Here is a 56,074-nt window from a genome sequence, read left to right as displayed (position 1 = left end):
GCAGGCAGCGGCGGCCCGGTCCGCGCAGCGCCTACGCGTTCCTGCCGTGGCTGCTCCTGGGTATGGGGGCACTGTCGAACGTCGTGCGGGGCGAGACGCCGAACCCGTGGGTGGGCGGCATCGGGCTCCTGGTCTTCAACTCCCTTTACGTCTCGGTGGTGTTGCAGGCCTTCGACCCCCGTGCGCGCGACACCTGGTGGACGTACGCGGCGCTCTCGGGGATGGCGGCGGTGACGTACGGACTGGCGATCGGGTACGGGGGTCCGTGGCTCGCGCTGTTCCCCCTCCTGTCCCTCGCGGTCGGCACGTCGCTGCGGGGGCGGCGGCTCGCCTGGACCGTCGGGGTGCTCACCTGCTCGGCGGCGCTCACCGGGGCGTGGCGGGACACGGACGCCTGGTCGGCGGTGACCAGCGGCTACGGCACGCTGCTCTCCGGTCTTGTCACGGCCGCGATCCTCGCGCTCTCGGAGAAGGTCCTCGAACTGCGCGAGACCCGCGAGGAGTTGGCGCGTACCGCCGTCGACCAGGAGCGGCTGCGCTTCTCGCGCGATCTGCACGATCTGCTCGGGCACACCATGTCGCTGATCGTGGTGAAGTCGGAGGCAGCGCGGCGGCTCGCGGCCGTGGACCTCGACAAGGCGCTGGCCCAGATCACCGACATCGAGACGGTGGGCCGGCAGGCGCTCACCGAGATCCGCGAGGCCGTCACGGGCTACCGCGAGTCGAGCCTGACCGCCGAACTCGACCGCGCCCGCGACACGTTGTCCTCCGCGGGCGTCGAGCCGGTGGTCCGCCAGTCGGGGCCGCCGCCCGCGCCGGTGACGGGCGCGCTGCTCGCCTGGGTGGTCCGCGAGGCGGTCACCAACGTCGTACGGCACTCGGGCGCCACCACCTGCCGGATCGACCTCGCGGGCACGGCGGACTCCACCCGCCTCACGGTCACCGACAACGGGCGGGGCGAGGGCGCCGGTTCGCCCGGCAGCGGGCTGCGGGGGTTGAAGGAGCGGCTGGCGCAGGCGGGCGGCAGCCTGGAGTCGGGGCCGGAGGAAAAGGGCGGCTTCCGCGTCGTGGTGACGCTGCCCGCCGACGCGGGCGCCGCGCAACAGTCGGTGGGATGACGGGGATCGCGGCCCTCACGGGCCTATGATGCGACCCCGGACCGCCACCTGCTTCGGAGTGGACGCATGACGGATGCGAGCACCGGCAAAGTCGTCGTGAACAGGGTGATGTCCCTGGACGGGTTCATCGCCGGACCCGGCGACGCGATGGACTGGGTCTTCGAGCACATGACGTCGGCGACGTTCCCCGAGGTCATGGCGGCCACCGGCGCCATGCTGATCGGCCGGCGCACGTACGAGGTCGGCAAGCGCATGGCCGCGGAGGGACCCGCGACGCCCGACTACGAGGGCGGGGCGCAGTTCGTCCTCACGCACCGGCCGCCCGACGAGCCGGACCCGAACGTCACCTTCCTCAGCTGCGGCGTCGAGGAGGCCGTGGCCACGGCGCGGGCCGCCGCGGGCGGGAAGAGCCTGGAGATCCTCGGCGGCGACCTGGCCGCCCAGTGCCTGCGGCACGGCCTCGTCGACGAGATCCTTGTGTACGTGCTGCCGGTGCTGCTCGGCGACGGCATCCGCTTCGCGCCGCCGGGCCTCGACCGCGTCGACCTGGAGCCGTACAGCACCGTCCACTCGGGCGGGGTCACGATGCTGCGGTTCCGCGTCCGCAAGTAGCGGCCGCGCCCAAGGGCTCTACGCCGCCTTCGCGGCCTGCTTCTCCGCGTTCGGTATCCACAGCAGCACGAGCACCACTCCCCCGAGCAGGATCAGCCCGCTCGTACGGAACGCGGCCGCGTAGCCGTCCGTCAGCGCCACCGGGTCCGATCCGCCGCCGGACTGCGCGGCGGCGATCGTCGACAGGATCGACAGACCCAGTGCCCCGCCCATCGTGCGCGAGGTGTTGATCAGACCCGACACCAGACCGGCCTCGGAGGGCGCGGCTCCCGAGGTGGCGAGGGACGCGAGCGGGGTCATGGCCAGGCCCGCGCCCAGCATCATCAGGATGCCGGGAAGCAGGATCGAGGTGACGTACGCGCCGTCGGGTGTCATCGTCGCCTGCTGGATTCCGTAGCCCGACGCGGCGGTCAGGATGCCGATGACGGTGACGTTCTTCGCCCCGATCCGCCGCATCAGGCCGGGCGCGATCTTCGAGCCGAGCATCACGGTCAACGACGAGGGGATCAGGGCCAGTCCGGCCTCGATGGCGGAGTAGCCGAGCACGTTCTGCGCGTACACCGTCATGAAGAACCACATCGCGAAGCTGGCCGCGCCGCACACCATCATCACGGCGTTGGCGGCGGCGACCGAGCGCAGCCGGAACAGTCCGAGCGGCATGAGCGGTGCCTTGGTGCGCGCCTCGACGAGCAGGAACGCGGCGATGAGGAGGAGTCCCGCGGCCAGCGGGACCAGGGTCGCGGGCGCCGTCCAGCCCTCGACCTCGGTCTGCACGATGCCGTACGCGAGGGTCGCCAGGCCCGCCGTGACCAGGACCGCGCCCGGCAGGTCGAGCCGCCGCCGCTCGCCGCCGCGGCTCTCGCTCAGCCAGAAGACGGCGGCGGCCAGGACGACCACGCCGATCGGCACGTTGATGAGCAGCACCCAGCGCCACGACAGGAGATCGGTGAGCACCCCGCCGACGAGTCCGCCCGCCGCGCCACCGCCGGCGCCGACGGCGGTCCAGGTGCCGATGGCCCGTACGCGCGCGGGCCCTTCGGGCACGGCCGAGGTGAGCAGCGTCAGGGTGGACGGCGCGAGCACCGCGGCACCGAGCCCCTGGACGGCGCGGGCGGCGAGGAGCTGCCAGCTCTCCTGCGCGAGGCCGCCGGCCAGCGAGGCGGCGGTGAACAGCGCGAGCCCCACGAGGAACATCCGCTTGCGCCCGAAGAGATCCCCGGCCCGTCCGCCGAGCAGCATGAACCCGGCGAAGGCGATCGAGTACGCGTTGACCACCCATTGCAGCCCCAGCGCGCTGAGCCCGAGATCGGACCGCATCGACGGGAGCGCGGTGTTCACCACGGACACGTCGAGCACGACGAGGAACTGTCCCGCACAGGCGGTGAGCACCACGGCCCAGGTGGGAATGGAGCGGGTCCTGGGCGGGCGGGAGGCGAGCGCGGTTTCGGTGGGTATCGGGGGCATGCGGGCCATGCTCTCAGGCGACGGACGGCGGGTGCATCGGGGTTTCGATGCACCCGCCATCGGTCTTGGGGACTAGGACTCGCGTGTGCGGCCGGGCGCCGCGTCGCCTACTTGCGCAGCAGTGTGACGACGGCCGCGCCCCCCAGTCCGATGTTGTGCGCAAGGCCGACGCGGGCCCCGTCCACCTGACGGGCGCCCGCCTCCCCGCGCAGCTGCCACGACAGCTCCGCGACCTGCGCGAGCCCGGTCGCGCCCAGCGGGTGGCCCTTGGAGATGAGGCCGCCCGACGGGTTCACGACCCACTTGCCGCCGTAGGTCGTCGCGCCGGACTCGACGAGCTTCCCGGACTCGCCCTCGCCGCACATGCCGAGCGCCTCGTACGTGAGGAGTTCGTTGACGGAGAAGCAGTCGTGGAGCTCGATGACGTCGACGTCGTCGATGCCGAGTCCGGCCTGCTCGAAGACCTGGCGTCCCGCCGCCGCCGACATCGGCTTGCCGACGACGTCGATGCACGAGCCGGACGCGAAGGACTCCTCGGTGTCGGTCGTCATCGTCTGCGCGACGATCTCGACGGCCTTGTCCTCCAGGCCGTGCCGTTCCACGAACCGCTCCGACACGACGACCGCGGCGGCCGACCCGTCCGAGGTGGGCGAGCACTGCAGCTTCGTCAGCGGCCGGTGGATGGACTTCGCGGCGAGGATCTCGTCGACGGTGTAGACGTCCTGGAACTGCGCGTACGGATTGTTCGCCGAGTGCCGGTGGTTCTTCGCGCCGACCGCCGCGAGCTGCGCCTCGGTCGTCCCGTACAGCTCCATGTGCTCGCGGGCCGCGTCGCCGAAGATCTGGGCGGTGGGCGGGGACATCTCGAAGCCGTGCTTGGCGGCCATGATCCCGTAGTGGCGCGCGACGGGCGAGGTCTTGAAGTCGCCGCCGTCGGCGCCGCCGCCGAGCGCGCCCTTCTTCATCTTCTCGAAGCCGAGCGCGAGCACACAGTCGTTGAGCCCGCCGGCCACGAACTGCCGGGCCATCATCAACGCGGTGGACGCGGTCGCGCAGTTGTTGTTGACGTTGTAGACGGGAACACCCGAGAGCCCTATTTCGTACGCGGCCCGCTGACCGGCCGTCGAAGCCTGGAAGCAGTAGCCGACCGGCACCTGCTCCACGAGATCGTACGAAATCCCCGCGTCCTCCAGGGCTTTCGTACCGGCCTCCTTCGCCATGTCCCAGTACTGCCAGTCCCGGCTCTCGGGCTTTTCGAACTTCGTCATTCCGACGCCGACGATGTACGTCTTCATGTCTCCGGTTGCCTTTCAGTCCCTGGGCAGGCCGAGAATGCGCTCGGCGACGACATTGAGCTGGACCTGGGTGGTGCCGCCCGCGATGGTGAGACAGCGGGACATGAGGAAGGAGTGCACGGCCCGCGCGCCCGGACCCTCGCGCAACGCGCCTGCGGGACCGAGGAGTTCCAGCGCGAGCTCGGCGACTTTCTGCTGGTGAGGGGTCTGGACGAGTTTACGGATGGAGGCTCCGGCGCCCGGTTCGAGCCCGGAGACCTGCTGCAGCGTGGTGCGCAGTCCGATGCACGCGAGCGCGTGCGCCTCGGCCGTGAGCGCGCCGATCCGGGCGCGGGTGGCGTTGTCGAGATCGGCGGCCCGCGCGATCAGCATTTCCAGGCCGGTGTCGAAGGTCATCTGGTCGGCCATGTGCACGCGTTCGTTCCCGAGCGTATTGCGCGCGACCTTCCAGCCCCCGTCGATCTCGCCGACGACCGCGTCGGCGGGCAGCATCACATCGTCGAAATACACCTCGTTGAACATGGCCTCGCCGCTGATCTCCCGCAGCGGCCGGACATCGATTCCCGGGGTGTTCTTCATGTCGATGACGAAATAGGTGAGGCCCTTGTGCTTGGGCGCGTCGGGGTTCGTCCGGGCGAGCAGAATCCCGTAGTCGGCGGTGTGCGCGGAACTCGTCCACACCTTCTGCCCGTTGACCTTCCAGCCGCCGCCCTCGACCCGCTCGGCCTTGGTCCTGAGCGAGGCGAGATCGGAGCCTGCGCCGGGCTCGCTGAAGAGCTGGCACCACATGAGCTCGCCGCGCAGAGTCGGCGCGAGGTAGCGGTCCTGCTGCTCCTGCGTCCCGTAGGCGATGAGCGAGGGCACCACCCAGGTGGCGATCCCCAGGTCGGAGACCTTCACGCCGGCGGCCCGCAGCTCCTGCTGCACGGCCAGCTGCTGCACGGGCCCGGCACCGAGCCCGTAGGGCTTCGGGAGGTACGGGGCGGTGTAGCCGGTGGGCGCGAGCTCACGTCGTACGACCTTGGGGTCGAGGCCGCACACGGGCTCGATCACCGCGCGCGCCTGCATCCTGAACTCCTCGGCCTCGGCGGGCAGTTCGAGCCGCAGTTCGCGCCGCGCCCCGCCCTCCGCGAGCCGTACGGCCCGCAGCCGGTGCGCGTCCCCGGCGCCCATCAGCTGGCGCGCGACGAGCGCGCGCCGCAGATACAGATGCGCGTCGTGTTCCCAGGTGAACCCGATACCGCCGAGCACCTGGATGCAGTCCTTGGCGCAGGCGTACGCGGCGTCCAGTGCGACGGAAGCGGCCAGGGCGCTCGCCAGCTCCCGTACTTCCGCGGCCTCTTCACCGGCCGCGCGCGCCGCGTCCCACACCAGCGCGCGGGCCTGCTCGACCCGCACCAGCATGTCGGCGCACAGATGCTTGATGCCCTGGAACTGTCCGATGGGCCGCCCGAACTGCTCGCGCACCTTGGCGTACTCGGCGGCGGTGCGCAGCGCCCATGCGGCGGTCCCGCACGCGTCGGCCGCGAACACGACGGCGGCGAGATCCCGTACGAGCCCGGAGTCGGCCTCGATCAGCCGCCCCCGCACCCCTTCGGCCCGCACCTCGGCGGTGGGCCGGGTCGGATCGGCGCTCTCCTGGATGCGTACGGCGAGATCCGCGGCCTCGACCACGAACCACCGCACCCCTTCGGCGCCCTGCGCGGGCAGCAGCACCACATCGGCCTCGCCGGCGCTGAGGACCGGCGGCGCCTCGCCGTCGAGCAGGTACCCCTCGTCGTCGCGGACGAAGGTCAGCGTCCCGGCCGCGAGCGCCACGGCCCCGATCCGCTCGCCCTCGGCCAGCGCGGCCGCGAGCTCCTGTTCACCCGCGCGCCGAAGCACCGCGGACGCCAGGGAGTTGGCGAGCAGCGGCCCGGGCAGCGCGCCTTGCGCGGCCTCCTCCACGACGACGGCGAGATCGACGAGGTCACCGCCCCCGCCGCCGTACTCCTCCGGCAGATGCACCCCGAGCAGTCCTTGTTCGGCGAGAGCGCTCCAGAAGTCCGGCCGCCCGCCGCCGGCGGGTGCGTCGAGCACCTTGCGCACTTCCTCCGGCGGCACGGCTCTGGCCACCCATCCGCGCACCGCATCGGCCAACTCGCGTTGCTCTTGCGTGATCCCGATCCCCATGGCGGGCAGAGTAGAACACGTTTCAATCTGACGGAAGGTCAGATGACAGTGGCTTTTGACGGACCGTCAGGACTTGAGGAAGCCGGAGATCCCGTCCGCGATCCCCTTCGCCGCCTTCTGCCGCCAGGAAGAGCTGGTCAGCAGGGCCGCATCCTGGGAATCACGCATGTTGCCGCACTCGACGAAGACCTTCGGGACCGTCGTGAGGTTGAGGCCGCCGAGGTCGCGGCGGACGTCGAGACCGGTGCCCTCGCCGATGTAGTTCGAGGGCTTCATGCCCGTCGCGCTGACGAAGCGGCCCGCGATCCGCACACCCAGATCGCGGGAGGGCGCGACGACCGCGCGGGTGTCCGCGCCGCCCGCGTGGACGGCCGCCGGGAGGATCACATGGAAGCCGCGGTTGCCGCTGCCGGAGCCGTCGGCGTGCACGGAGACCACGGCGTCCGCCTCGGCCTTGTTGCCGATCTCGGCGCGCTCGTCGACACAGGGACCGAAGGGGCGGTCGCGGTCCTGGGTCAGCTTGACGGTCGCGCCCTGGTCCTCCAGGAGGTCGCGGACGCGGTGCGAGACGTCGAGGGTGAACTCCGCCTCCGTATAGCCGGAGTTGGTGGACGTTCCCGTCGTGTCGCACTCCTTCTTGTTCGTACCGATGTCGACCTGGCGGGCGATGTCGCCCGGGTGCTTGAAGTTCGACGGGTTGTGGCCGGGATCGAGGACGACGACCTTGCCGTCCAGGGGCCCCTTCGACGGCGCCTTCTTCGACGGCTTCGCCGAGGACTTCGAGGGCTTCGGGTCGTCCGGGGTCTTCGAGGAGGCCGCACCGGACGGCTCGCCCTTCGAGCTCGCGCTCGGCAGCGGCAGCACCTTCGGCGGCTCGTCCTCGTCGGCGGTCCCGCCCATCGCCTGCCACAGCAGCCAGCCGGCCAGCGCGGCCGGCACCAGCGCGGCGACCGCGACGAGACCACCGCCCCGCCTCAAGGGACGGCGCGGGTACGGGCCTGGGTCATCCGGATTGTCGTACGACACGGGAGCGAGCCTAGCCGCACCGCTTCACCTGCCCGGATCCCTCCCGGATCCCTCCTGGAGACATGGCGCGACGTAATCGTTATGCGCCGTACCAACCGGTCGGTATTGACAGGGTGACGGGGTCAAAGGTGTGATGCCTGACACCACTCGCCCAGTTCACCGAACAGCAAGGCGCAGGAGGATTCGCAATGGGGCAGTCCGGGCTGCACGAGCTCGATGCCGTGGCACAGGCCGCGGCCGTACGAGACGGCGACATCAGTCCCGTGGAGCTGGTCGAGCACCACCTGGACCGCATTGCACGGTACGACGAGCGGCTTGGCGCGTTCCTCACCGTAACCGCGGAAAGCGCCCGTGACCAGGCCGCATCCGCCGCGCAGCGGCTCACGGAGGGTGAGCTCGACACGCTGCCGCCGCTCTTCGGCGTACCGACCGCGATCAAGGATCTGACAGCGACGGCGGACGCCCGCACCACCTTCGGGTCCAAGGCCTTCGAGGAGTTCACCCCGGAGGCCGACGCGCACGCCGTACGGCTGCTGCGCGCGGCGGGGACGATCAGCCTCGGCAAGACGAACACCCCCGAGTTCGGGCTCTCCGGATACACGGACAACGATCTGGCCGGTCCCGCGCGCAGCCCCTGGGACCCCACCCGTACCGCGGGCGGCTCCAGCGGGGGCGCGGCGGCCGCGGTCGCGGCGGGGCTCGTGCCGTTCGCGCACGGCAGCGACGGCGGCGGCAGCATCCGGATCCCCGCGGCGTGCTGCGGGATCTTCGGTCTGAAGCCGTCGCGGGGCCGGGTCAGCAACGGTCCGGCCGGCAGCGACGTGACCGGGTTCACCATCCAGGGCCCGCTGTCGTGGACCGTGCGGGACGCGGCCGCGATGCTGGACGCGCTCGCGGTGCCGCAGCCCGGCGATCCGTACTGGGCGCCGCCGCTCCCCCAGGGCGAGACGTTTCTGCAGTACGCGGGACGCGACCCGGGCCGGCTGCGGATCGGTGTCTACACGGACCCGGGGCTGCCGGAGCTCGAGGTCGACCCGGAGATCCGGGACGCGCACACGGCCGCCGCGGAGCTGCTCGCGTCGCTCGGCCACGAGGTCGTGGAGATCCCGAACCCCTTCGGGAACTCCCTCAAGGACTCGTTCCTCGGCATCTGGGCCACCCAGTCGCTGCTGCTCAAGACCGCCGGCGAGGACGCGCTGCGGCCGCTCAGCAAGTGGTGGCGGGAGATCGGACGCGGCCTGAGCGCCGAGCAGTTCCTCGACGCGATGAGCGGGGCGCAGCTGGCGTCGCGTCGCGCGGTCGAGGCGCAGAGCCCGTACGACGCGGTGCTCTCGCCCACGCTCGCGATCCAGCCGCCCGCCCCCGAGTGGTTCCAGGAGGGCGACGCGCTCCAGGAGGCGCAGCGCCAGACCGGACTCAGCTGCTACACGGCCGCGTTCAACGCGAGCGGCCAGCCCGCCGCGAGCCTGCCCCTCGGCCGCAGCGCCGAGGGCGTGCCGATCGGGGTGATGCTCGCCGGGCGTCCCGCCGGCGAGGCGCAGCTCATCGCGCTGTGCGCGCAGATCGAGGCCGCACGGCCCTGGGCGGGGGAACGGCCACCGCTCTTCGGCTGATCCTCCACTCTTCGGCTGATCCGCCGCTCTCCTGCTGATCCGCCGTCCGGGCCTCAACTCCCTTCCCTTCTCACGCCGTTCAGGCATCAGACCCCACACAGTTCATGCCCGCACCATCCGGCACGGCCCGAGTCGCGGCCTGTCGTTGTCGCGCCCTGCCCGGGCACGTACGCCCTTGGAGGCTGGAAAATGGCACGTTCGGTCAAGACCACCGGTGCGGTCCGTACGGCCGCGCTTGTCGCGGCGTTGGGTCTGGCCGCCACGGCCTGCACCACCAGTGACGACCCCGGCGCGGGCGGCGGCAAGGGCGGGGGCGGCGGTTCGGCCACCCTGCAGCTCACCGGCGACCCGACCACGCTGGACCCCGCCAAGGGCACGGCGGTGCAGGACCTGTACATGGACCGGATGCTGTACGACGTCCTGGTGCGCCGCGACGACGCCGGCGAGATCGTGGGCAACCTGGCCAAGAGCTGGGAGCAGACGTCGGCGAGCGAGGCGAACTTCACCCTCAACGAGGGCATCACCTGCACCGACGGTACGAAACTGACGGCCACGGACATCGCGGCCTCCCTCAAGCGGCTCGCCGACCCGAAGACGGGCGGCTACCCGGCGTTCGGCGCGGGCAACACCGCGACGATCACCGCCGACGACAAGGCGAACACGGTCAGCGTCAAGCTGGCGAAGCCGTACTCGGACCTCCTGTACGGGCTGAGCAGTCCGCAGGCCGGAATCGTCTGCCCGAAGGCCCTCAAGGACGAGGCGCTCCTGAAGAGCGCGGGCAAGGGCGCCGGCACCGGACGCTGGTACCTCGACAAGTCGGTCGCCGGATCCACGTACACGCTCGCGGGCCGCGAGGGCTACACCTGGGGCGCCAAGTACAAGAAGGCACCGCAGGGCGAGGCGCCCGGGTCGGTGGTCCTGAAGATCCTGCCGAACGAGTCCACGATGGCCAACGAGCTGCTGAGTGGTTCGCTGGACTACGCGGGCATCACGGGCCCGGACGCGGCCCGCCTCGCGAAGGCGCCGGACAAGGTGACGATGGTGCCCACGCCGCTGATCCGCATGATGGTGGTGTTCAACCAGGCAAAGGGCCACCCGGGCGCGGACAAGGAGTTCCGTGAGGCGGTGGGGGCCGCGGTGGACCGCAAGGGCTTCAACGACACCGTCACCAAGGGCACCGGCGAGATCATCTCCTCGCTCGCCGACAAGTCGGTGCCGTGCGCCGCCACCGAGGAGTCGTGGCTGGCGAAGCCGGACAAGGCCGCCGCGAAGGCGCTCAAGGGCGTGAAGGTGAAGGTCGTCGGCACCAACGCGGTGGCGGGCGGCGCAGGCAACGAATACGTGCAGGCGGTCCTGAAGGCCGCAGGCGCCGAGGTCGAGCTGCGCAACGTCGACAACACCACGTGGGCGACCGAGGTGCCGGGCGGCAAGGGCGACTGGGACATCACCGTCCTGCCGAACGTGAACACCACCAACCTGCTGACCCACCCGGCGAGCCTCCTCGTCGGCGAGGCACCGCCGGCCGGACGCAACTTCGGCCAGGTCGACAACAAGGAGTTCGCGGCGGGCTTCGGCGAGGCGATGGCGAACATCGACGAGGCCAAGAAGTGCGCGGCCTGGGAGAAGGCCCAGAAGGCACTCCTCACCAACCGCGACGTCCTGCCCCTGACGGCGATCAAGGCGTACTACACCACCGGCAAGAAGGTGGAGATCGCCTCCCCGGACGGCATCCTCGACGCCTCCACCGTGCGCCTGAAGAAGTGAACGTCCGCGGCCCGGCTGTCTGCGAGGCGGCCGGGCCGCGGCAGCACCCCGTACCCCGTGTCCCTACCGCGCAGATGGAGGACGGCCGGTGGCCGAAGCAGCAGTCGTAGCAGAGCCGGGCCCGCCGGCCCGTGAAACGGCCGGGCGGGCCCGCTCGCCCTGGTTCGCGTTCGCCGTGCGGCGGGCCGTCGGCCTGGCCGGCGTGCTGATCACCCTGGTCGTCGGCACGTTCCTCATGGTCAAGCTGATGCCGGGCGATCCGGCGCAGGCCAGGATCGGCGCGAACGGCACGGCGGAGCAACTGGCCGACGCGCGCCACGAGATGGGGCTCGACCAGCCGGTGTTCACGCAGTTCACGGACTACGTGGGCGGGCTGCTGCGCGGGGACCTGGGCGCCTCGTTCCAGACCGGGCAGCCGGTCGGGAAGATGATCGGCGACGGGATGCCGTTCACGGCCCAACTGGCCCTGATGGCCATGGTGGTGGTGCTGGTCCTGAGCGTGCCGCTCGGCATGGCCGTCGCGGTGGCCTGCCGCGGCGGACGGCGGCGCGGCCTCGACACCACGTTCACCTCGGTCACCGCGTTCGCGCAGGCCATTCCGGAGTACGTGCTCGGGACGCTGCTCGTGGCCCTGTTCGCCGTCAAGCTGGCGTGGCTGCCGCCGTCGGGTGCCGCCTCGCTGTCCGCGATGGTGCTGCCGGTGCTCGCGGTGAGCATCGGGCCGGTGTGCACGCTCGCGCGGATCGTACGGCGGGAGACCTCGGCCGTCCTGACCATGGACTACCTGCGCACGGCCCGCGGCCGCCGGCTGCGCGGTCTGCGCCTGTACGCGCGCCACGCCCTGCCCAATCTGCTGACCTCGACGCTGACGGTCGGCGGGCTCATCCTCGTCGGGCTGCTCGGCGGCACCGTGATCGTCGAGTCGGTGTTCGCCTGGCCCGGCGTGGGGCTCGCCTCGTTCAAGGCGATCATCGCCCGCGACTACCCCGTCATCCAGGGCATGGTCCTGGTGATCGGCCTGCTCGCCGCCCTGCTCAACCTCCTGGTGGACGTCGTCCTCGGGCTGCTCGACCCCCGGACGCTCAACGCGAAGGCAGGCAACGCCGTATGACCATCGCCGCCGTCGGACCCGCGGCGCCACGCCGCCGCCCGCGCCCGACCCCGGGGCTGATCGCGGGACTCGCCGTGATGGCCGGGCTGCTCGTGCTCGCCGTGATCGCCCCGTGGATCTGGGGCGACAAGGCCGAGGCGCTCGGCGGCACGCCGTATCTGCCCTCGTCCTCGGAGCACTGGTTCGGGACCGACCCGCAGGGCCGCGACGTCCTCGCCCGCACCCTGGTCGCGGCCCGCACCACGCTCCTGATGTGCTTCGGCGCCACAGCCATCGCGGCCGTCGGCGGCATCGGGCTCGGGGCGGCGATCTGGGTCGCCGGGCCGCGGGTGCGCGAGGTCGGGCAGCGGCTGATCGACGTGATGATCTCCTACCCGGCCGTCCTGCTCGCGATGATCGTCGCGGCGGTGCTCGGCCCGGGCGAGGTCACCTCCGTCGTCGCGATCGGCCTGGCGACCTGCCCGGCCTTCGCCCGCCTCACCACCAACCTCGCCGCGAACATCGCGGGCCGCGACTTCGTCTCCACCGCCCGGCTGCTCGGCGTCCCGCCGCTGCGGCTGCTTCGCCGGCACATCGTGCCGAACATCGCCGAACCCCTGCTCGTCCTGGTGTCGGTGGCCTTCACCGTGTCCCTGAAAGCCCTGTCGGGTCTGTCGTTCCTCGGCATCGGCGTGCAGGTCCCGTCGTACGACTGGGGCAAGCTGCTCGCCGACGGGCTGCAGGACATCTACAACAACCCCGCGCCCGTGGTCGGCCCGTCCATCGCGATCGTGCTCGCGGGGCTGGCGGGCGGGTTGATCGGCGACGGGCTCGCGGCCGCGCTCAATCCGTCGGAGCGGACCGGGTCCAAGGGCGGTGACCGCGCGAAGGTGAAGGCCGCACTGGCGGCCGCCTCCGAAACGGGGCTGCCCCGGGACGCGGTGGCCGTCGCCCAGGACCTCGTGGTGTCGCTGCCCGACGGGACCCGGCTCGTGGACGGCGTCTCGCTCTCCATCGCGCCCGGCGAGATCGTCGGCGTGGTCGGCGAGTCCGGCTCCGGAAAGTCGCTCACGGCGATGTCCCTGGCCAAGCTGCTGCCGGAACCCCTGACCGCCGACGCGGCCCAACTCCGGGTCGGCGACCTGGACTTGACCGGCAGCCCGGCCCGCTCCCGGCTGGCCACCGAGATCGGCATCGTCTACCAGGACCCCTCTTCCTCCTTCAACCCCGTACTCAAGCTGGGCGGACAGCTCACCGAGACACTGCGGGTGCACGGCGGCGTGGCGCGGTCCCAGGCGGCGCGGCGCGCGGTGGAGCAGCTGCGGCTCGCACAGGTCACGCACCCCGAGGCGCGGATGAAGCAGTACCCGCACGAACTCTCCGGCGGCCAGCGGCAGCGCGCGATGATCGCCTCGGCGATGCTCACCCAGCCCAAGCTCCTGATCGCGGACGAGCCCACGACCGCGCTCGACGTCACCGTGCAGGCGGAGGTCCTGCGGCTGCTCCTGGAGGCGAACGACCGGGACGGCACGGCGATCCTGCTGATCTCGCACGACATCGCGGTGGTCTCCTCGGTCTGCGACCGGGTGCTCGTCATGTACAGCGGACGCCTCGTCGAGGAGCTGACCGCCGAGCAGCTGCGCGCCAAGGACGCCCACCACCCGTACACCCGCGCCCTGTTGGCGGCGACGCCCGCCGTCGACGAGGACACCGAACCGGCCTCGATCCCCGGCCGCCCGCCCCAGCCCGCCGAACGCCCCACGGGCTGCGCGTTCGCCCCGCGCTGCGCGCTGGTGCGGCCCGTCTGCCGCGAGGAGCGGCCGGTGATGGTCGCGACGGCGGACGGGGCCTCGGCCGCCTGCCATGTGACGGCTCCGGCCGACGGGCAGGGCGTGTCGGTACGGAAGCAGCTCACCGGCCCCGTACTGCCTGAGCAATCACCGACCCGTGACCCCGAGGAGACGACCCGATGACCCAGACCTCGGTGACGCAGTCCTCGGTGCTCCGCCTCGACGGCGTCAACGTCTCGTTCGGCTTCGGCTCCCGTCGGAAACATGTGCTGCACGACGTCACCCTCGGCCTCGACGAGGGCCGCACGCTGGGCCTCGTCGGCGAGTCCGGTTCGGGCAAGTCGACGCTCGCGAAGGTGGTCGTCGGCCTGGTCAAGCCCGCCTCGGGCCGGATCCTGATCGACGGCGAGGACCTGGCCGGCGCGGGCCGCGAGCGGATCGCCCGGCTGCGGCGCCGCATCCAGCTGATCCCGCAGGACCCGTACGCGTCCCTCAACCCGCGGATGACCGTCGGCGACGCGCTCGCCGAGGCCATCGACCCGCTGCGCGGACGCGCGTCGGGCCACCGCGAGGCCATCGCGGAGCTGCTCGCGAAGGTGTCCCTCGACCCCGACGCCGCCGACCGCTACCCGCACGCCTTCTCCGGAGGCCAGCGCCAGCGCGTCGCCATCGCACGGGCGCTTGCGGTCGGCCCCGAGGTGATCGTGGCCGACGAGGTGACCTCCGCGCTCGACTGCTCCGTCCAGGCGGAGGTCCTCGGCGTCCTGCGCGACCTGCGGGCCTCGATGCGGCTGACCATGCTGTTCATCTCGCACGACCTCGCCGTCGTACGGCATGTGAGTGACGAGGTGGCGGTGATGTCCGGCGGCCGGATCGTGGAGCACGAGCAGCGCGACCGCATCTTCTCGGCCCCGCGGCACGACTACACGAAGCTGCTGCTCGCGAGCGTCCCGGACGGGAAGCCGCTGCGGGAGCGGGGCGGCGCGTCCGTATCCAAGTAACGGAAGGAGCCGGAGGCGCCGAGGGGGCTCAGAGTCCGGGGCCGGTCCGCCGCAGCACCCGCAGCGAATCGGTCGCGGACACCTCGGTGAACGCGCCGGACGCGAGCGCCCGCAGATAGATGCGGTACGGGGCCTGCCCGGTGAACTCGTCCACCGGGTCCGGGAACACGTCGTGGATCAGGAGGAGCCCGCCCTCGGCGAGGTGCGGCACCCAGCCCTCGTAGTCGGCGGTGGCGTGCTCGTCGGTGTGGCCGCCGTCGATGAACACGAAGCCGAGTGATCCTCCCCACACCCGCGCCACCTGAGGCGACTTCCCCACGAGCGCGATCACATGCTCTTCGAGGCCCGCCTTGTGAAGGGTGCGGCGGAAGGTCGGGAGCGTGTCCATCCGGCCGACCTCGGGATCGACGACCTCCGGGTCGTGGTACTCCCAGCCCGGCTGCTGCTCCTCGCTGCCGCGGTGGTGGTCGACGGTGAGCGCCGTGGTGCCGGTCTGCCGTGCGGCGTCGGCGAGCAGGACGGTGGAGCGACCGCAGTACGTGCCCACTTCGAGCAGCGGAAGTCCCAGGTCACCGGCCTCGACCGCGGCCGCGTACAGGGCGAGTCCCTCGCCGAGCGGCATAAAACCCTTTGCGGCCTCGAAAGCGGCCTGCACTTCGGGCTTCGGGATCGCGGACATCAGGGCCTCCGGTGCGGCGTTCGTACGGCATGCGTACGGCGAGGTGATAGGCAGGAGTTGTGCGGGTCATGTGCGTAATCGCCTGCGCATTCGCCGTACGCGTACGCCCGTTCCCCGAGTCGCCCATGCTGCCGTATCCAAACGGGAACCAATAGCGGCCTCCCGCATCTCCTTGCTCACAGCCGGGCAGACTGCCGGGGTCTTTATACCGAGCAGACACCCTGGCCGACCGGGCGATAGTGTCATCCGTACGATGGGGGGCCGCCGATGGGACCTTGCCCGCGCCGGACACCCGGTGCACCGGCGACTGTGACGCCCACCGACGACTCGACGACGAAGGACCTAAGGTGAATTTCCGCTCTCTGACCCGAGGCGACGGCGTGGTGATCGCGGCAGCGGTTTTGCTGTTCATCGCCTCTTTCCTGACCACGTTCGATGAAGAGGGTGACAACGCCCCCACGGCTTGGGACGACGGAACCCTCCTGATCAGCATGTACCTGCTCGGCATCATCGGTGCGGCGCTCATCGCCGTGGGCCGCGCCCAGCAGCCGGCCCGCAAGGTCGGGGGCCTCGAGCTCGGGCAGATCGGCGTCGCGTTCACGATCACCTCTGCACTGAGCGCGCTCTTCAAGATGTTCGACCTGCCGGGCTACCTCGACGCCGCGGAGGGCTTCCCCTCGGACCAGGTCGATGCCGGCACCGGCATGATCCTCGGCCTCATCGCCGCCCTCGCCCTCGCCGGCGCCGCCGTCGCCACCAACCTGGTCCCGGCCCTGCAGGCCCCCCTCTCCGGCGGCCCCAAGCCCCCGGCCCCGGCCTACGGCCAGCAGCCCCAGGGCGGCTACGGCTACCCGGGTGCCCAGCAGGGCCAGCCGCAGCAGCCGTACGGCGGTCAGCCGGGCCAGCCGCAGCAGGGCGGGTTCCCGCAGCAGGGTCCCGCGCCGACGCAGCCCGGTCCGCAGCAGGGCGGCGCGCCGCAGGCCGGCGGGGACTTCGCGCCGTTCTGGTTCGCGGTGCCGGTCCAGCGTCCGCTGTACGGCGAGGATGGCAACCCGACCCCGATCGCCGAACTCGCCCCGGGCACCTGGTACCTGGCGGTCGAGCAGCGCGGTCCCGGCATCGTCGCCCAGACGCAGGACGGCCGCCGCGGCGTCCTCCAGGACACGACGGGCATCCAGCGCGGCTGACCCCCGCACGCACGTCGACGGCCCTTCGCCTCTTGTGAGGCGGAGGGCCGTTGCCTTGTCCCGGTCCACCCCCTACAGTGCCCAGAACTGACGAGCCGTCAGCTAACGGGATGGGGGCACTGGGATGCGGCTAGGGATCACCCTCGGCTACTGGGGACGCGGCCCCAAGCCCGAACACGTCGCGCTGGCCCAGGAGGCCGAGCGGCTCGGCTACGACTCCGTGTGGACCGCGGAGGCCTGGGGCTCGGACGCGTTCACGCCGCTCACCTGGATCGCCTCGCACACCTCGACCATCAAGCTGGGCACGGCCGTGGCGCAGATGGCCGCCCGCACCCCGACGGCCACGGCGATGCACGCGCTGACCCTCGACCACCTCTCGGGCGGCCGGATGATGCTCGGGCTCGGGCTCTCGGGACCGCAGGTGGTGGAGGGCTGGTACGGCCGCCCGTTCCCGCGCAGCCCGCTGACGGCAACACGCGAGTACGTGGACGTGATCCGCCAAGTCCTGCGCAGGGAAGGCCCGGTGAGCCTCGACGGCCGCTTCCACTCGCACCCGTACGCGGGAGAGGACGGCACCGGACTCGGCAAACCCCTGAAGCCGATCACGCACCCCCTCCGCCCCGACCTCCCCCTTTTCCTCGGCGCGGAGGGCCCGAAGAACATCGCGCAGACCACCCGTATCGCGGACGGCTGGCTCCCCCTCTACTGGTCACCGACCCGCACCGACGTCTACGAGGCCTCCCTCACGGACCTCCCCGAGGGCTTCCGTATCGCCCCGATGGCGCGGGTCCAGGTCTGTGACGACGTCGCGGCGGGCCTGCTCCCGGTGAAGGCGATGCTCGGCTTCTACATCGGCGGCATGGGTCACGCGTCGAAGAACTTCCACGCGGACCTGATGGCCCGTATGGGATACGAGGCGGAGGCCCGCCGGATCCAGCAGCTCTTCGCGGAGGGCCGCAAGGAGGAGGCGATCCTGGCGGTCCCGGACACTTTCGCCGACGACATCTCGCTGGTGGGCCCCCGCGAACGCATCGCGGAACGCCTGGAGCTGTGGCGCAAGGGCCCGGTCACGGACTTGCTGCTGATGTCTCCGGACATGGAGACGCTGCGGGTGCTGTCGGAATTGGGCTAGCGGACGGCACTTTTCAGCCCCGCCGGCGTTTGAGGCGATCCGAACGAAGTTCGGATGAGGGGTCCGGGGCTAAGCCCCGGTTTCGGGAAGGGGCGGGGTGGGGGAGAAAAGCCCGCCGCAGGCGCCCCCGGCCCGCACCCGAGAACGAACCCTCAGCCCCCCAGCTGCGACAGAGACGGCACCTTGTCCACCACAGGAGCCCCCGCTTCCTTCCCCGCGTCCTTCACCGAGTTGATCACGTTGTCGAACACCCCGGCCACATCATCCGCCCCCTCCCCCTTCCGCAGCTTGGACGGCAGGTCCTTGAGCGACTCGATCCCGGCAACCAGCGGCGCGACGGCCTTCGAGAGCAGCGGGTCACCCTCGGCGTTCTTCGCCGCGGCCTTCAGCCGGTTGTACGCGAACGCCCCGGCCAGACCGGCCTTGACCAGCGTGAACTTCCGCCCGTCGGCGCCGCTCTTGAACTTCCCGTCGCGCGCCGGCTTGATGATCCACTGATACGCGGCCCCGGCGGCGAGTCCCGCATTGGCCACGAACCGCGTCTTCGCGAACTTCTGCTTCTCGGCGGTGCTGGTCCCGCTCGGCTCGGCCCCGGCGTCGTTGTCGCTGGAACCGCACGCCGTGGTGCCCGCGAGCAACGCCCCGCACAGGGCGAGGGCGACGAGCATGCGGGCGACGAGGGGACGGCGTACGGACGAGGCGGAGCTGAGCACAGTGGACCTCCCACGATGAGCGCGGGCCGCGCCGTGGAGGATCCGCGGCCCTTCCGGCAGCCTCACCCGGTTGCCGTGGTGCCGCCACTCGGGCGAGCCCATCCGTGCACCACCGGCCGTACTCCTGTACGACCCACTGGCCCGGCGCCGGGTTTGACCACCTCTGATCGGGTCACTCGTGGCCCATGGCCCGAAACGGCAAGACAGTGCAGGCGGCCCGTGCGGTCGCCCTCGTCGCGGACGTCCTGGCCGCGATCCTCGTCCTGTGGATCCTGATGGATCTCCTGGACGCGAACCGCGCCAACGACCTCGTCCAGTTCGTACGCGATGTCGCACGGTGGCTCGCAGGCTGGTCCCACGACCTGTTCACCTTCGACGACGCCTGGGCACGCGTCGTCGCCGGGTACGGCCTGGCCGCGGTGGTGTACCTGGCGGTCGGCCACTCCGTGGCGAACCGCCTCCGCCGCTAGCCCTCGGGACTAACCGCGGACCGGATCGCAGCAGTCCGGCTCGAGCCCGGTGGGCAGCCGGTGCTCGCCGAACACCGCGCACGTCGCCTCGTGGCCGCCGAGCGCCGCGACGGCGAGCAGCAGTGCGCCTGCGGTCCACGCGGTCAGTTCCTGCGGCCAGATCGCGCTGTCCTCGAAGACGTATCCCGTCCAGTACAGGCCCGACTCGGGGTCGCGCAGATGCTGGATGGACTTGAGGATCTCAAGGGACCGGTCGGACTCCCCCATCACCCAGAGCGCGAGGGCGAGTTCGGCGGATTCGCCGCCCGTGACCCACGGGTTGGGCGACACGCAGCGCACACCGAGCCCGGGCACGACGAAGCGGTCCCAGCCGTCCTCGATACGGGATTTGGCGTCCGCGCCCGTGACCGCTCCGGCCAGGACCGGGTAGTACCAGTCCATCGAGTAGCGGTCCTTGTCGAGGAACCGCTCGGGGTGGCTGCGTATCGCGTGGCCGAGCGCACCGGCCGCCAGCTCCCAGTCGGGCTGCGGCTCCTCGCGCTGCTCGGCGATGGCGAGGGCGCAGCGCAGGGCCTGGTGGATGGAGCAGGAGCCGGTCAGGAGCGCGTCGGTGACGGGCGTCCCGTCCTCCTCGCGCTTCCAGCCGATCTGCCCGCCGGGCTGCTGCAGCGCGAGCACCCACTCGACGGCGGCGCGGACGGCGGGCCACATCCGGTCGAGGAAGGTGTCGTCGCCTGTGGCGAGGTAGTGGTGCCAGACGCCGACGGCGATGTACGCGCAGAAGTTGGACTCGGCGCCGCGGTCGGTGACGGCCTCCGCGTCCCCGTCGGCGTACGCCGCGAACCAGGAGCCGTCCTCGCGCTGGTGCCGTACGAGCCAGTCGTACGCCCGCTCGGCGGCCTCGTGCTCGCCGGCGGTGTCGAGCGCCATCGCGGCCTCGGTGTGGTCCCACGGGTCGAGGTGGTGGCCGCGGAACCACGGGATGGCGCCGTCCTCGCGCTGGCACGCGAGGATGCCTCGGACGGTGTGCGCGGCCTGCTCCGCGGTGAGGACCCCGGGCAGTACGAGATGCTGCGTCCGGGGCGTCGTCACTTGGCGCCCGCCGGCTCGGCCACGGCGGCGCGGGGCAGGTGCGGCTTGGTCGCGTAGGCCACGAAGCTCTTGCCGATGACGGGGTTGAGGGCCCGCTCGGCGGCGCGCGTCAGGGTCGAGATGCCCTTCGTCTTCATGATGTCCCACACCAGGAGCTGGTGGTACGCGCGCACCGGCAGCGCCTTGTCGTTGTCGACGCCGAAGGCGCACTTGAGCCACCAGTACGGCGAGTGCAGCGCGTGCGCGTGGTGGGTGCCGTACGGCTTGAGTCCGGCCTCGCGCATCCGGCCGAGCAGTTCCTCGGCCTTGTAGATGCGGATGTGGCCGCCCTCGACCTCGTGGTACTCGTCGCTGAGCGCCCAGCAGACCTTCTCGGGCCCGTAGCGCGGCACGGTGACGGCGATCCGGCCGCCCGGCTTCAGGACGCGCACCATCTCGGCGAGCACGCCCTTGTCGTCGGGGATGTGCTCCATGACCTCGCTGATGATCACGACGTCGAAGGACTCGTCGGGGAACGGGAGTTGGAGCGCGTTCCCCTCCATGGCGGTGGCGGTGGCACCCTCGGGCGCCTCCCCGGCCTCCTTCATGGCGGCGAACCACTTGGCGACCTCGCGGATCTCGTCCCCGTTCTGGTCGAGCGCCACGACCTGCGCACCGCGCCGGTAGCACTCGAAGGCGTGCCGCCCGGCACCGCAGCCGAGATCGAGCACACGATCGCCTGCGGCGAGCGGGAAACGGGAGAAGTCGACGGTCAGCACTCAGGCCTGCCTTCGTGGTCGGGTGCGGCTGGAATCACGGGCGTCACGCTCGGGGAGAGGCGGATCATCGGGCTGTCCGCTGAGGTGCCGCGGCGATGGCCTCGCGGTAGCGGGCCACGGTGCCTTCCGCCGCCCGCGCCCAGGTGAAGTTGGCCAGGACCCGTGCGCGTCCGGCCGCGCCGAGGCGGGTCCGCAGCTGCGGGTCGCCGAGCAGCCGGGTGAGCCCCGCGGCGAGCGCCCCGGCGTCTGCGGTGGGCACGGCGAGACAGGTCTCGCCGTCGGTCCCCGCGACCTCCGGGATCGCCCCTCCGGTGGTGGCAAGCAGCGGGGTCCCCGTGGCCATGGCCTCGGCGGCGGGCAGCGAGAACCCCTCGTACAGCGAAGGAACGCAGGCGACCTGGGCCGACCGCACGAGGTCGACGAGTTCCTGGTCGGAGATGCCCTTGACGAACCGGACCGCGTCCTCGAGTCCGTAGCGCGTGATCGCCTTGGCGACGGGTCCGTGCTCGGGCCGCTTGCCGACGACGACGAGATGCGCCTCGGGCGTCTCGGTCCGCACCTTGGCGAGCGCCTCGACGAGGAAGACGAGGCCCTTGAGCGGCACGTCGGCGCTGGACGTGGTGACGATCCGTCCGGGCACCTCGGCCACCGACGGGTCGGGCGAGAAGAGATCGGTGTCGGCGCCGATGTGCACGACGTGGATCCGGTCCTGGCGCACCCCGAGGTGCTCGACGATCTCGTCGCGCGAGGTCCCGGAGACGGTCAGCACGGACGGCAGCCGCCGCGCGACCCGCTTCTGCATGCGCGTGAACCCGTACCAGCGGCGCTTGCCCGCGCGCTCGCGCCAGCCGTTCGCGGCGTCGATCTCCAGTTGACGGTCGACGGTGATCGGGTGGTGGATGGTCGTCACGAGCGGGGCGCCGAGCACCCCCGGGCCGCCCAACAGGCCGTATCCGAGCGTCTGGTTGTCGTGGATGACGTCGAAGTCCCCGCGGCGGTCGGCGAGATGGCGCCGGGCGCGCAGCGAGAAGGTGAGCGGCTCGGGGAAGCCGCCGGTGAACATGGTCCCGGCCTCGACGACGTCGATCCAGTCGCGGTACTCGTCGCGCTTCGGCGTACGGAAGGGGTCGGGCGAGCGGTAGAGGTCGAGGGAGGCCAGCTCGGTCAGGGAGACCCGGTCGTCGACCTCGTCAAGGACCGGGTAGGGCTGGGCGCCGATGACCTCGACGTCGTGTCCGAGGCGGGCGAGCTCGCGCGAGAGGTGGCGGACGTAGACGCCCTGGCCGCCGCAGAACGGGTTCCCCTTGTAGGTCAGCAGGGCGATCCGCAGCGGGCGTTCGCCGGTACCCTGGCGCACCTCCGCGAGGGGACGGTCACCGACCGTGTCTATGGGGCCCGCGGAACCCGCCTCCATGGCCTCAGCGGTCACTCACGGCCCCCTTCTGACTGCATTGCCCGCGAGATTACGCCGGGACGCTAACCTAGAACAAGTTTCAGACTTGATCGCTTGAAGAGCATCGAATTTACCGGCAGGTAAGTAGATCGGAAGGCCTGGATCAGGTGATTCGCGCCACGACGAACGCGGACCGGACGGCGGAACGGGACAGATGACAGCGGAAGCCATGGAATCCGGCGGCACCGGCGCGACCCCCGCCCTGACCGAACGTCAGGAAGCCCGCCGCCGCCGCATCCTGCACGCGAGCGCCCAGCTGGCGAGCCGGGGCGGTTTCGACGCCGTGCAGATGCGCGAGGTCGCCGAGTCCTCCCAGGTCGCTTTGGGCACGCTCTACCGCTACTTCCCGTCCAAGGTGCATCTGCTCGTCGCCACGATGCAGGACCAGCTGCAGCACATGCACGGCACGATCCGCAAGCGCCCGCCGGCCGGTGACACCCCCGCCGAGCGGGTCGCCGAGACCCTGATGCGGGCGTTCCGCGCGATGCAGCGCGAGCCGCACCTCGCGGACGCGATGGTCCGCGCCCTCACCTTCGCCGACCGCTCGGTCAGCCCCGAGGTGGACACGGTCTCGCGGCTGACGACGGCGATCATCCTGGACGCGATGGGCCTGGACGACCCGACCCCGCAGCAGCTCTCGGCGGTCCGCGTCATCGAGCACACCTGGCACTCGGCCCTCATCACCTGGCTCTCGGGCCGCGCCTCGATCGCCCAGGTCAAGATCGACATCGAGACGGTGTGCAAGCTGATCGAGCTGACGGTGCCGGAGTAGCCCGGAGGGCCCGGGGCGAATCCCCAGGCCCACGGCCTCAGTCCTCCGGCGGGTAGACAGCCTCCCCGCTCCCCAGCAGCGTCAGGGTGATCGCCTCGACGGGACACCCCTCCGCCGCCGCGAGCACATCCTCACTCGCGTCCACCTCGGACGCCTGCGGATGCGACTGACGCGCCGTGTCGAGCCGGAACCCCTCGGGCGCGCTCGTCACGCACATCCCCGACCCGATGCACACGCCCCGGTCGACCTCGACGTGCCAGCGGTCTCCCATCAGGCGCTCACCCCTCATACCCGGCGGGCAGGTGGATCATCTTGTGCTCGAAGTACTCGCCGTACCCCTCAGGCCCGAACTCGCGGCCCAGACCGGAGTTCTTGTAGCCGCCGAACGGGCCGAGCATGTCGAGGCTGAAGGTGTTGACGGAGTACGTGCCGGTTCGGACCTGGCGGGCCACGTCGATCCCGCGCTCCACGTCCGCCGTCCAGACGCTGCCGCTGAGCCCGTAGTCGGAGTCGTTGGCGATCCGGACGGCCTCGGCCTCGTCGCCGTACGGCATGAGGCAGATGACCGGGCCGAAGATCTCCTCGCGGGCGACCCGCATCGAGTTGTCGACACCGCCGAAGAGCGTGGGTTCGACATACCAGCCCTTGTCCTGTCCGGCCGGACGTCCGCCGCCGGTGAGGATCTTGGCGCCTTCCTCCTGGCCGATGCGGATGTAGTCGAGCGAGCGCTGCTGCTGGCGCTTGGCGACCAGCGGGCCGAGCTCGGTGGCCGGGTCGAGCGGGTCGCCGACCTTGAGGGCGCCGGCGGCCGCGGCGAAGGCCTCGGCGAACTCGTCGTAGCGGGAGGTGGGGACGAGGATGCGGGTCTGGGCGACACAGGCCTGACCGTTGATCATCCAGGCGAAGGGGACGATGCCCTTCACGGCCGCCTCCGCGTCCGCGTCCGGCAGGATCACGGCCGCGGACTTGCCGCCGAGCTCCAGCGTCACGCGCGTCAGGTTGCGGGCGCAGACCTCCATGACGCGCTTGCCCGCCGCCACGGATCCGGTGAAGGAGACCTTGTCCACGCCTTCGTGCCCGACCAGGTACTCGCTGACCTCGCGGTCGGCGGGGATGATCGAGAGGACGCCCTCGGGCAGCCCGGCCTCGGTGGCGATCTCCGCCAGGAGGTAGGCGTCGAGCGGTGTCTCGGGCGAGACCTTGAGGACCACCGAGCAGCCGGCGAGCAGCGCGGGCGCCAGCTTGGCGGCGGCGGTGAACTGGGGGACGTTCCAGGGGACGACCGCGGCGACGACACCGACCGGCTCGCGGCGCACGAGGATCCGGCCGAGGGCGCCCTGGCGGCTCTCCTCGTAGGTGAAGTTGCGGGCGGTGGTGAGCGCGGCGTCGTACACCATCATCGTGGCGAGCGCCTGCACCATCACGCTGGACGTGAACGGGGTGCCGTTCTGCGAGGAGATGACGCGGGCTATCTCCTCGTGCCGTACGAGGAAGGCGTCCTTGATCTTCGTGACGACCTCGATGCGCTCGTCGAGCGACATCCGCGGCCAGGGGCCTTCGTCGAAGGCCTTGCGCGCGGCCGCCACCGCGCGGTCGACATCCTCCTTGGCGGCATGCGGCACCCGGCCGATGACCTCCTCGGTGTGCGGGGAGACGACCTCGATGACGTCCTTGCCGACGGGATCCACCAACTCCCCGCCGATGAACAGCTTTCCGTGTTCCACGAGCTCTGCCATGGCCGACTGCCTCCTGCGGGGCGGTTCCTGACACCTTTTCAGACCGGTACTTCCCGAAACTGATACCAGTTCTAGTTCGAGGTTGCCAGACGTCGAACAGCCCCGCGGAAGTGGATGCTTGGGGCTACCACTGGAACTGGTTCTAGTTATAGTGGTCGGGGTCGGACCGGCCGCACCCGGCGACGAGGAGACGAGGCCCGTATGACGCAGGTGACCGAGCACGGCGGCGGCGTCTGGTCGCTCAAGGTGCCGATCCCGGACAACCCGCTCGGCCACACCCTCGTCCACCTCCTCGACACCGACAGCGGCCCCGTCCTCATCGACACGGGCTGGGACGACCCGGCGTCCTGGGACACGCTGGTCGACGGCCTCGCGGCGCTCGGCACCGGCATCAAGGACATCCACGGTGTCGTGATCACCCACCACCACCCCGACCACCACGGTCTGTCCGGCCAGGTGCGGGAGGCCTCGGGCGCCTGGATCGCGATGCACGCGGCCGACACCCAGGTCGTCCGGCGCACGCGGGCGCGGAAGCCGGGCGAGTGGCTCGACTACCTCACCGTGAAACTCGCCGCGGCCGGTGCGCCCGAGGAGCACCTCGCGCCGATGCGCGCGGCGCGGACGTCGGGACGTGTGACGACGATGCCCGGGCTCAACTCGGCCCTCCCCGACCGCGAGATCACCCCCGGCGAGCTCCTCGACCTGCCCGGCCGCAGGATGCGCGCGATCTGGACGCCCGGGCACACCCCCGGCCACGTATGCCTGCATCTGGAGGAGGAGCACCCCTCGCGGCTCGCGGGCCACGGCCGCCTGTTCTCCGGCGACCATCTGCTGCCGGAGATCTCTCCGCACATCGGCCTGTACGAGGACCCGGCCGAGGAGGCCGTCACCGATCCGCTCGGCGACTACCTCGACTCGCTGGAGCGGATCGGGCGGCTGGGGGTGGCGGAGGTACTGCCCGCGCACCAGTACGCGTTCACGGACTCGGCCGGTCGCGTACGGGAGCTGCTCGAACACCACGAGGAGCGCCTCGCGGACCTGCGCCGGCTGCTCGCCGAGCCCCTCACGCCGTGGCAGCTGGCCACCCGCATGGAGTGGAACCGGCCCTGGGCGCAGATCCCCTACGGCTCGCAGAACATCGCGGTCTCGGAGGCGGAGGCGCATCTGCGGCGGCTGGTGAAGCTGGGGCACGCGGAGGCTGTGGAGGGGTCGGATCCGGTGGCGTACGTTGCCGGCCCGTCCGGCGTCTGAGGACACCGGACGAGGTTCGGATGCCGCCGCAGGCGCAACCGGCCCCAAGCCTGACCGCAAACCCTCCTCACCTGACCGGCCGGTACAGTAGGCCCAATCACCACGCCCGTACGGAGGGAAGCCGGTGCGACTCCGGCGCTGACCCGCAACCGTATGCCGCCCTCGGTCGGAGGGCCGGCGAGCCGGAATGCTCCGTGAGCGGCGTGTGTGGCTCCAGTCGCCGAATCAGCCGGCGACCGGGACCGTCGAGGTATACGGATCCGGAGCCCGGTGCCTTCGCGGGCCCGTGCCCGGCCCAGCAGGAGAGGCACCCGTCCGATCATGACCGCCCGCCGCAGCGCCGCCGCGCTGGCCGCCACCGCCGTGCTCTGTATGGCCGCTGCCCCCGCCGCGACCGCCGACACCCCGGCACCCAAGAACCTGCCGTCGGGCCTGTACGGCAAGACGGACCCGAAGTACGACGGTGTCTTCCGCCAGGCGTACGCGCTGCTCGCCCAGGACACGGCGGGCGTGAAGCCGGCCGCCAAGGCCGTGGACTGGCTGACCGGGCAGGCCTGCGACAACGGCTCGTACGCGGCCTACCGCGAGGACCCCTCCGAGAAGTGCGACGCCAAGACGGTCGTCGACTCCAACTCGACCGCGTCCGCGATCCAGGCGCTCGCCGCGCTGGGCGGGCACGACGCGGACGTCAAGAAGTCCGTGGAGTGGCTGCGCTCGGTGCAGAACGAGGACGGCGGCTGGGGCTACAACCCCGGGATCCCCTCGGACGCGAACTCGACCGGCCTGGTCGTCGGCGCCCTGAAGGCGGCCGGTGAGAACCCGGCCGAGGTGAAGTCCCAGAAGGACAAGGCCGCCGGTGACGCGCTGGTCGCGCTGTCGATGCCGTGCGACGACAAGGGCAAGGGCGCGTTCGGGCTCGCGGACATGAAGTCCGGCAAGCTCGCGCCGAACGCCGACGCCACCGCCGCCGGTGTGCTCGGCGGTCTGGAGCAGGGCCTCGTCGTGCAGGCCGCCGCCAAGACCGAGCCCGCGAAGTGCGCGAAGGCCGGCGACGCGAAGCAGGCCGCCGCGAACGGTGCCGCCTACCTCGCCGACACCCTCGCCAAGGACGGCTTCCTCACCTCGTCGCTGCCCGGCTCCGAGGACCAGCCCGACTACGGCAACACCGCCGACGCGGTCGTGGCTCTCTCCGCCGCCGGTCTGACCGAGCAGGCGAAGAAGCCGCTCGCCGAGCTGGAGAAGAACGGCGCCGCCTGGGCCAAGACCTCCGGCTCCCCCGCCGCGTACTCGCAGCTGATCTTCGCCGCGCACGCGGCCGGCGCCGACCCCGAGGACTTCGGCGGCACGGACCTCGTCAGCGCCCTGAACAAGATGGGCCCGGCGCCGCAGAAGGCCGAGAGCGCCGACAGCTCCGAGGACAAGAAGAAGGACGACGACTCGTCCATGAGCGTCTGGTGGATCATCGGCGTCTTCTTCGTCGCCAGTGTCGGTGTCGGGTTCCTGTTCAGCGGACGCAAGAAGAACCAGCTGTGAGGACTCTCCTCCGCTCGGCGACCGCCCTCCTCGTGGGGGCGGTTCTCGCCGTGCTGCTCGCGGCGCCCGCTCAGGCGGACTCGTACCGCTACTGGTCGTTCTGGTTCAAGGACGACAAGGGCGCGTGGGCGTACGCCACGCAGGGTCCCGCGACCGCCCGGCCCTCGGACGGTGACGTGGAGGGCTTCCGCTTCGCCGTCAGCAAGGATTCGGCGGATGCGGCGAAGCCGCGCGAGGACGCGGAGTTCGACGCGATCTGCGCCGGGACGAAGGCCGAGGAAGGCCAGAAGCGCATCGCCCTCGTCGTCGACTTCGGCACGGCCGCGGACGCCCCGTCGGGCGAGACGCCGCCGAAGCCGCGGACGGTCTGTGCGCGGATCGCCGAGGACGGCACGTCGGCGGACGCGCTCGCGGCGGTCGCCAAGCCGCTGCGCTACGACAGCAACGCGCTGCTGTGCGCCATCTCCGGGTATCCGAAGAGCGGCTGCGGCGAGCAGGTGTCGGACACGGGCGCGGGCAAGGACGCCGGGAACGCGGCTGAGAAGCCGGCCGCGTCCGAGGACGACGGCGGCCCGTCGGTCGGGCTGCTCGCCGGTGTGGCCGCGGTGCTTCTGCTCGGCGTGGCAGCGATCTGGCAGGCCCGCCGCCGCAGGGGCTGAGCATGACTTCGCACCCCGGCGTCGTACGGCGGCGGCTGACCGCGCCGGTCGCCACGCGTGCCAACGCGCTGCATCCGGGCGCCTGGTGGATCTGGGCGCTCGGCCTCGGCACGGCCGCCTCGCGCACCACGAACCCGCTGCTGCTCGGCCTCCTGGTCGCGGTCGCGGGCTATGTGGTGGCGGCGCGGCGCACGGACGCGCCCTGGGCCCGTTCGTACGGCGCCTTCGTGAAGCTGGGGCTGCTCGTCCTGGCCATCCGGCTGGTGTTCGCGGTGGTGCTCGGCTCGCCGATCCCCGGTTCGCAGGTCCTGTTCCGGCTGCCCGAGGTGCCGCTGCCCGACTGGGCGCAGGGCGTCCGGCTCGGCGGCAAGGTGACCGCGGAGGGGCTGCTCTTCGCGCTGTACGACGGTCTGAAGCTGGCCACGCTCCTGATCTGCGTCGGCGCGGCGAACGCGCTCGCCAACCCGGCCCGCCTCCTCAAGTCGCTGCCCGGTGCGCTGTACGAAGCCGGGGTCGCGGTGGTCGTCGCGATGACGTTCGCGCCGCAGTTCCTGGCGGACCTGGCGCGGCTGCGGCGGGCGCGACGGCTGCGCGGCCGTCCCGACCGGGGGATCCGCGGGCTCGCGCAGGTCGGACTCCCCGTCCTCGAAGGCGCGCTGGAGCGCTCGGTGGCGCTCGCCGCCGCGATGGACGCGCGGGGGTACGGCCGCTCGGCCGACGTGCCCGTTCCCGTACGGCGGCTGACCGCGGTGTGCACGCTCGGCGGACTGCTCGGGGTGTGCGCCGGGACGTACGGACTGCTCGCCGCGCAAGGCGCGGGCTTCGGTCTTCCCGTGCTGCTCGGCGGGCTCGCGCTGGCCCTGACGGGGCTGTGGCTCGGCGGGAAGCGGTCGCTGCGCACCCGCTACCGGCCGGACCGGTGGGATCTGCGGGCCTGGCTCGTGTCGGGGTCGGGGGTCGCGGTGGCGGCGCTGATGATCTCCGCGGCGGCCGCGGATCCGGCCGCGCTGCACCCCGGTGTCGTACCGCCGACCGCTCCCGAGCTGCCGCTGTGGCCGGCGGCGTCCGTGCTGATCGGGCTGCTGCCCGCATTCGTGGCGCCGGTGCCCGCTACCGCGCCCGCGCCCGCCGTCACCCGGGGAACCCCGGCGGCCCCGGCGGCCCCGGAAGCCGCGAAGTCCCTGGAAGCCTCGCCTCGGAAGGAAGCCTCATGATCCGTTTCGAGGATGTCTCGGTGACGTACGACGGGGCCCCGGAGCCCACCGTCGCGGGAGTGGAACTCACCGTTCCCGAGGGCGAGTTGGTGCTGCTCGTCGGTCCGTCCGGCGTCGGCAAGTCGACGCTGCTCGGCACGGTCAGCGGGCTCGTCCCGCATTTCACGGGCGGCACGCTGCGGGGCCGGGTGACGGTCGCGGGGCGTGACACCCGCACGCACAAGCCGCGTGAACTCGCCGACGTCGTCGGCACCGTGGGCCAGGACCCGCTCTCGCACTTCGTCACGGACACCGTGGAGGACGAGCTCGCGTACGGCATGGAGTCGCTGGGCCTCGCGCCCGATGTGATGCGCCGCCGCGTCGAGGAGACCCTCGATCTGCTCGGCCTCGCGGACCTGCGCGACCGGCCGATCGCCACGCTGTCGGGCGGTCAGCAGCAGCGGGTCGCGATCGGTTCCGTGCTGACCCCGCACCCGCGGGTGCTGGTTCTCGACGAGCCGACGTCGGCGCTCGACCCGGCCGCCGCGGAGGAGGTCCTCGCGGTGCTGCAGCGGCTGGTGCACGACCTCGGGACGACGGTCCTGATGGCGGAGCACCGCCTGGAGCGCGTCGTGCAGTACGCGGACCAGGTGGTGCTGCTGCCGGGTGCAGGTGCGGCTCCGGTGACGGGTACGCCGGCGGACATCATGGCGGTCTCGCCCGTGTTCCCCCCGGTCGTCGGCCTGGGCCGGCTGGCGGGCTGGTCCCCGCTGCCGCTGACGGTGCGGGACGCGCGCCGGGCTGCCGGGGAGCTGCGGGAGCGGCTGGGTGGGGTGGCGGTGCCTCCGGTTGAGGGGGCGGCGGGGGCTGGGGCCGGGACTGGGGCCGGGACTGGGACCAGTGCTGGGACCGGTACTGGGACCAGTGCTGGGGCGGCTTCGGGAGCTGGTTCGAGGACTGGTTCGGGAGCCGCGACGGGTTCCGCTTCCGTGGCGGGTGAGTCGTCCGGGCCGGGATTGTCAGTGGGCGTCGATAGGCTCGAAGGGGCTCGGCCCCCGGGCGGGAGGGGACTGTCCGGCGCACGGGGCGAGAACACCCCACGCCGCCGCTTCACCTTCCGCCGCGCCAAGACCACGCCCGGCGAGCCCCCTCCCACCGCGCCCGCGCCCGCGCCGGACTCCCCTCCGTCCGACGCCACATCCACCCCCACATCCACCCCCACCGCCACCGCCACCTCCCTCGCCGTCCACCGAGGCCGTATCGAGGCCCTCCGGCACGTCGGGCTGACCGTCTCCCCCGGCGAGACCATCGCGCTCATGGGGCGCAACGGCGCCGGGAAGTCCACGCTTCTCTCCGCCTTCGTCGGGCTCCTGGAGCCGAGTTCCGGGAGTGTGCGCGTCGGCGGTGCCGTCCCGCACAAAACCGCGCCGCGTGAGCTGATCCGGCGCGTGGGTCTCGTACCGCAGGAGCCGCGGGATCTGCTGTACGCCGACACCGTGACCGGCGAGTGCGCGGCGGCCGACGCGGACGCGGGCGCGGCGCCCGGGACCTGCCGTGCGCTGGTCGAGGAGCTGCTTCCGGGCATCGCGGACGGGACACATCCGCGCGATCTCTCGGAGGGGCAGCGGCTCGCCCTCGCGCTCGCGGTCGTCCTGACGGCCCGCCCACCGCTGCTGCTGCTCGACGAGCCCACGCGCGGCCTCGACTACGCGGCGAAGGCCCGGCTCGTCACCGTACTGAGGGGACTCGCGGCCGACGGGCACGCGATCGTCCTCGCCACGCACGACGTGGAACTCGCCGCCGAGCTGGCGCACCGCGTGGTGATCCTCGCCGAGGGCGAGGTGGTCGCGGACGGCCCGACCGAGGAGGTCGTGGTCTCGTCGCCGGCGTTCGCCCCGCAGGTCGGCAAGATCCTCGCGCCGCTGCCGTGGCTCACGGTGGGGCAGGTGCGCACCGCGCTCGTGGAGCGCCCGTGACCGCGCAGGTGCGGGCGGTGCGCCTGGGCCCGAAGTCGGTCGCCGCGCTGGTCCTGGTCGGGGTGACCGGGGTGCTGGCGTTCGGCTGGCCGCTGCTTGCGGACCCGCAGTCGGGGGTGGCGCACGCGAAGGACGCGCCGTGGCTGTTCGCGGCGCTGCTGCCGCTGCTGCTCGGGGTGGTGCTCGCGACGATCTCGGAGAGCGGGCTCGGCGCGAAGGCCATCGCGATGATCGGGGTGCTCGCCGCGGTGGGCGCGGCGCTGCGGCCGCTGGGCGCGGGGACGGCCGGTCTGGAGCCGACGTTCTTCCTGATGGTGGTGGCGGGGCGGGTGCTCGGGCCGGGGTTCGGTTACGTGCTCGGCTCGGTGACGCTCTTCGCGTCCGCGCTCCTGACGGGCGGGGTGGGTCCGTGGATGCCGTTCCAGATGCTGAGCATGGGCTGGGTCGCGATGGGTGCGGGCCTGCTGCCGGGCGCGGACCGGCTGCGCGGGCGGGCCGAGATGGTGATGCTCGCGGTGTACGGGGCGGTGGCGGCGTTCGCGTACGGCTTCGTGATGAATCTGTACGGCTGGGCAGCGATCGTCGGCGGCCTCGGCTCTGGGATCTCGTTCGTGCCGGGCGACCCGCTGCACGAGAACCTGGCCCGCTTTCTCGCGTATTGCCTGGCGACCTCGATGGGCTGGGACCTGGGCCGCGCGGTGATCACGGTGGTGCTGACGCTCACGGTGGGACCGACCGTGCTCAAGGCGCTACGGCGAGCCACCCGCAAGGCCGCTTTCGAGGCGCCGGTCACATTCGATAGCGGGGCCGAGGGTGCTTCCGGGCCTTCGAAGCCGTAACAAAACCGTCGGAATCGCCTGCAAATCGGTAGACGAATTGTCACTCTGTGTGAAATCGGGGCCGCTTGCGCGTGAGCCCGCGCACAGGACCTAGGTCACATACGAGCCGGGATAGTAGACCTCAGGGCACCTCCCCTAGGGGTCCTCAAACCAGGTCTGACCTGCGAGTTCAAGGGGTCCGGGGGAAGTGGGGTCATAACACCCCATATGCGAGGAGAACTAGTAAGACGGGTCATTGCGGCGGCGTAACAGCCCTGGTTCTCTGGAGGAGTCGCAGGGCACGGCGGCCCCCACGGGCCCCGCCCCGGCAAACCCCCTCCGCACGTCTTGCGGTACCGGCTTGCCTGCGACTGCCCTGTTCCCGACCGGAAGGTCCAGCGTGTCCATCTCCAGCATCCGCCGCATCGCCTCCCCGAAGAAGGCCGTCACCACCGCCCTCGTGGCCGCGTCGGCCGCCGGCATGGTCTTCGCCGCGGCCCCCGCTCAGGCCGCCACGGTGCAGGCCGCCCCGTCCGTGGCGCCGGCCGCCGCGGGTTCGGCGCAGGCGATTGCTCAGAAGATGATCCCGGACCCGGCGCAGTACAAGGCGTTCAGCGCGATCGTCTCGGCCGAGAGCGGCTGGAACCACACCGCGACGAACTCCTCGTCCGGCGCGTACGGCCTGGTGCAGGCGCTTCCGGGCTCGAAGATGGCCTCGGCCGGCGCGGACTGGAAGACGAACCCGGCCACCCAGATCAAGTGGGGTCTGGACTACATGAACGACCGCTACGGCTCCCCGGTCGCCGCCTGGAACTTCTGGCAGCAGAACCACTGGTACTGAGCCGGCCCCTGAGCCATTCACCGAAGCGGCCGCCCCTCGCACAGAGGGGCGGCCGCTTTTTGCGTTCCGGGGCTCAGGCGAGCGCCGCTCTTGCGTTCCGGGCTCAGGCGAGCGCCGCGCTCCGGCCGGTCACCGCGCGAGCCGGTCGAACCAGCGCACCGACTGCGGTCCGCCCTTCTTGAACGAGCCGAAGTGGTCGACCGCCCCCTGGTCGAGCACGGGCGCCTTCACGCCCTGCGCGGCGAGGTCCGCGGCACAGCTGGTGGCGTTACCGATCGGGACGTCGGTGTCGCCGGCGGAGGCGTACAGCCGCACGGGCGCCTTCGGCTTCCAGTCGCAGCTGCCGTCCTGGGCCTTGATGGCGGTGAGCAGGGCGCCGTCGGGGTGCTGCATGCGCTCGTAGAAGGCGGGGGTGAGGAGTTCCTTCACCGTCTTCGGGAGCTGGGTGACGATGTCCTCCTCGTGGTGCTCGCCGTCGAAGAGTGCCTCGATGCGCTGGTCGTACGGGGCGCGGAAGGCCTCGGAGGGGTCGGCGTAGAGCGGGTGCAGCCGGTTCTGGGCGACGAGGAAGTACGAGACGTAGAAGATGCCGCTGGTGTCGTTGACGCGGCCGTCGAAGAGGGCAGGCACTTCCTCGCCCGCGAGGTCGTAGGGTCCGGCGACGGGAGCGAGCGCGCGGAGGCGGAAGCCGCGGCTGTGGCCGGTGCTCAGTTCGCGGCCGAGCGCCATGGCCACCTGGCCGCCCTGTGAGAACCCTGTCGCGTACACGTCGCCGGTCAGCGGCCGGTGCAGCTGCCGGGCGGCGGTGCGGGCGGCGCTGAGCATGTCGAGGGAGGCGCTGACGGAGGAGCGGGTGTCCATGTAGGGGTGGGTGCCGGGTCCCTTGCCGAGGCCGAGGTAGTCGGGCGCGGCGACGGCGCGGCCCGCGGAGGCGTGCAGGTAGGAGGCGAGGCGGCCGAAGTCGGTGGCGACCGAGGGCGCGTAGTCGCGGTGGACCATGGTGCCGTGGGTGTCGGCGACGAGGTCGAGGCGCCGTTCGCCGCCGGCGGGCAGGGTGAGCAGGCCGGTGGCAGTGGTGGGGCGTCCGGCGGTGTCGAGGGTGCGGTAGGTCAGCCGGTAGGCGCGCACCCCGTGCCGTACGGTGTCGTCGCCGATCTCGGCCTGGGCGAGGAACGCGGCGACGTCCGCGCGGCCCAGCTCCGCGACGGCTTCCACCTTGAGGAGGTCGCCGCGTCCGTGGTGCCGGGCCGTCGCGGAGCCCGCGGACGGGGCAGCGGTCGGCGCCTCGGCGAAGGCCGGTGCGGTGAGCGTGGCGGCCAGGGCGACCGCCGCGCAGGCGGCGGCGGTGGCCCTGATGCCCCGTGAAGTGCGGTGTGCGGCAGTGGATCCGGTGGTCTCGCGGGGCGTGTTCTGCGTCTTCGTCGTCATGCAGCGATCGTCGTACGACGGTGGCGCACACCCCATCCGAGCAGCCCCCGGATCCCGGGGTGTACCCAACTACACCCCGGACTGGGGGTAGTTGGGGTGCTGTGGGTCCGGCGGGAGGTCAGAGCCGCTGGATGATCGTCCCGGTCGCGAGCGCGCCGCCCGCGCACATCGTGATGAGCGCGAACTCCTTGTCGCGGCGCTCCAGTTCGTGCAGCGCGGTGGTGATGAGGCGGGCGCCGGTGGAGCCGACGGGGTGACCGAGGGCGATACCGCCGCCGTTGACGTTGACCTTCTCCAGGTCCTGTTCGAAGACCTGGGCCCAGCTGAGGACCACGGAGGCGAAGGCTTCGTTGATCTCGACGAGGTCGATGTCCTTGAGCGACATCCCGGCCTTGCCGAGCACGGCCTTCGTCGCGTCGATCGGACCGTCGAGGTGATAGTGCGGGTCGGCGCCGACCAGGGCCTGGGCGACGATACGGGCGCGTGGCTTGAGCTTGAGGGCGCGGGCCATCCGCTTGGAGGCCCACATGATGGCGGCGGCGCCGTCGGAGATCTGCGAGGAGTTGCCCGCGGTGTGGATCGCGGTGGGCATCACCGGCTTGAGGCCGGCCAGCCCCTCCATCGTGGTGTCGCGCAGGCCCTCGTCACGGTCGACAAGGCGCCACATGCCCTGTCCGGCGCGCTGCTCGTCCTCGGTGGTGGGCACCTGCACGGCGAAGGTCTCGCGCTTGAAGCGCTCCTCGGCCCAGGCGGTGGCGGCGCGCTCCTGCGAGATCAGTCCGAGCGAGTCGACGTTCTCGCGGGTCAGTCCGCGCCGGCGGGCGATGCGCTCGGCGGCCTCGAACTGGTTGGGCAGGTCGACGTTCCACTCGTCCGGGAAGGGCTTGCCCGGGCCGTGCTTGGAGGCGGAGCCGAGCGGGACGCGGGACATGGCCTCGACGCCGCAGGAGATCCCGATGTCGATGACACCGCCCGCGATCATGTTGGCGACCATGTGCGAGGCCTGCTGCGAGGAGCCGCACTGGCAGTCCACGGTGGTGGCGGCGGTCTCGTACGGCAGGCCCATCGTGAGCCACGCGGTGCGCGCCGGGTTCATCGTCTGCTCGCCGGCGTGCGTCACGGTGCCGCCGACGATCTGCTCCACGCAGTCCGGCTGGATCCCGGTGCGTGCGAGGACTTCGCGGTACGTCTCCCCGAGCAGGTACGCGGGGTGGAGATTGGCGAGCGAACCTCCACGCTTGCCTATGGGTGTGCGCACTGCTTCGACGATGACGGGTTCCGCGGCCATGAGCCCTCCTGCCCTTGATCTCTCAAGTGTTGGTTGCGGTCCGTGGGGAGTGTCCCGGCACCCCTCGGCCCCGAGTCTTCGACCTGACTCAAGAACTAGTACGCGTTCTAGTTACGGGGACAGTCTCACGACTTTGACCCGTCCACCGCAAGGGTCTTGCACGCACAGCCACCGTTCCTGCACGCCACACGCCCGCAAAAGATCTCCGCACGGGGCTTGCCACAGGTAGAACCCGTTACTACGCACAAAACGCCCGGAACAGGGGGTCCCCTGCCCGAACGGAACGCGGCTGGCTAGCGTCTACGACGGTGCACGCCACCCTTCACCCGCGCCCCCGGCGCCCCACCGATCCGGAGATCTCACAGCCCATGGCCCTGGACGCCCTGCCGGCGCGCCACCGCGTGCCGCTCATCGCCACGCTCGCGCTGCTTCCGCTGTACGCGGTGTGGTGGGTCTTCCTCGCGAAGGGCGGCGGGGACCTCGCGGCCCAGCAGGCCTGGTCCGACTTCGTGTCCGCGCACCCCGGCGCCCCGTACAACTTCTCCTGGTACGGCGGCGTGCACACCGCCAACTACAGCCTCATCTCGCCGTATCTGATGGCCCTGCTCGGCGTGAAGACCGTGACGCTGCTCTCGGGCCTCGCCTCCGGCTGGCTCGGCGGGATGCTGTGGGTGCGCACCAAAATCGCCCGTCCCCTGTGGCCGGCGCTGCTCACGTCGTACGCCCTGTGCTGCAACGTGATCTCCGGCCGCACCACCTTCGCGCTCGGCATCGCCTTCGCGCTCGGCGCCTGTGTGCTCCTGATCGGGGCGCGGCGCATCTGGCGGGCGGGCCTGTGCGCGGCACTCGCGACGACCGCTTCGCCGGTCGCGGGCCTGTATCTGCTGGTGGTTGGCGCCGCGTTCCTTCTCGTACGGGACTGGGGGCGGGCCCTCGCGCTGATCGTGGCGCCGGTCGTGGTGGTCGGCGCCACGACGCTGCTCTTCCCGTTCGAGGGCGTCCAGCCGATGAGCTGGGACCGCGTTCTCTGGCCGGTCCTGTTCTGCGCGGCGGTGCTCTTCGCGGCGCCCGCGAAGTGGCGGGCCCTGAAGGCCGGCGCCGCGGTGTACGCGCTCGGGGTGGTCCTGACGTTCCTGATCGCCTCGCCGATCGGCACGAACGTCGAGCGGTTCGCGCAGCTGATCGCGCCCGCCGTCCTGCTCGCGTGTCTGCCGTCGAAACCGGCCGACGGGCAGGGGCGCGCGGCCCGGGCGAAGTGGATCGCGTACCTGCTGACCCTGGTGTTCTCGGTGTACTGGGTGACCCAGAAGGCGGTCGACGACATCGTCGTCTACACGAAGGTCCCGGCCTGGGCCCGCGACACCGACGACGTCGTCCGCGCGCTCGACCGGCTCGGCGCCGACCGCACGCGCGTCGAGGTCGTCCCGGCCCGCGACCACCGCGAGGCGGCGCTGCTCGCCCCGCACGTGAACCTCGCCAAGGGCTGGAACCGGCAGGCGGACGTGGAGCGCGGACCGCTGTTCTACGACGGGTACCCGGGCGCGGGCGTGCCCGACGGCGCCTTCTCCCCCGCCGCGTACAAGAAGTGGCTGGACCACTGGTCCGTCGGCCTGGTGGTGCTGCACGACGGCCGCCCGGACGGCCCGGCCGAACGCGAGGCGGCCCTGGTGCGCGACGAGCCCGGCTTCCTGGAGCCGGTGTGGCAGGACGAGCACTGGAAGGTCTACCGCGTGCGCGACGCCGAGCCGCTGGTCTCCGGCCCGGCCCGGGTCGTGCGCTCCGACGAGACCTCGCTGGTGGTCCGGGCCACGGCCAAGGGCTCGGTGCGCGTGAAGCTCGCGTACTCGCCGTGGCTGACGACGTCCGGTGGGTGTCTCGCGCGGGACGGCGACTTCGTCCGCCTGGAGGTCGACGCGGCGGGCGAGTACACGATCGGTTCGGCGTACGGATGGACTCCGCCGGCTCGCTGCTGAGCGCGGCGGTCCGGGTCTCGGGAGCCGAGTCCGGTGCAGGTGGGAACCGGGGTGCGGCGGGTGCCGTCTGTGCCCGTGAGATCGCGGGTACGGGGGGACATGCACATGCGGTACGGGGTCGGCCGACGGCCGGGCGTGACGACGAGGGCGCGACGGCTCGTCGCGGTGCTGCTCGCACTGGCGGCGCTGCAGCTGGGGTCGCTGATCAGCCCCGCGTACGCCTGCGGGTGCGGGGCGATGGTGACCGGCGAGGACACCCGGGTGATCGTCAGCCGTGAGGTCTCGGCCGTGCGCTGGGACGGGCGGCAGGAGGAGATCGCGATGCGCCTGTCCGTGCAGGGCACCGCACACGAGGCCGCCTGGATCATGCCGGTGCCGGCCCGCGCCGACGTGGAGCTCGGCGACCGCGCGCTCTTCTCCGAACTGACCGGCCTCACCGCTCCCGTCCGCAAGGAGCGCACGTACTTCTGGCCGCGCGCGGGCGACTTCCCGTTCTCCCCGTCGCGCGCCGGCCGCACCGGCGACTCGTCGGCCGGCGGCGCCCCGTCCGTCGAGGTGACGGGACGCGAGCAGCTCGGTCCGTTCGACGTGGCCCATCTGAGCGCCTCGGACCCGGACGCGCTCGCGGACTGGCTCGACGGGGAGGGCTTCCGCCTCTCCGACCGGCTCGGCCAGGCGCTGCGCCCGTACGTCGACCAGGGCTGGCAGTACGTGGCGATCCGGCTCGCGCCCGAGAAGCTCGGCGGGCCGCTCCGCGGTCAGCTCGAACCGCTGCGGATCTCGTTCCCGAGCGACCGGCTCGTCTACCCGATGCGCCTGTCCCACCTCGCCGCCCAGCCGCAGGCGCTCGACCTGTACGTGCTCGCCGCGCACCGCATGGAGCCGCGGACGACGATCGGCGGGGAGCGCCCGAAGGTCACGTACGCGGGGAGGCTCGGCAAGGACTCCGGCCCGGCGGTGAACGCCTTCGCGGAAGGCGGCACCCGGTACCTCACGGCGATCACCCAGACGTTCCCGGAACCGTCGGACATCTCCGGCGACCACGAACTGCGCCGCACCGACAGCGACGCCCCGTACCAACAGGTGATCTACGACGACGAGTTGCTGCTCTGGGCGGGCATCCCCGCGTGGATGGTCACCGTGGGCGGCGCACTCGCCACTGCGCTCGCGCTACTGGCCTGGCGAGCGATGGCCCGCTCCCGCCGCCCGGTGACCCCACCGCCTGCGGTGTGGACTCCGCCGCCGCTCAACTAGTCTGACGACACCACCGTTTCAGCAGTCCAGGGGGCGATCCGTGGGTGTCGAAGGGGCCGTGAGCGCGGTCAGCAGCAATGCCGTGTACTCGTTCACCAAGCCGAACCGTGGGGCCATCACCTTGCTCGCGGGGCTCGGTGTCGAGGGGGACGTGCATGCGGGGGTGACCGTCAAGCACCGTTCGCGGGTCGCGCAGGACCCGACGCAGCCCAATCTGCGGCAGGTCCATCTCATCCACGAGGAGCTGTTCGCGGAGGTCGCCGCGCAGGGGCACACGGTCGTGCCCGGTGCGCTCGGCGAGAACATCACCACGCGTGGCATCGATCTGCTCGGCCTGCCCACGGGCACGGTGCTGCGGATCGGTGCGGAGGCCGTCCTGGAGGTCACCGGGCTGCGCAATCCCTGTGTGCAGATCGACGCCTACCAGGACGGGCTGCTCAAGCAGGTCGTGTTCCGCGCCGCGGACGGGGGGCTCGTCCGCAAGGCGGGGATCATGACCGTCGTACGCGAGGGGGGCGAGGTACGCCCGGGCGACGCGATCGTCGCCGAGCTGCCCGACGGGCCGCACCGGCCGCTCGAACGGGTCTGAGGACACACCGCGCCAGCTGACCGGTCCTCACATCTCGTGGTAGAAGCCCACGTTGACGCTGCGCGGGCTGGTGCGGTCCTGGATGATCACCTCTCCGGAGCCACCCATCGGCAGCGCCATCGTGCCGCCGTACGCGAGCTGGTGATGGTTCATGCCGACCCTGACCCGCACCTCGGACGCCGGGTCGGGGTGCGAGCCGAGCAGCCAGGTCACACGCCAGACACCGTCGGGGCCGCAGACGAACTCCAGGTGCGTACGCGAGATGAACAGCCAGTCGTCCGGCGGCGCGAGACGGCACACCGTGCGGTCACGGCCGACCCGCAGCACCGCTCCCGGCGCGCTGTCCGCGTCGGCCATCGCCATCCCGGCCGTAGCGCCCGCGTTCTCCGGCGAGACCGAGGCCATGGTGAGCTCGAGCACCTGCGCTCCTTCAATTCACGAGAACCACAACGCGGTTGACGCGCCGCCGCATGATAGGCCGCCGAGCCCGCCGGGCCACGTGACCCAGGACACATCCGGCCGGGCGGCTCGCGCGGCCGTTTGCGAAACTGGAGGCATGACTGAGCGTAAGCCTCCAGGAGTCAGCTTCGAATCCTTCGTCGACAAACAGATCCGCGAGGCCGAAGCCCGCGGCGACTTCGCGCGCCTGCCGGGCGCGGGCAAGCCCCTCGAAGGGCTCGACAAGCCCTACGACGAGCTGTGGTGGATCAGGAAGAAGATGCACCAGGAACAGCTGCCGGGCGCCCTGCCCCCGGCCCTCGCCCTGCGCAAGGAGACCGAGGACGCACTGGCCGCCGCGGCGGACGCGCCCTCGGAGCGGGCGGTCCGCGCCCTCCTCGAACCGCTCAACGAGAAGATCACCGCGATGCTGCGCCGCCCGCCGCCCGGACCGCCGCTCGGGCGGGGTCCGGTCGACATCGACGCGGTCGTACGGGAGTGGCGCCAGGCGCGACAGGGGGGCTGAGGGGGCCGGGGGTCGGACCGGGGGCAGCGAGCCGCGCCTCAGTCGCGGCCGTCCGTCTCCCGTTCGAGCCGGTCACGCGTGGCAGGCCCGTACTCGCCCTGCTGGTCGCCCTGGACGCCGTACCAGATCTGGAACTGGACGACGGCCTGCCGCGTCTCCTCGTCGAACTTCCCGTGCCCGGGCCCCCGGTACAGCCGCACCTCGGCCAGCCGGTACTGCAGATCGCGGACGCGGGAGCCGCTGTCGCCGACCCGCAGGACAAGACCGTCGGAGGGCGCCTCAGGCTTGGTGCTCGCCGTCGAGGTCTTCGGCGAAGGCGGAGGGGAGACGGTCTTCTTCGGCGGCGCGGAGGTCGTACGCGAGGCCGAGGGGCTCCCGGAGCGGGAGGCGGAAGGGCTGGGCGAGGCCGATTCGGAGGGTCCGGCGGAGGTCGGCTCGGCCGAGGTACTCGCCACGGCCGACCTGCTGGGCCCGCTGTCCGGCAGGGCCTTCCCGCCCTCGGGCTCCCCGGAGAACAGCCCGGTCAGCGCGGCGACCGCCACGACGGCGAGCACCGCACCGGCGGTCGCGAGCAGGGCGGTACGACGGCTGCGGCCCGCGCGGCGGCGGGCACGGTGGGCCTGGCGCGATGCGGGGTCCGGGCTGATGTCCGGGATGGTCACTTCCCAGTCGCGCCCCACGGGTCCTTCGCCGGTGCGCGGCCCTTCGGCTGCCCCGTCCGTAGCCGCCATGCCATCCGCATCCGCCACGAACAGCGCCACATCCGCCTGCCGCGGTGCGGCCGGGACGGCGGGCGGCTGGGCGGGGTGGAAGGCCACGGGCAGCCGGGCCGTGTCGGCTGCGTCGGGCGGGCCGCCGCGCCCCTCGTCCGGGCGGGCGACGTAGGGCCGGATCCGCAGCGGGTCGTACTCCCCCTCGGTGGCGGCCCCGGCCTGGCGGGTCTCGTGCAGGTTCTCCGCCGCACGCGACGCGCAGTCACAGCGCGGCGTGCCGTACGAGTCGTTCGGTATCCCGCATTCGGGGCACATCAGTCGCTCACCTCGGTCGGTCCCCTCCCTTGAGCACACAGGGATTATGCAGACCGTGTCCCACGAGGCCCAGCGCCCCCACCCCTCGCTTCCGCCCGTTCACCGGCCGTCCAACAGGCCATAACCGGCCATCCCGCCCAGGATGGAAGGAGACGAACACGTAAGGCCGCGAGAAGGAGCCGTTCATGGCCCAGGACGTGAGCGACGCGGGCACCCCGGCGGCGGTCGGACCCGGGGCCGGGCAGACCCAGCGCAGCGTCATGGTGTCGATCGGGGCGCTGCTGCTCGGCATGCTGCTCGCGGCGCTCGACCAGACCATCGTCTCGACCGCCCTGCCGACGATCGTCAGCGACCTCGGCGGCATGCAGCATCTGTCGTGGGTGGTCACCGCGTACATGCTGGCCTCGACGGCCGCGACTCCGCTGTGGGGCAAGCTCGGCGACCTGTACGGGCGCAAGAAGCTCTTCCAGACCGCGATCGTGATCTTCCTGATCGGTTCGGCGCTGTGCGGCGTCGCGCAGAACATGCCGCAGCTGATCGGCTTCCGGGCGCTGCAGGGTCTGGGCGGCGGCGGTCTGATGGTCCTGTCGATGGCGATCGTCGGTGACATCGTCTCGCCGCGCGAACGCGGCAAGTACCAGGGCCTGTTCGGTGCCGTCTTCGGTGCGACGAGCGTGCTCGGACCGCTGCTCGGCGGTCTGTTCGTGGACCACCTGAGCTGGCGCTGGGTCTTCTACATCAACCTGCCGGTCGGCGTCATCGCGCTCCTCGTGATCGCCGCGGCGCTGCACATCCCGCACACCGTGCGGCCGCACAAGATCGACTACCTGGGTACGTTCCTCATCGCCTCGGTCGCCACCTGTCTGGTGCTCGTGGCGTCGCTCGGCGGGACCACGTGGGACTGGGGTTCCGCGCAGATCATCGGGCTCGCGGTCCTGGGCGCGGTACTGCTCGTGGCGTTCATCGCGGTGGAGCGCAAGGCGGCCGAGCCGGTGCTCCCGCTGAAGCTCTTCCGGATCCGCACCTTCACGCTCTCCTCGGCGATCAGCTTCGTCGTCGGCTTCGCGATGTTCGGCGCGATGACGTATCTGCCGACGTTCCTGCAGGTCGTGAAGGGTGTCTCGCCGACGATGTCGGGCGTGCACATGCTGCCGATGGTGTTCGGTCTGCTGCTGTCGTCCACCGCCTCCGGCCAGATCGTCTCGCGGACGGGCCGCTGGAAGATCTTCCCGATCGCGGGCACCGCGATCACGTCGCTCGGTCTGCTCCTGCTGCACCAGCTGAAGGAGACCACCGGCACCTGGGAGATGAACGCCTACTTCTTCGTCTTCGGCCTCGGTCTCGGCCTGGTCATGCAGGTCCTGGTCCTGATCGTGCAGAACGCCGTCTCGTACGAGGACCTGGGCGTGGCCACGTCGGGCGCGACGTTCTTCCGCTCGATCGGTGCCTCCTTCGGCGTCGCGATCTTCGGCACGATCTTCACCAACCGCCTCGACGGCAAACTCAGCGACGCCCTGGCCGGCCAGACCCTGCCGGGCGGCCTCACCATCGAGAGCCTGGAGGACGACCCGCGCACCATCGGGCAGCTTCCCCCGGACCTCCAGGGCATCGCGCTGCACGGCTACTCCTCGGCGATCACCGATGTCTTCCTGTACGCGGTGCCGGTGGCCCTGGTCGCCTTCGCTCTGTCGTTCCTGCTCCGCGAGGACAAGCTCCGCGGCTCCGTGACCGCCCCCGAGATCACCGAGACCCTCGCCAGCAACCCGGTCGAACGCTCCTCGCGCGACGAGGTCCACCGGGCCCTGTCCGTCCTCGGCACGCGCCAGGGCCGCCGCGAGATCTACCAGAAGATCACGGCACGGGCGGGCGAGGACCTGCTGCCCGCCGCGAGCTGGATGCTGCTGCGCATCCAGCGCTTCGGCCACACGGAACCGGCGGTCCTCGCCGAGAACACCACGGTCCCGCTGGCCCGTATCCAGGCCGCGGCCCGCCAGCTGGAGGAGCGCAAGCTGGCCACCCGCGACGGTCTGCGCCTTGTCTTCACGCCGGCAGGCAGTGAGGTCGCCGCGCGCCTCGCCAAGGCCCGCGAGGCCTCCCTCGCCGAGCTCCTCGGCGACTGGTGGGGCCCGGACCGCCCCACGGACCTGGTCCGTCTGGTCGAGGAGCTCAGCCTGGAGCTGTCGGGCTCGGACTCGGAGACGCCGGGCGCAGGGGACGTACCGCGGGACCATGCGGCGCATGCGTGAGAGGTGAGTGCGCCTCACGCGCCGGGCGCGGCCAGCTCCTTCCCGTACCAGATCTCCTGGTACGGCCCGGAGTTGTAGGGCGGGATCTCCGCGAACCCCCACCTCACGTACAGCATGCGCGCCTCGATCAGGTCGAGGCGGGTGTCGAGGACGAGGCGGCGGGCGCCGCGGGCGCGGGCGGCCTCCTCGGCGGCTGCCATGAGCAGCGCGCTGCCGCCCTGGCCGCGCGCGGCCGGCAGCAGGAAGACCCGCTTGAGCTCGCAGGTCGTCGGATCGAGCCGCCGTACGCCCACCATCCCGGCGGGCTCGCCCTCGAACCGGGCCACGAGCAGTACGCCGTCCGGCGGCCGCAGCCCTTCGCCGGTCTCGGCGGCGATGCCGCGCTCCAGCTCGTCCGGGTCGGTCCGGCGCCCGCTCTCCTTGAGGTACCAGCGGTCGCTGACCTCGGTGTAGTACGCCCGCCACAGGGCCTGCTCGACGGCGGAGCCGAGCGGTTCGGGGGCGATGGTCCAGGGTGCGGTCGGTGCGGTCGATCCGGTCTGTGCGGTCACGTCCCGCATCCTGGCGCGCGGGCGGCGCGGCTCGCATCGCATTAACGGGCGGCCGCGCCCACCGCGTGCCGCTGTCAGGCCGGCTTGGGTCCCGCCTGCTGGACGACCTCGAAGGTCCACACCTGCGAGCCGGTCGCCGCGGGCTTGGGCCGCTCGCCGCCCTCGCCGGCGCCCGCCCCGCCCTGGTGCGCCGCCTTCATGGGGCCTTCCATCCACGCCTGGAAGTCGGCCTCGCTGCGCCAGCGCGTGTAGACGAGGTACTGGTCGGTGCCTTCGAGCGGCTTGAGCAGCTCGAACCACTCGAACCCGTCGGAGCTCTCCACGGCCCCGGCACGCGACGCGAACCGCTTCTCCAGGGTCTCGCGCTGTTCGGCCGGCACTTGCAGTGCGTTGATCTTCACGATGCTCATGCGGTCCATCTTCGCGCAGCCGTACAAAACGAGCCCCGGCAGGGCCCGTCTTCGGGCGCGGGACGTCAGCCCTTGAGGTGCAGCTCGACCGAGCCGTCCGCGCCCGCGACGACCTTGAGCTCGTCGAGGTCCATGACGTGCACGGTCGGCTCGTACTGCGCGGCGCGCGGTCCGACGCCGACGACGCGCATCCCGGCCGCCTTGCCCGCCGCGATCCCGGCGCCGGAGTCCTCGAAGACGATGCAGTCGGCCGGGTCGACGCCGAGCAGCCCGGCACCCTTGAGGAAGCCCTCGGGGTCGGGCTTGCTGGCCGAGACGGACTCGGCGGTGATCCGGTGGGCGGGCATGGGCAGCGCGGCCGCGTTCATCCGGGCGGTGGCGAGCGCCACGTCGGCCGAGGTCACGAGGGCGTGCGGCAGCTCCGCGAGCGCCGCCATGAAGGCGGGGGCGCCGCCGACGGGGACCACGCCCTCGACGTCGGCGGTCTCGGCGGCGAGCATCTCGCGGTTCTCCGCGTAGTTCTCCTCCATGGGCCGCTCGGGCAGCAGGACCGCCATCGAGGCGTAGCCCTGGCGGCCGTGGACGACGGAGATGACCTTCTCGAAGTCCAGGCCGTGCTTGTCGGCGAAGCGACGCCAGCACCGCTCCACCACCGCGTCGGAGTTGACGATCGTGCCGTCCATGTCGAGGAGCAGGGCGCGGGCGGTCAGCACGGTGGGGGCCTCGGTGGCCGTCATCTGCGCTCTCCAGAGGTAGGGGCGGGAGACAGAGCGGTTCCGCCCGCCGGTCAGGGAGTGCGGACGGAACCACTTTGTTTCTACAGCTTACAAAACAGGTGTGGACCTACGCCAGCGGCCTGCCCGATTCCGGACAGGCCGCTCAAACAGCACCCGCGCACAGAGGCCGTACGGGCAGCCTTGAGGCCGTACGAGCAGCCTTACGGCGCGATGGCCTCGTACAGGCTGAAGCCCGCGAGCGCGAGCATCGCCATCGCCGCGATCTTGGTGATCAGCGCCAGCGGAACCCGCTTGAGCAGGGCCTTTCCGCCGATGATGCCGATCGCCGCGACGGACCAGAGCGCGAGCACCGCACCCAGGCCGACCGACAGCGGGTCGTCGTACTTCGCGGCGAGGTTGGCCGTCATGATCTGCGTCAGATCACCGAACTCGGCGACCAGGATGAGCATGAAGCCGGCCCCGGACACCTTCCAGAAGGACTGGTCCTCGGGCTTGCGGACCTCTTCCTCACCGTCCGGCTTCTTCATCAGGAGCATCACCGCGCCCGCGAGGAACAGCACACCGGTGAGGGCCTGCACGAGACGGCTCGGAAGCAGGGTGAGGACCGAGCCGGCCGCGATGGCCAGCGCGACATGCACGGCGAAGGCCGCGGCGACCCCGGCGAAGACGTACGAGGCGCGGTAGCGGGTACCGAGGACGAGACCGGCGAGGGCGGTCTTGTCGGGCAGTTCGGCCAGGAAGACGACGCCGAAGACGAGCGCCATCACGCTGAAGCTGATCAAAATTCCTCAATCGGTCGGGGCTGCCCCACCGAGAGCTGCTGCGGACACCTCGGCACGGCAGCGCGCTGAGGTGCGGCCCCTTCTGGGCGAGGGCACACCTGGGCACTGCGTAGCCGAAGGTCTCGCTGGCGGTCCGCTTGCGCGGTCCGCTCCGGGCGCCGGCCCAGCCAGTCGGTGAAGACGGCTGAGCAGTATGTCGACGGTCCGGCGAAGAGCTACTCCCCTTCTGCGCCCTCCATGCTACGCGACCTCCGTGCGGGCGCGTCAGGGCCTTGGGTCCCGGCCGCCCGACCGTCCCGTATCACTGCAAACCCCTTCATCCCCTCCCAACTCCCTTGTCACGTCCGGGAGATGGCGATGGTGCGCACCCCCTTGTCCGCTCATCAGGTTGACGCGACCCTGTCACCCGGCGCACACCTCCACGCAATACGGCGCCAGCAACATGAGCGCGCTCGCACCGAGCGGGAGTGCTCACCGTCCCCCCACATCAAGGGAGTTCGCATGTCCGGTGTCTACGCGCGTCAACGAGCCGGGGCCCTCGCCGCCCTCACCGCCGCGGCGGCCGCTGTGAGCCTGCTCACCGGCCCGCCCGCCCAGGCCGCACCCCCCACCCCCATCAGCGCCTCGACCGCCCGCAGCTACCTGGGTCAGCTGACGGTGAAGGCCGAGGGCTCGTCCACCGGCTACAGCCGCGACAAGTTCCCGCACTGGATCACCCAGTCCGGCGCCTGCAACACCCGCGAGGTCGTCCTCGAGCGCGACGGCAGCAATGTTCAGCAGGACTCCAGCTGCGCGGCGACGTCCGGCAGTTGGTACTCCCCGTACGACGGCGCCACCTGGAGCGCCGCGTCCGACGTCGACATCGACCATGTCGTCCCGCTCGCCGAGGCCTGGCGCTCGGGCGCGAGCAGCTGGACGACCGCGCGGCGCCAGAGCTTCGCGAACGATCTGTCCCAGCCGCAGCTGATCGCCGTCACCGACAACGTCAACCAGTCCAAGGGCGACCAGGACCCGGCGGAGTGGCTGCCGCCGCGCACCGCGTACACCTGCATGTACGTGCGGATGTGGGTGGACGTGAAGCACCACTACGGCATGAGCGTGGACTCGGCCGAGAAGAGCGCCCTGCAGTCGGCTCTCAGCGGCTGCTGACGGGCGGCCCTCGGCGGCTGCCGAATCTTTACGCGGGAACCTCCCCGTGACCCTCCGTCGTTCCGTACCGTACGGGCGACGGAGGGAAGTGATCACGATGACCCGGCTGCGCCTGGGCCCGCTGCTGCGCTATGTCGACGAGGCGGCGGCGACGATTTGGGTGGAGACCGACCGCCCCTGCACGGCCGAGGTGCGCTGCGCCGACGGCGCCGGAGGCCGGGAGCACACGTTCCAGGTGGCCGGTCACCACTATGCGCTGATCCCGGTGACCGGTCTGACCCCGGACAGCGACACGTCGTACGAGGTGTTCCTGGACGGACGGCAGGTCTGGCCGCTGCCCGACTCCCCGTTCCCGCCCTCCACGATCCACACCCTCGCGGAGGGCGGCGACCAGGAGCTGCGGGTCTCCTTCGGCTCCTGCCGCTGGGCCGCGCCGCCCGCGAGTGAGCACGATCCGGTGGGGCCCGACGCCCTGGACACCCTCGCCGCCAAGCTCGCGGAGCACCCCGAGCGCGTACGGCCGGATGTCCTGCTGCTGCTCGGCGACCAGGTGTACGCGGACATGACGTCCAAGGCCACCAAGAGCTGGCTCGCGGCCCGGCGCGATCTGCGGGAGCCGCCGGGCGCGCAGGTCGCGGACTACGAGGAGTACACGCACCTGTATTACGAGTCGTGGCTCGACCCGGAGGTGCGCTGGCTGCTCTCGACCGTGCCGAGCTGCATGATCTTCGACGACCACGACGTGATCGACGACTGGAACACCAGCGCGTCCTGGCTCGCCGAGATGCGGGCCACACCGTGGTGGAACGAGCGGATCCTCAGCGGCCTCATGTCGTACTGGGTCTATCAGCACCTGGGCAATCTCAAGCCGTCCGAGCTCGCGTCCGACGCGTTGTACGCGTCGGTGCGCGCGACCCCCGACGGCACGGACGCGCTGCGTGCCTTCGCCGCCGAGGCGGACCAGGATCCGGCGTGCACGCGCTGGAGCTACCGGCGGGACTTCGGGCGGGTGCGGCTGCTGATGGTGGACACCCGCGGCGCGCGGGTCCTGGAGGAGTCCGAACGGGCGATGCTCGACGCGGGCGAGGCGGCCTGGCTGCGCGAACAGGCCCTGGACGCACCGGAGTCGAGCGACCACCTGCTCATCGGCACCTCGCTGCCGTGGCTGCTCCCGCATCTGATCCACGAGGCCGAGGGGTGGAACGCGGCGCTCGCGCGCGGTGAACGCGGGCCGCGCTGGGCCCGGTTCGCAGAGGATCTGCGGCGGCGCAGCGATCTGGAGCACTGGGCGGCGTTCCCGCGCTCGTTCGCCGCGCTCACCGAGCTGATCGCCGAGGCGGGTACGGGACCGGAGGCGCCGGCGACGGTGTGCGTGCTGTCCGGGGACGTGCACCACGCGTACGCCGCGGAGCCGAGCTGGCCGAACGGGGAGCACGCGCCGGACGCGCGGGTGCTGCAGCTGACCTGCTCGCCCGTGCACAACTCCATCCACCGCTCGGTCAAGTGGGGCTTCCGCTTCGGCTGGAGCAAGGCGGGCCGCGCGCTCGGGCGCCGCTTCGCGCGGCACGGCCGGCTGGTCCCGTACGCCGTCAAGTGGCGCCGCACGGGCGGGCCCTGGTTCGGGAACCAGCTGATGACGCTGACGCTGCGCGGCCGCTCCGCGCGGCTGCGGCTCGATCAGGCACAGCGTGTGAAGGGCGGGACCGCGCGCCTGGAGACGGTGGAGGACACGCAGCTCACGGCGTGAAGGACGGTGCGAAGGGGCGACAAATGCGGGGGTTTGGGGCGGGTGGGCGGATTCCCGCCGGTGTCCGAATGTTGAACTTGCAAGCACGCTAAGGCTTACCTAACCTGAGGCTCCCCCAGTCGGTTCCGTCCCCGAACCGACGCCGGTCCACGTCCCGGACCGGTCCCGAAGTGAAGGAGTCCCCCCATGACTGGACGTCTCGACAGCGCCCAGCCCTATGCCATCGCTCTGTTCCGCATCGTCGTCGGACTGCTCTTCGCGTGCCACGGCGCCGCCACCCTCTTCGGTGTGCTCGGCGGCCCGATGGGCGGCAGCGCGCCCGAGATCGGGACCTGGCCGTCGTGGTACGCGGCCGTCATCCAGCTCGTCTGCGGCGGCCTGGTCCTGATCGGCCTGGCCACGCGCCCGGCCGCGCTGCTCGCCTCGGGCTCGATGGCGTACGCGTACTTCAAGGTCCACCAGCCCGAGGCGCTCTGGCCGCTGCAGAACGGCGGCGAGTCCTCCGCCCTGTTCTGCTGGGCGTTCTTCCTGCTGATCTTCACCGGCTCCGGGGCGCTCGGCCTCGACCGGCTGTTCTCGCGCGGTGCGCGGGTGCGCGAGGAGGTGGAGCAGTCCGCGGCGCGGGAGTCCGTCAAGCGGGAGGACGCGGTGCGAACGGCACCGTGAAACAGGCCAACCGGTCGCCCGCACCGCCCTGTTCGCGGTGCAGCACCACCGAAGCGGCCCCGCCCGGGCGGAAGTTCCAGCCGTGGCGCGCGGCCGCTTCGCCGTTCCCTGCCTTGTCGGTGGTGAAGTCGAGCCAGATCTCGTTCTCGGCGTTGAGGTACCTGGGGTCCTTCGAGGGCTGCACCGGGTCGACCTCGTTCTGGTAGTGCCCGCCCGCCGCCGCCGGATCGGTGCCGCAGGGCTTCTGGTGCACATGCGCCCCGTACGCGTAGTCCGCCTTGAGTCCCCCGACCCGCAGCTTCACCACGGTGCCGTGCTTCCCGGTGTGCTGACGCACCTCGATCCGGGCGCCCGCGGGGACCAGCTCCATGTCGTAGGTCTTCGCGTCGGACGGGACCGTCGCGCCGGGCGGGGCGAAGGTGCCCTGCGCGCGCGTTCCGTCGCAATCCGCGGCCGCCGTGCCGCCGTTCGCCGCGAGCAGCACGGCCGTCAGGCCCGCCACCGCCATTCCTGTCACCATCGCCGTCTCTCCCGTACTCCTGCCGCCCACCGGACGCGGGCTCTCCCCTCGTTCGTACGGGACTGCGCGGCCGCGCGCCGCACCGGGCACGGCAGCCGGGTGAACGGCCGGTGACGGCCGCCCGCACCCCCGTGGATGTCCCGGAACGCACCATGCGTACGCTGTATGGCTGTTGATGCTGCCCCGGGTCCGGTTTCTGCGGACGGGCACGTCAGCGGCGCCCGAGCGGCGCGATACCACCGACCGGGAGGGTCTCGTGCTGGACAGTGTGAGCGCCCTGACCGGGAGCCCGTGGATCTACGCCATCGTGGCCGTCTCGATCCTCTTCGACGTCTTCCTGCCGGTGCTGCCGAGCGGTTTCCTGGTGATCACCGCGGCGACCGCGGCCGCGGCGGGCTCGGGTGCGGCGGCCGGTTCGGCGACCGCGACCCGGGTCGTCGGCGACGTCCCCGATCTGCTGCTGCTCGCGCTGTGCGCGGCGACCGCCTCGGTGCTCGGCGATCTCGCCGCGTACCGGCTCGCCTGGCGCGGCGGCGCGCGCTGGGACCGCGCCCTGGCCCGCTCCCGCCGCCTCGCCTCCGCGCAGGAACGTCTCGGCGCCGCGCTGGCACGGGGTGGCGGCGCGCTGGTCGTCCTCGCGCGGTTCGCTCCGGCGGGGCGGTCCGTCGTCTCGTTCGGCGCGGGTGCGGCGCACCGGCGGGTCCGCGAGTTCCTGCCGTGGTCGGCGCTTGCGGGCGTCGCCTGGGCCTCGTACAGCGTGGGCCTCGGCTACTTCGGCGGCCAGCTGCTGGGCGCGAACTGGATCGCGACGGCGGTATCGGTCGCGGCGCTGTTCGGCGCGGGCGCCGGGGCCGCGTACTGGATGCGGCGACCGGCGCCGGTTCAGGTGCCGGTGGCGGATACGGCGGCGTGACGGGCGCTGCCGGGCCAGGCGGCGTGACGGCGGTGCGAGCTCAGGCGGCGTGACGGCGGCGCAAGGTCAGGCGGCTCAGGCAGCCCCCTTGCTCTTCGCACCCCCCGCCCCGCGGACGACCAAGTCCTGAAGCAGCTCGCGCGTGGCGTCCGCGACCGCGTCCACGGCGCGGTCGAACGCCTCGGCGTTATGGGCGGCGGGGGCGCGGAAGCCGGAGATCTTCCGTACGTACTGGAGCGCGGCGGCGCGGATGTCCTCCTCGGTGGCATCGTGCTCGAGGATCGGCGGGCGAAGGGTCTTGATGCTGCGGCACATGCCTCCAGTGTGGCGCGCGGGCGCTCGCCACGCGGGCGGAATCAGGCCAGGGACCGCCCTCGCGCGAAGGCGGCGCAGCCCTCGCCTCAGCCGCCGGGACGCTGCTCCGGCAGCTCGTGCGCGTGCTTCAGCAGCATGCGGGCCTCGACCACATCGGGCCTGGCGACCTCCCGCCAATACCGGTGGCCGCTCACGAACACGGCGAGCTCGCGCTCACGCTCGCGCAGCTTCTCCACCTCCGCCTGCTCGTCATCGGACCAGCCGGGCGAGGCGGGACGCTCGACGCTGCGCCAGCCGCCGGTGTCGCTGAAGCCGTCGAGCGGCACGACGGACCACGGCAGCCGCTTCAGCAGGGCCAGAAGCTCGGACCTGATCTGATGCAGCTCCTCCTGGCCGGCCAGGAGGTCACTCGGGAACTCAGGAGTCACAACCACACGACAATGCTACGTCTGTTCGATTTTCGAGGGCGAGCGAAATCGCCGACTTCACGCGAACGTGTGTTCCCGGCGCGTACGCCCTGCGCGGCGGTCGCCCTGGGTGCGGGCCACCGACCTCACCCGCCCCGCTCCAGCTCCCCCAGTGCCCGCTCCAGCCAGGCCACCCAGAACGTCTCCAGGTCGATCCCGCCCCGTAGCACCAAGTGCTGGAGCGGGTCGCCCGCGGATGCCTCCGCACCCGCCGGCTCCCCGGCCGCCCCCGCCCCGAAGTCCCGCGCCTCGATCGCCTCGTACTCCGTCAACTGGCGGCGGTGCAGGGCGAGGTGGCGGCGCAGTTCCTCGGTGAGGCCCTCGACGCCGACCACGCCCGCCGCCCGGACCCGCAGCAGCAGCGGGTCGCGGATGGGGCGCGGGTCCTCGGGGCGCGCCACCCAGGCGGCGAGCTCATCGCGGCCCGCCGCCAGCACCTCGTACTCCTTCTTCGAACCGCGCGAGGGCCCTTGCGCGGGCAGCGTCCTGATCAGCCCGGACTTCTCCAGGCGCCCCAGCTCGCGGTAGATCTGCTGGTGCGTGGCCGACCAGAAGTAGCCGATCGACCTGTCGAAGCGGCGGGTCAGCTCCAGGCCGGAGGAGGGCTTCTCCAGGAGGGCCGTCAGGATCGCGTGCGGCAGGGACATCAGCGGCCCGTCACAGCGCGGCGGCGAGTTCGGTGCCCTGCTTGATGGCCCGCTTGGCGTCGAGCTCGGCGGCGACGTCGGCGCCGCCGATCACGTGCACGTTCGCACCGGCCGCGAGCAGCGCGTCGTACAGCGCGCGGCGCGGCTCCTGGCCGGAGCACAGCACCACGGTGTCGACGTCGAGCACCGAGCTCTGCCCGTCGACGGTGATGTGCAGGCCCGCGTCGTCGATACGGTCGTAGCCGACGCCCGCGACCATGGTCACGCCCCGGTGCTTGAGCTCGGCGCGGTGGATCCAGCCGGTCGTCTTGCCGAGCCCGGCGCCGACCTTGCTGGCCTTGCGCTGCAGCAGATGCACCTGGCGCGGCGGCCGCGGACGGCGCGGCTCGTCGAGCCCGCCGCGCGTGCGGTACTCCATGTCGACGCCCCACTGCCGGAAGTACACGGCCGGGTCCTCGCTCGCACCCTCACCGCCGTCGGTGAGGTACTCCGCGACGTCGAAGCCGATGCCGCCGGCGCCGATGATCGCGACCTTCTCGCCCACTTCGGCGCCGCCCGCGAGCACCTCGAGGTAGCTGACCACGCGCGGGTGGCCGACGCCCTCGATGGCGGGCGTGCGCGGCTCGACACCGGTGGCGATGACGATCTCGTCGTACGGCCCGTCGGCGAGATCGGCGGCCTCGACCCGGACGCCCAGCTTGACGTCCACACCGCGCTCCTGGAGCTGGACGCGGAAGTAGCGGATCGTCTCGTCGAACTCCTGCTTGCCGGGGACCTTTCGGGCCACGTTCAGCTGGCCGCCGATCTCCTCGGCGGCGTCGAAGAGGGTGACCTGGTGGCCGCGTTCGGCGGCGGAGACCGCGCAGGCGAGACCGGCGGGACCGGCGCCGACGACGGCGACGTGCTTGGCGCGGCGGACCGGCCCGAGAACCAGCTCGGTCTCGTGGCAGGCGCGCGGGTTGACCAGGCAGGAGGTGATCTGACCGCTGAAGGTGTGGTCGAGGCAGGCCTGGTTGCAGCCGATGCAGGTGTTGATGGTCTCGGCGCGGCCCTCGGCGGCCTTCGCCACGAACTCCGGGTCGGCGAGGAAGGGCCGGGCCAGGGACACCAGGTCGGCATGCCCGTCGGCGAGCAACTGCTCGGCCACCTCGGGGGTGTTGATGCGGTTGCTGGTGACGAGCGGGATCTCCACCGCGCCCATCACCTTCTTCGTCACCCAGGCGAAGGCGCCGCGCGGCACGGTCGTGGCGATGGTCGGGATGCGCGCCTCGTGCCAGCCGATGCCGGTGTTGAGGATGTTGGCGCCGGCCGCCTCGATCTGCCGGGCGAGCGCGATGACCTCGTCGAGCGAGGAGCCGCCGGGCACGAGGTCGAGCATGGACAGGCGGTAGACGATCAGGAAGTCCTTGCCGAGCCGCGCGCGCGTCCGGCGCACGATCTCCAGGGGCAGCCGCGTCCGGTTCTCGTACGAGCCGCCCCAGCGGTCGGTGCGGTGGTTGGTCTGCGCGGCGATGAACTCGTTGATGAGGTAACCCTCGGAGCCCATGATCTCGACACCGTCGTAGCCGGCCTTCTTCGCGAGCACGGCGGTGCGCACGAAGTCCTCGATGGTCCGCTCGATCTCGTCGTCGGTCAGCTCGTGCGGCACGTACGGCGAGATGGGGGCCTGCACCGCGCTCGGCGCGACGAGGTCCTGGTGGTACGCGTACCGGCCGAAGTGCAGGATCTGCAGCGCGATCCGGCCACCCTCGCGGTGCACGGCCTCCGTGACCACGCGGTGCTCCTCGGCCTCCTCCTCGGTGGTGAGCTTCGCCCCGCCCTCCCACGGGCGGCCCGCCTCGTTGGGCGCGATGCCGCCGGTGACGATCAGACCGGCGCCGCCGCGGGCGCGCTCGGCGTAGAACGCGGCCATCCGCTCGAAACCGCGCTCGGCCTCTTCCAGACCGACGTGCATCGAACCCATCACGACCCGGTTGGGAAGCGTGAGGAATCCCAGGTCAAGGGGGGTCATGAGGTGGGGGTAGGCACTCATCCGTGAGCTCCTCGGGCGACGGCGGGACGGTCGGCAGGGTGCCGGCAAGGTGGCCGGGGGTGGCCGGGGAAGGCGGCCGTCACTCATTATGCAACTGGTTGCACAAAGCGGGAGGGGGCCGCTGTGGGGGGTGCGTCACACCCGGCGGCCGCGCATGCACCACGACCGCCCCGGCCGCCGTCGCCATCTGGCCTGATTCGCCGGGTACGTTGCCGTCGGCGCTCCGCTCGCGTTACCGTCCCCATGGGTGCTTCAGATGCTGACGTCGTGTGACATGCGAGCATCCGCATCGAGGGGTCGAGGGAGACGAATCCGAGTGGCACGTGCCGGTGACAGCGGCTCCTTGTTGACCTGCACGTTCTGCGGGAAGAGCCAGAAATCGGTCCGCAAGCTGATCGCGGGCCCGGGCGGGATCTGCATCTGCGACGAGTGCGTGGGGCTCTGCAACGAGCTCATCGCCGAGGACCTGGTCGAGACGGCCGACGGGACGCCCGTCGAACTGCCCACGCCGCGCGAGATCTTCGAGCATCTCGAGCGCTATGTCATCGGGCAGGAACAGGCCAAGCGCACCCTCGCGGTCGCCGTGCACAACCACTACAAGCGGCTGCGCAACAGCGCGTCCGCCGACACCGACGTGGAGCTCGGCAAGTCCAACGTGCTCCTGGTCGGGCCGACCGGCTGCGGCAAGACCTACCTCGTCCAGACGCTCGCCCGGATCCTCGACGTCCCGTTCGCCATCGCCGACGCCACGGCGCTCACCGAGGCGGGCTATGTCGGCGAGGACGTGGAGAACATCCTGCTCAAGCTGGTGCAGGCGGCGGACCACGACATCGAGCGCGCCCAGCGCGGGATCATCTACATCGACGAGATCGACAAGGTCGCGCGCAAGAGCGAGGGCCCGTCCGTGACGCGTGACGTCTCGGGCGAGGGCGTCCAGCAGGCGCTCCTGAAGATCCTCGAAGGGACCGTCGCCTCGATCCCGCCGCAGGGCGGCCGCAAGCACCCGGGCCAGGAGTTCATCCAGCTCGACACCACCCAGGTCCTGTTCATCGTGGGCGGCGCGTTCGCCGGCCTGGAGGAGATCGTCGAGCGCCGCGCGTCCCACCGGACGATCGGCTTCGGCCCGACGCCGCTGCACGCACCCGAGCCGCTGAGCGACG

Annotated in this window: 52 protein-coding genes and 1 riboswitch (2 of these 53 running past the window's edge); of the genes, 28 read left to right on the top strand and 24 right to left on the bottom strand. The window is 71.8% G+C overall.

Annotated elements, in window-relative coordinates; translation table 11 throughout:
* Together ACIBI4_RS27540 and ACIBI4_RS27535 are read left to right on the top strand one after the other, a co-directional pair.
* Positions 1-1,118, top strand: the 3' portion of a protein-coding gene (locus tag ACIBI4_RS27540) for a sensor histidine kinase (RefSeq protein WP_399206763.1). The gene continues 49 nt to the left of window position 1, outside the view; 1,118 of the gene's 1,167 nt are visible here — the last part of the coding sequence; the start codon falls outside the window, past its left edge; it ends in the stop codon at positions 1,116-1,118.
* A gap of 66 nt (positions 1,119-1,184) precedes the next feature.
* On the top strand, positions 1,185-1,730 hold the full coding sequence (locus tag ACIBI4_RS27535; RefSeq protein WP_399206762.1) for a dihydrofolate reductase family protein: 546 nt from the start codon (positions 1,185-1,187) through the stop codon (positions 1,728-1,730).
* Positions 1,731-1,748: 18 nt separating this feature from the next.
* Here ACIBI4_RS27535 and ACIBI4_RS27530 read toward each other — a convergent pair whose 3' ends face one another.
* From ACIBI4_RS27530 to ACIBI4_RS27515, 4 genes are all read right to left on the bottom strand, one after another.
* On the bottom strand, positions 1,749-3,194 hold the full coding sequence (locus tag ACIBI4_RS27530) for an MFS transporter (RefSeq protein ID WP_399206761.1): 1,446 nt from the start codon (positions 3,192-3,194) through the stop codon (positions 1,749-1,751).
* Positions 3,195-3,301: 107 nt separating this feature from the next.
* Positions 3,302-4,489, bottom strand: a complete 1,188-nt coding sequence (locus tag ACIBI4_RS27525) for a lipid-transfer protein (protein ID WP_399206760.1) — start codon at positions 4,487-4,489, stop codon at positions 3,302-3,304.
* A gap of 15 nt (positions 4,490-4,504) precedes the next feature.
* Positions 4,505-6,661 (bottom strand): acyl-CoA dehydrogenase, encoded by a 2,157-nt coding sequence (locus tag ACIBI4_RS27520; RefSeq protein WP_399206759.1) that lies wholly within the window; start codon positions 6,659-6,661, stop codon positions 4,505-4,507.
* A 66-nt stretch (positions 6,662-6,727) separates the two neighbouring features.
* On the bottom strand, positions 6,728-7,687 hold the full coding sequence (locus tag ACIBI4_RS27515; RefSeq protein ID WP_399206758.1) for an N-acetylmuramoyl-L-alanine amidase: 960 nt from the start codon (positions 7,685-7,687) through the stop codon (positions 6,728-6,730).
* A gap of 188 nt (positions 7,688-7,875) precedes the next feature.
* On the opposite strand from ACIBI4_RS27515, the gene ACIBI4_RS27510 reads away from it, so the two are divergent.
* The 5 genes from ACIBI4_RS27510 to ACIBI4_RS27490 all read left to right on the top strand — a co-directional run bounded on the left by ACIBI4_RS27510 (position 7,876) and on the right by ACIBI4_RS27490 (position 14,945).
* Positions 7,876-9,300, top strand: a complete 1,425-nt coding sequence (locus ACIBI4_RS27510; RefSeq protein WP_399206757.1) for an amidase — start codon at positions 7,876-7,878, stop codon at positions 9,298-9,300.
* A 189-nt stretch (positions 9,301-9,489) separates the two neighbouring features.
* Entirely contained in the window at positions 9,490-11,064 is a 1,575-nt protein-coding gene (locus tag ACIBI4_RS27505; RefSeq protein ID WP_399206756.1) for an ABC transporter substrate-binding protein, read from the top strand.
* An 88-nt stretch (positions 11,065-11,152) separates the two neighbouring features.
* Entirely contained in the window at positions 11,153-12,175 is a 1,023-nt protein-coding gene (locus tag ACIBI4_RS27500) for an ABC transporter permease (protein WP_399206755.1), read from the top strand.
* Positions 12,172-14,127, top strand: a complete 1,956-nt coding sequence (locus ACIBI4_RS27495) for a dipeptide/oligopeptide/nickel ABC transporter permease/ATP-binding protein (RefSeq protein WP_399206753.1) — start codon at positions 12,172-12,174, stop codon at positions 14,125-14,127. Before ACIBI4_RS27500 ends, ACIBI4_RS27495 begins: the two co-directional genes overlap by 4 nt.
* Complete coding sequence (locus ACIBI4_RS27490; protein WP_399206752.1) at positions 14,124-14,945, top strand: ATP-binding cassette domain-containing protein; 822 nt, start codon at positions 14,124-14,126, stop codon at positions 14,943-14,945. The genes ACIBI4_RS27495 and ACIBI4_RS27490 overlap by 4 nt, the downstream gene beginning before the upstream one ends.
* Before the next feature lie 28 nt (positions 14,946-14,973).
* Here the strand turns inward: ACIBI4_RS27490 and ACIBI4_RS27485 are convergent, their stop codons facing one another.
* Positions 14,974-15,624: a class I SAM-dependent methyltransferase gene (locus tag ACIBI4_RS27485; RefSeq protein WP_399206751.1), complete on the bottom strand. Its 651-nt coding sequence runs from the start codon at positions 15,622-15,624 to the stop codon at positions 14,974-14,976.
* Positions 15,625-15,971: 347 nt separating this feature from the next.
* On the opposite strand from ACIBI4_RS27485, the gene ACIBI4_RS27480 reads away from it, so the two are divergent.
* Complete coding sequence (locus ACIBI4_RS27480) at positions 15,972-16,811, top strand: hypothetical protein (RefSeq protein ID WP_399206750.1); 840 nt, start codon at positions 15,972-15,974, stop codon at positions 16,809-16,811.
* 124 nt (positions 16,812-16,935) lie between these two features.
* Positions 16,936-17,943 (top strand): LLM class F420-dependent oxidoreductase, encoded by a 1,008-nt coding sequence (locus ACIBI4_RS27475; RefSeq protein ID WP_399206749.1) that lies wholly within the window; start codon positions 16,936-16,938, stop codon positions 17,941-17,943.
* Between the two features lie 152 nt (positions 17,944-18,095).
* Here the strand turns inward: ACIBI4_RS27475 and ACIBI4_RS27470 are convergent, their stop codons facing one another.
* Positions 18,096-18,611 carry a hypothetical protein gene (locus tag ACIBI4_RS27470; protein WP_399206924.1) on the bottom strand — a complete coding sequence of 172 codons (516 nt, stop codon included), beginning with the start codon at positions 18,609-18,611 and terminating at the stop codon, positions 18,096-18,098.
* Positions 18,612-18,841: 230 nt separating this feature from the next.
* On the opposite strand from ACIBI4_RS27470, the gene ACIBI4_RS27465 reads away from it, so the two are divergent.
* The gene (locus tag ACIBI4_RS27465) at positions 18,842-19,126 is read left to right on the top strand and encodes a hypothetical protein (RefSeq protein ID WP_399206748.1); all 285 of its coding nucleotides are present in this window, start codon (positions 18,842-18,844) and stop codon (positions 19,124-19,126) included.
* Between the two features lie 9 nt (positions 19,127-19,135).
* Here the strand turns inward: ACIBI4_RS27465 and ACIBI4_RS27460 are convergent, their stop codons facing one another.
* The 3 genes from ACIBI4_RS27460 to ACIBI4_RS27450 all read right to left on the bottom strand — a co-directional run bounded on the left by ACIBI4_RS27460 (position 19,136) and on the right by ACIBI4_RS27450 (position 22,405).
* The gene (locus ACIBI4_RS27460) at positions 19,136-20,218 is read right to left on the bottom strand and encodes a prenyltransferase/squalene oxidase repeat-containing protein (RefSeq protein WP_399206747.1); all 1,083 of its coding nucleotides are present in this window, start codon (positions 20,216-20,218) and stop codon (positions 19,136-19,138) included.
* Positions 20,215-20,976, bottom strand: a complete 762-nt coding sequence (locus tag ACIBI4_RS27455; RefSeq protein ID WP_399206746.1) for a methyltransferase domain-containing protein — start codon at positions 20,974-20,976, stop codon at positions 20,215-20,217. Before ACIBI4_RS27455 ends, ACIBI4_RS27460 begins: the two co-directional genes overlap by 4 nt.
* 64 nt (positions 20,977-21,040) lie before the next feature.
* Entirely contained in the window at positions 21,041-22,405 is a 1,365-nt protein-coding gene (locus tag ACIBI4_RS27450) for a glycosyltransferase family 4 protein (protein WP_399206745.1), read from the bottom strand.
* A 178-nt stretch (positions 22,406-22,583) separates the two neighbouring features.
* On the opposite strand from ACIBI4_RS27450, the gene ACIBI4_RS27445 reads away from it, so the two are divergent.
* Positions 22,584-23,201 (top strand): TetR family transcriptional regulator, encoded by a 618-nt coding sequence (locus ACIBI4_RS27445; RefSeq protein ID WP_399206744.1) that lies wholly within the window; start codon positions 22,584-22,586, stop codon positions 23,199-23,201.
* Positions 23,202-23,238: 37 nt separating this feature from the next.
* Here the strand turns inward: ACIBI4_RS27445 and ACIBI4_RS27440 are convergent, their stop codons facing one another.
* Both ACIBI4_RS27440 and ACIBI4_RS27435 read right to left on the bottom strand, forming a co-directional pair.
* On the bottom strand, positions 23,239-23,472 hold the full coding sequence (locus ACIBI4_RS27440; RefSeq protein ID WP_399206743.1) for a ferredoxin: 234 nt from the start codon (positions 23,470-23,472) through the stop codon (positions 23,239-23,241).
* A gap of 7 nt (positions 23,473-23,479) precedes the next feature.
* Entirely contained in the window at positions 23,480-24,937 is a 1,458-nt protein-coding gene (locus ACIBI4_RS27435; protein WP_399206742.1) for an aldehyde dehydrogenase, read from the bottom strand.
* Positions 24,938-25,138: 201 nt separating this feature from the next.
* Here ACIBI4_RS27435 and ACIBI4_RS27430 point away from each other — a divergent pair, with 201 nt between their 5' ends.
* From ACIBI4_RS27430 to ACIBI4_RS27400, 7 genes are all read left to right on the top strand, one after another.
* Positions 25,139-26,188, top strand: a complete 1,050-nt coding sequence (locus ACIBI4_RS27430; protein WP_399206741.1) for an MBL fold metallo-hydrolase — start codon at positions 25,139-25,141, stop codon at positions 26,186-26,188.
* Between the two features lie 116 nt (positions 26,189-26,304).
* Positions 26,305-26,379, top strand: a riboswitch (cobalamin riboswitch).
* Between the two features lie 130 nt (positions 26,380-26,509).
* Complete coding sequence (locus ACIBI4_RS27425) at positions 26,510-27,721, top strand: prenyltransferase/squalene oxidase repeat-containing protein (RefSeq protein ID WP_399206740.1); 1,212 nt, start codon at positions 26,510-26,512, stop codon at positions 27,719-27,721.
* Positions 27,718-28,380, top strand: coding sequence for an SCO2322 family protein (locus ACIBI4_RS27420; protein WP_399206739.1), 663 nt, complete (start codon positions 27,718-27,720; stop codon positions 28,378-28,380). The genes ACIBI4_RS27425 and ACIBI4_RS27420 overlap by 4 nt, the downstream gene beginning before the upstream one ends.
* Before the next feature lie 2 nt (positions 28,381-28,382).
* Positions 28,383-29,594 (top strand): CbiQ family ECF transporter T component, encoded by a 1,212-nt coding sequence (locus ACIBI4_RS27415; RefSeq protein WP_399206738.1) that lies wholly within the window; start codon positions 28,383-28,385, stop codon positions 29,592-29,594.
* Positions 29,591-31,549: an ABC transporter ATP-binding protein gene (locus ACIBI4_RS27410; protein ID WP_399206737.1), complete on the top strand. Its 1,959-nt coding sequence runs from the start codon at positions 29,591-29,593 to the stop codon at positions 31,547-31,549. Before ACIBI4_RS27415 ends, ACIBI4_RS27410 begins: the two co-directional genes overlap by 4 nt.
* On the top strand, positions 31,501-32,388 hold the full coding sequence (locus ACIBI4_RS27405) for an ECF transporter S component (protein WP_399206736.1): 888 nt from the start codon (positions 31,501-31,503) through the stop codon (positions 32,386-32,388). Before ACIBI4_RS27410 ends, ACIBI4_RS27405 begins: the two co-directional genes overlap by 49 nt.
* A gap of 379 nt (positions 32,389-32,767) precedes the next feature.
* Positions 32,768-33,208 carry a lytic transglycosylase domain-containing protein gene (locus ACIBI4_RS27400; RefSeq protein WP_399206735.1) on the top strand — a complete coding sequence of 147 codons (441 nt, stop codon included), beginning with the start codon at positions 32,768-32,770 and terminating at the stop codon, positions 33,206-33,208.
* Between the two features lie 129 nt (positions 33,209-33,337).
* On the opposite strand, the gene ACIBI4_RS27395 is transcribed toward ACIBI4_RS27400, so the two are convergent.
* Positions 33,338-34,636, bottom strand: a complete 1,299-nt coding sequence (locus ACIBI4_RS27395) for an alpha/beta hydrolase family protein (RefSeq protein WP_399206734.1) — start codon at positions 34,634-34,636, stop codon at positions 33,338-33,340.
* A 118-nt stretch (positions 34,637-34,754) separates the two neighbouring features.
* Positions 34,755-35,924: a steroid 3-ketoacyl-CoA thiolase gene (locus ACIBI4_RS27390; protein WP_399206733.1), complete on the bottom strand. Its 1,170-nt coding sequence runs from the start codon at positions 35,922-35,924 to the stop codon at positions 34,755-34,757.
* A 368-nt stretch (positions 35,925-36,292) separates the two neighbouring features.
* Here ACIBI4_RS27390 and ACIBI4_RS27385 point away from each other — a divergent pair, with 368 nt between their 5' ends.
* From ACIBI4_RS27385 to ACIBI4_RS27375, 3 genes are all read left to right on the top strand, one after another.
* The gene (locus ACIBI4_RS27385) at positions 36,293-37,897 is read left to right on the top strand and encodes a glycosyltransferase family 87 protein (protein WP_399206923.1); all 1,605 of its coding nucleotides are present in this window, start codon (positions 36,293-36,295) and stop codon (positions 37,895-37,897) included.
* A gap of 105 nt (positions 37,898-38,002) precedes the next feature.
* Entirely contained in the window at positions 38,003-39,151 is a 1,149-nt protein-coding gene (locus ACIBI4_RS27380; protein ID WP_399206732.1) for a DUF2330 domain-containing protein, read from the top strand.
* Positions 39,152-39,191: 40 nt separating this feature from the next.
* Positions 39,192-39,740: an MOSC domain-containing protein gene (locus ACIBI4_RS27375; RefSeq protein WP_399206730.1), complete on the top strand. Its 549-nt coding sequence runs from the start codon at positions 39,192-39,194 to the stop codon at positions 39,738-39,740.
* 27 nt (positions 39,741-39,767) lie between these two features.
* Here ACIBI4_RS27375 and ACIBI4_RS27370 read toward each other — a convergent pair whose 3' ends face one another.
* Positions 39,768-40,160: a hypothetical protein gene (locus tag ACIBI4_RS27370; RefSeq protein ID WP_399206729.1), complete on the bottom strand. Its 393-nt coding sequence runs from the start codon at positions 40,158-40,160 to the stop codon at positions 39,768-39,770.
* A 136-nt stretch (positions 40,161-40,296) separates the two neighbouring features.
* Between ACIBI4_RS27370 and ACIBI4_RS27365 the strand changes: the two genes are divergently transcribed.
* Positions 40,297-40,704, top strand: a complete 408-nt coding sequence (locus tag ACIBI4_RS27365; RefSeq protein ID WP_399206728.1) for a DUF1992 domain-containing protein — start codon at positions 40,297-40,299, stop codon at positions 40,702-40,704.
* Between the two features lie 38 nt (positions 40,705-40,742).
* Here the strand turns inward: ACIBI4_RS27365 and ACIBI4_RS27360 are convergent, their stop codons facing one another.
* The gene (locus ACIBI4_RS27360; protein ID WP_399206726.1) at positions 40,743-41,732 is read right to left on the bottom strand and encodes a peptidoglycan-binding protein; all 990 of its coding nucleotides are present in this window, start codon (positions 41,730-41,732) and stop codon (positions 40,743-40,745) included.
* Between the two features lie 185 nt (positions 41,733-41,917).
* Between ACIBI4_RS27360 and ACIBI4_RS27355 the strand changes: the two genes are divergently transcribed.
* Complete coding sequence (locus tag ACIBI4_RS27355) at positions 41,918-43,978, top strand: DHA2 family efflux MFS transporter permease subunit (protein ID WP_399206725.1); 2,061 nt, start codon at positions 41,918-41,920, stop codon at positions 43,976-43,978.
* A gap of 14 nt (positions 43,979-43,992) precedes the next feature.
* Here ACIBI4_RS27355 and ACIBI4_RS27350 read toward each other — a convergent pair whose 3' ends face one another.
* The 4 genes from ACIBI4_RS27350 to ACIBI4_RS27335 all read right to left on the bottom strand — a co-directional run bounded on the left by ACIBI4_RS27350 (position 43,993) and on the right by ACIBI4_RS27335 (position 46,458).
* Positions 43,993-44,538: a GNAT family N-acetyltransferase gene (locus ACIBI4_RS27350; RefSeq protein ID WP_399206724.1), complete on the bottom strand. Its 546-nt coding sequence runs from the start codon at positions 44,536-44,538 to the stop codon at positions 43,993-43,995.
* 65 nt (positions 44,539-44,603) lie between these two features.
* The gene (locus ACIBI4_RS27345) at positions 44,604-44,939 is read right to left on the bottom strand and encodes an antibiotic biosynthesis monooxygenase family protein (RefSeq protein WP_399206723.1); all 336 of its coding nucleotides are present in this window, start codon (positions 44,937-44,939) and stop codon (positions 44,604-44,606) included.
* Between the two features lie 65 nt (positions 44,940-45,004).
* Complete coding sequence (locus ACIBI4_RS27340) at positions 45,005-45,676, bottom strand: HAD-IA family hydrolase (RefSeq protein WP_399206721.1); 672 nt, start codon at positions 45,674-45,676, stop codon at positions 45,005-45,007.
* Between the two features lie 200 nt (positions 45,677-45,876).
* Positions 45,877-46,458: a TMEM165/GDT1 family protein gene (locus ACIBI4_RS27335; RefSeq protein ID WP_399206720.1), complete on the bottom strand. Its 582-nt coding sequence runs from the start codon at positions 46,456-46,458 to the stop codon at positions 45,877-45,879.
* 501 nt (positions 46,459-46,959) lie between these two features.
* Here ACIBI4_RS27335 and ACIBI4_RS27330 point away from each other — a divergent pair.
* The 3 genes from ACIBI4_RS27330 (at position 46,960) to ACIBI4_RS27320 (ending at position 50,020) form a co-directional block, all read left to right on the top strand.
* Positions 46,960-47,607: an HNH endonuclease family protein gene (locus ACIBI4_RS27330; RefSeq protein WP_399206719.1), complete on the top strand. Its 648-nt coding sequence runs from the start codon at positions 46,960-46,962 to the stop codon at positions 47,605-47,607.
* Positions 47,608-47,704: 97 nt separating this feature from the next.
* Positions 47,705-49,354 carry an alkaline phosphatase D family protein gene (locus ACIBI4_RS27325; RefSeq protein WP_399206922.1) on the top strand — a complete coding sequence of 550 codons (1,650 nt, stop codon included), beginning with the start codon at positions 47,705-47,707 and terminating at the stop codon, positions 49,352-49,354.
* Between the two features lie 186 nt (positions 49,355-49,540).
* Positions 49,541-50,020, top strand: a complete 480-nt coding sequence (locus tag ACIBI4_RS27320) for a DoxX family protein (protein ID WP_399206718.1) — start codon at positions 49,541-49,543, stop codon at positions 50,018-50,020.
* Here the strand turns inward: ACIBI4_RS27320 and ACIBI4_RS27315 are convergent.
* Positions 49,986-50,540, bottom strand: coding sequence for a superoxide dismutase family protein (locus ACIBI4_RS27315; RefSeq protein ID WP_399206717.1), 555 nt, complete (start codon positions 50,538-50,540; stop codon positions 49,986-49,988). The genes ACIBI4_RS27320 and ACIBI4_RS27315 overlap by 35 nt on opposite strands.
* A 256-nt stretch (positions 50,541-50,796) precedes the next feature.
* On the opposite strand from ACIBI4_RS27315, the gene ACIBI4_RS27310 reads away from it, so the two are divergent.
* Positions 50,797-51,453 (top strand): DedA family protein, encoded by a 657-nt coding sequence (locus tag ACIBI4_RS27310; RefSeq protein ID WP_399206716.1) that lies wholly within the window; start codon positions 50,797-50,799, stop codon positions 51,451-51,453.
* Between the two features lie 75 nt (positions 51,454-51,528).
* On the opposite strand, the gene ACIBI4_RS27305 is transcribed toward ACIBI4_RS27310, so the two are convergent.
* The 4 genes from ACIBI4_RS27305 to ACIBI4_RS27290 all read right to left on the bottom strand — a co-directional run bounded on the left by ACIBI4_RS27305 (position 51,529) and on the right by ACIBI4_RS27290 (position 54,914).
* Positions 51,529-51,768 (bottom strand): DUF2277 domain-containing protein, encoded by a 240-nt coding sequence (locus ACIBI4_RS27305; RefSeq protein WP_399206715.1) that lies wholly within the window; start codon positions 51,766-51,768, stop codon positions 51,529-51,531.
* An 86-nt stretch (positions 51,769-51,854) separates the two neighbouring features.
* Positions 51,855-52,202: a hypothetical protein gene (locus tag ACIBI4_RS27300; RefSeq protein WP_399206714.1), complete on the bottom strand. Its 348-nt coding sequence runs from the start codon at positions 52,200-52,202 to the stop codon at positions 51,855-51,857.
* A gap of 119 nt (positions 52,203-52,321) precedes the next feature.
* Entirely contained in the window at positions 52,322-52,882 is a 561-nt protein-coding gene (locus ACIBI4_RS27295) for a PadR family transcriptional regulator (RefSeq protein WP_399206713.1), read from the bottom strand.
* Positions 52,883-52,892: 10 nt separating this feature from the next.
* Positions 52,893-54,914: an FAD-dependent oxidoreductase gene (locus ACIBI4_RS27290; RefSeq protein WP_399206712.1), complete on the bottom strand. Its 2,022-nt coding sequence runs from the start codon at positions 54,912-54,914 to the stop codon at positions 52,893-52,895.
* Between the two features lie 316 nt (positions 54,915-55,230).
* On the opposite strand from ACIBI4_RS27290, the gene clpX reads away from it, so the two are divergent.
* A protein-coding gene (gene clpX, locus ACIBI4_RS27285) for an ATP-dependent Clp protease ATP-binding subunit ClpX (protein ID WP_399206711.1) crosses the window boundary here: on the top strand, positions 55,231-56,074 show its 5' portion. Its footprint extends 407 nt past the window's final position; only the first 844 of its 1,251 coding nucleotides appear in the window; its start codon is at positions 55,231-55,233; the stop codon falls past the right edge of the window.

Source organism: Streptomyces sp. NPDC050418, from assembly GCF_044458745.1.
In the GTDB taxonomy this organism is placed as follows: domain Bacteria; phylum Actinomycetota; class Actinomycetes; order Streptomycetales; family Streptomycetaceae; genus Streptomyces.
The sequence above is the reverse complement of the archived record's forward strand: the minus strand, read 5'-3'. Positions and strand labels throughout refer to the sequence as shown.

Coding starts and splice junctions, on each gene's coding strand:
- ACIBI4_RS27380 (WP_399206732.1), top strand. CDS start 38,003: ATGCGGTACGGGGTCGGCCGACGGCCGGGCGTGACGACGAGGGCGCGA.
- ACIBI4_RS27470 (WP_399206924.1), bottom strand. CDS start 18,611: ATGCTCGTCGCCCTCGCCCTGTGCGGGGCGTTGCTCGCGGGCACCACG.
- ACIBI4_RS27410 (WP_399206737.1), top strand. CDS start 29,591: ATGATCCGTTTCGAGGATGTCTCGGTGACGTACGACGGGGCCCCGGAG.
- ACIBI4_RS27525 (WP_399206760.1), bottom strand. CDS start 4,489: ATGAAGACGTACATCGTCGGCGTCGGAATGACGAAGTTCGAAAAGCCC.
- ACIBI4_RS27290 (WP_399206712.1), bottom strand. CDS start 54,914: ATGAGTGCCTACCCCCACCTCATGACCCCCCTTGACCTGGGATTCCTC.
- ACIBI4_RS27415 (WP_399206738.1), top strand. CDS start 28,383: ATGACTTCGCACCCCGGCGTCGTACGGCGGCGGCTGACCGCGCCGGTC.
- ACIBI4_RS27320 (WP_399206718.1), top strand. CDS start 49,541: ATGACTGGACGTCTCGACAGCGCCCAGCCCTATGCCATCGCTCTGTTC.
- ACIBI4_RS27510 (WP_399206757.1), top strand. CDS start 7,876: ATGGGGCAGTCCGGGCTGCACGAGCTCGATGCCGTGGCACAGGCCGCG.
- ACIBI4_RS27435 (WP_399206742.1), bottom strand. CDS start 24,937: ATGGCAGAGCTCGTGGAACACGGAAAGCTGTTCATCGGCGGGGAGTTG.
- ACIBI4_RS27490 (WP_399206752.1), top strand. CDS start 14,124: ATGACCCAGACCTCGGTGACGCAGTCCTCGGTGCTCCGCCTCGACGGC.
- ACIBI4_RS27315 (WP_399206717.1), bottom strand. CDS start 50,540: ATGGTGACAGGAATGGCGGTGGCGGGCCTGACGGCCGTGCTGCTCGCG.
- ACIBI4_RS27360 (WP_399206726.1), bottom strand. CDS start 41,732: ATGTGCCCCGAATGCGGGATACCGAACGACTCGTACGGCACGCCGCGC.
- ACIBI4_RS27505 (WP_399206756.1), top strand. CDS start 9,490: ATGGCACGTTCGGTCAAGACCACCGGTGCGGTCCGTACGGCCGCGCTT.
- ACIBI4_RS27340 (WP_399206721.1), bottom strand. CDS start 45,676: ATGACGGCCACCGAGGCCCCCACCGTGCTGACCGCCCGCGCCCTGCTC.
- ACIBI4_RS27495 (WP_399206753.1), top strand. CDS start 12,172: ATGACCATCGCCGCCGTCGGACCCGCGGCGCCACGCCGCCGCCCGCGC.
- ACIBI4_RS27325 (WP_399206922.1), top strand. CDS start 47,705: ATGACCCGGCTGCGCCTGGGCCCGCTGCTGCGCTATGTCGACGAGGCG.
- ACIBI4_RS27535 (WP_399206762.1), top strand. CDS start 1,185: ATGACGGATGCGAGCACCGGCAAAGTCGTCGTGAACAGGGTGATGTCC.
- ACIBI4_RS27530 (WP_399206761.1), bottom strand. CDS start 3,194: ATGCCCCCGATACCCACCGAAACCGCGCTCGCCTCCCGCCCGCCCAGG.
- ACIBI4_RS27485 (WP_399206751.1), bottom strand. CDS start 15,624: ATGTCCGCGATCCCGAAGCCCGAAGTGCAGGCCGCTTTCGAGGCCGCA.
- ACIBI4_RS27425 (WP_399206740.1), top strand. CDS start 26,510: ATGACCGCCCGCCGCAGCGCCGCCGCGCTGGCCGCCACCGCCGTGCTC.
- ACIBI4_RS27390 (WP_399206733.1), bottom strand. CDS start 35,924: ATGGCCGCGGAACCCGTCATCGTCGAAGCAGTGCGCACACCCATAGGC.
- ACIBI4_RS27385 (WP_399206923.1), top strand. CDS start 36,293: ATGGCCCTGGACGCCCTGCCGGCGCGCCACCGCGTGCCGCTCATCGCC.
- ACIBI4_RS27440 (WP_399206743.1), bottom strand. CDS start 23,472: ATGGGAGACCGCTGGCACGTCGAGGTCGACCGGGGCGTGTGCATCGGG.
- ACIBI4_RS27475 (WP_399206749.1), top strand. CDS start 16,936: ATGCGGCTAGGGATCACCCTCGGCTACTGGGGACGCGGCCCCAAGCCC.
- ACIBI4_RS27330 (WP_399206719.1), top strand. CDS start 46,960: ATGTCCGGTGTCTACGCGCGTCAACGAGCCGGGGCCCTCGCCGCCCTC.
- ACIBI4_RS27430 (WP_399206741.1), top strand. CDS start 25,139: ATGACGCAGGTGACCGAGCACGGCGGCGGCGTCTGGTCGCTCAAGGTG.
- ACIBI4_RS27350 (WP_399206724.1), bottom strand. CDS start 44,538: ATGCGGGACGTGACCGCACAGACCGGATCGACCGCACCGACCGCACCC.
- ACIBI4_RS27395 (WP_399206734.1), bottom strand. CDS start 34,636: ATGACGACGAAGACGCAGAACACGCCCCGCGAGACCACCGGATCCACT.
- ACIBI4_RS27295 (WP_399206713.1), bottom strand. CDS start 52,882: ATGTCCCTGCCGCACGCGATCCTGACGGCCCTCCTGGAGAAGCCCTCC.
- ACIBI4_RS27365 (WP_399206728.1), top strand. CDS start 40,297: ATGACTGAGCGTAAGCCTCCAGGAGTCAGCTTCGAATCCTTCGTCGAC.
- ACIBI4_RS27305 (WP_399206715.1), bottom strand. CDS start 51,768: ATGTGCCGCAGCATCAAGACCCTTCGCCCGCCGATCCTCGAGCACGAT.
- ACIBI4_RS27355 (WP_399206725.1), top strand. CDS start 41,918: ATGGCCCAGGACGTGAGCGACGCGGGCACCCCGGCGGCGGTCGGACCC.
- ACIBI4_RS27445 (WP_399206744.1), top strand. CDS start 22,584: ATGACAGCGGAAGCCATGGAATCCGGCGGCACCGGCGCGACCCCCGCC.
- ACIBI4_RS27345 (WP_399206723.1), bottom strand. CDS start 44,939: ATGAGCATCGTGAAGATCAACGCACTGCAAGTGCCGGCCGAACAGCGC.
- ACIBI4_RS27520 (WP_399206759.1), bottom strand. CDS start 6,661: ATGGGGATCGGGATCACGCAAGAGCAACGCGAGTTGGCCGATGCGGTG.
- ACIBI4_RS27465 (WP_399206748.1), top strand. CDS start 18,842: ATGGCCCGAAACGGCAAGACAGTGCAGGCGGCCCGTGCGGTCGCCCTC.